Genomic DNA, 56,177 nt, shown 5'->3' on the forward strand with positions numbered 1-56,177 from the left:
CGCCCTTCATGGCGGCCTTCATGTCTTCTACGAGCTGCTGTTTCAGGGTCATCTGGATTCTCCTGGAGCTAAAACGGGGGGTGCCAAAAGCACAAAAAGCCGGCTACGCTCACGCGTGCCGGCTTCTGCAGAAACAACGCGGCTCAGTAGAGGCGCTGCTTCTTGGTGACGTCGCGCGAGCTGCGACGCAGCTGACGCTTCACCGCGGCGGCGGCCTTGCGCTTGCGTTCCTGGGTCGGCTTCTCGTAGAACTCGCGCTTGCGGGTTTCGGCCAGAACACCGGCTTTTTCGCAGGTACGCTTGAAGCGACGCAGAGCAAACTCAAAAGGCTCGTTTTCGCGGACTTTGACGCTGGGCATGGAATCTCCGGGACACAAACAACCGGGTCAGTCCCGGCGAGCCGCGTATGATAACGGCACCCCGGGGCTGGCTGCAAGCCGCCCGGGGCTTGTTTGTCCATGCCAACACCCCCAATCAGGCCCCATGCGCGTCCTTGGTATCGAAACTTCCTGCGATGAAACCGGCGTGGCCGTCTACGACACGGCGCTGCCGGGCAGCGCCGGACTGCGTGCCCACGCGGTCTACAGCCAGATCGCCCTGCATGCCGAATACGGCGGCGTGGTACCCGAACTGGCCAGCCGCGACCACGTGCGCAAGCTGTTGCCGCTTATCCGACAGACCCTGGCCGAGGCCGATCTGAAGCTCGAAGACCTCGACGGGGTGGCCTATACCGCCGGTCCCGGCCTGGTCGGGGCCCTGCTGGTGGGTGCGGGCGTGGCCCGTTCGCTGGCCTGGGCGCTGGAAGTCCCCGCGGTGGGCGTGCACCACATGGAAGGCCATCTGCTGGCCCCGCTGATGGAAGACGACCCGCCTGCCGCCCCGTTCGTGGCCTTGCTGGTGTCCGGGGGCCATACCCAGCTGGTGGCCGTGGATGAGATCGGCAGCTATCGGTTGCTGGGCGAGACCCTGGACGATGCCGCCGGCGAGGCCTTCGACAAGACCGCCAAGGTCATGGGCCTGCCGTATCCGGGCGGCCCGCAGCTGGCGGCGCTGGCAGAAACCGGCCGCCCTGGCGTCTACAAGTTCTCCCGGCCCATGACCGACCGCCCCGGCCTGGATTTCAGCTTCAGCGGCCTGAAGACCCAGGTGATGCTGGCCTGGCGCAACAGCGACCAGAGCGATGCGACCCGGGCCGACATCGCGCGCGGCTTCGAGGATGCGGTGGTCGATACGCTGGCCATCAAGTGCCATCGCGCCCTGGATGCGGCTGGCAGCAACACGCTGGTGGTGGCCGGCGGCGTGGGTGCGAACAAGCGCCTGCGCGCGAAACTGCACGATATTGCCGGCAAGCGTGGCGGCCGCGCCAGTTTCCCGCGACCGGCGCTGTGCACCGACAACGGCGCGATGATTGCGTTCGCAGGCGCCCTGCGACTGCAGGCCGGGCAGTCGGAAACAGCTGCCGTGAAAGTCACGCCGCGTTGGGACATGGCGACGCTGCCGGTGGTGGGCGGTCATCAGGATCAACCGCTGCCCTGAAGTATTGTTTTGTCATGACCAGCCATTCGGCTTTTGAAAACCCCGCCAAGGCGGCAATCCCAGTGCCTTGTTTTCCGCAGCTTCTGTGAATAGAGCAAAGTCGCTGGGTTCCCGCCTTCGCGGGAATGACGATAAAAGAAGTTAGGCTCTTACTCACTACTCACTCCTAACTCCTAACTCCTAACTCCTAACTCCTAACTCCTAGCCCATGGACAAAGTCTTCATAGAAGGTCTCGAGATCGATGCCCTGATCGGCATCTACGACTGGGAGCGGCGCATCCGCCAGACGCTGCGCTTCGATCTGGAGATGGGTTTCGACAACCGCAAGCCGGCGGCCAGCGACAGCATCGAAGACACGCTGAATTACAAGGCGGTGAGCCGGCGGCTGGTGGAGTTCGTCTCGCAGTCCGATTACGGGCTGGTGGAAACCCTGGCCGAGCGCTGCGCGGACATCGTGCTGGCCGAGTTCGGCGTGCAATGGCTGCGCCTGAAACTGAGCAAGCCCGGCGCGGTGCGCGGCGCGGTGGCGGTGGGCGTGATCATCGAGCGTGCGCGGCAGTGAGGCCGCGGCACTGATGGGCAAGGCCTACCTGAGCCTGGGCAGCAACGTACTGCCGGAACGGAACCTGGCTTCGGCCTTGCACGCACTCCGGCAGCGGTTCGGGACGGTCGCGGCCTCGCCGGTTTACCGCACCACCGCGATCGGTTTCGACGGTCCGGATTTCCTCAATGCCGCCGCGCTGATCGAGTCGGACCTGGACGTCCATGACCTCAACGACTGGCTGCATGCACTCGAAGACGCGCACGGCCGGGATCGCAGCGGGCCGCGTTTCGGCGACCGGCCGCTGGACATCGACATCGTGTTCTATGACGACCTGGTGATCGAAGGCCCGGGCAATCTGCGCTTGCCCCGGCCCGAACTCAGGCACGCCTTCGTGTTGAAGCCCTTGGTTGATATTGCGCCGGATTTCGTGGATCCGGGTTCGGGAAAGGCGCTGGGTGAGCTGTGGGCCCAATCGCCCGAACGCGACGTCCCCATGTCAGTGGTGGTGTTGACCTCACCGCCCTGAGGTCGCGTCCACTGACAACAGCACGCCCCGAATTCCCTTGCGGAGTTACTTCCGGCAGATTGCAGGCAGGCACCGGCATGCCGCACGCTATCGGCATCAACCATTGGGGAATGGCCATGTTCGAAAGATTTTCGCGTAGCTGGGAACTGGTCAAGGCCAGCGCCAATGTATTGCGCTCGGACCGCGAGCTGCTGCTGTTCCCGCTGATCTCCGGCCTGTGCACGCTGGTGGTGATGGCGACCTTCCTGGTCCCGGTGTTCGCGCTGCGCATCTTCGAGAACGGGATCGGCATTGGCGGCGCGGTGGTGGGGTTCCTGTTCTATTTCTGCCAGTACAGCGTGATCATCTTCTTCAATTGCGCGCTGGTGGCCGCGGCGATGATCCGCCTGGACGGCGGCGACCCGACGTTGCGCGACGGCTTCGACGCGGCGAAATCGAAACTTCCCGCCATCCTCGGTTACGCCGCCATCGCGGCCACCGTCGGCGTGGCCTTGCAGGCGCTGAAGAGCCGCGACAACAATTTCATCGTGCGCCTGGTCGGCAGCGGCCTCGGCGTGGCGTGGACACTGGCGACCTTCATGGTCGTGCCGGTGCTGGTCAGCCGCAACATCGGCCCGGTCGATGCGCTGAAGCAGAGCGTGGCGCTGCTGAAGCGGACCTGGGGCGAGAACGCCATCGGCAACGTCGGCATTGGCGCGGCCTTCGGCCTGATCACCTTCGCCGTCATGCTGGTCGGCGCAGGCCTGGCATTCCTGGCTTGGCAGGCGTCGCCGATGCTGGCGATCGCGGTGGCAGTGGTATTCGTGATCGGGGTATTGCTGCTGGGCATCTACCAGGCAGCCCTGAGCGGCATCTATTCGGCGGCGCTGTACCGCTATGCGGTCTCGCATGAAACCCCGGCCGCGTTCCAGGGCATGCAGCTGGAAAGCGCCTTCCAGCCCAAACGCTGAGACGTTGCAGGGGCTTTGAAAGGCGGTGTAGGAGCGACGCGAGTCGCGAAGCTCGCAATTACTCAAATGCTATCTGCTTCGCGACTTGCGTCGCTCCTACAACCTCCTCAAACAACGTTCGTCGCTCAGCCGCTCAGCAGGCGGCCGCCATCGACGCGGATGACCTGGCCGGTGGTGTAGGTGGCCTCGCGCAGCAGCCAGTACACGGCTGCGGCGATTTCCCCGGGCGTACCGGTACGGGCCAGCGGCGTGCGGCCGAGCAGGGCGGCCTTGGCATCGTCGCCGTGGTCCTGTTGCGGCCACAGGATTGCGCCGGGCGCCACCGCGTTCACGCGGACCTCCGGTGCCAGTTCCAGCGCGAGTGATCGGGTGGCCATCAACAGGGCGGCCTTGGCCATGCAATAGACCGTGTGACCGGCGAGCGGTTGTTCGGCGTAGACATCGACGAGGTTGACGATGGCCCCGCGCGCGGCTTTCAGGTGCGGCGCGGCCGCCTGGGCAAGGAAGAAGGGAGCATGTGCATTGGAAGCAAACAGCTCATTCCATTGCTGTGGCGTGGCGCTGCCGATGGCGGTCGGCTGGAAGGATGAGGCGTTGTTGACCAGGGCATCCAGGCGCCCGAAGCGACCGACGGCATTGGCCACCAGTTCGGGCAGGCGGTCGAATTCGGCGAGATCCGCCTGCAGGGTCAGCACGCTGCCGGGCCGCGCCGATTCCAGTTCCGCAGCCAACGCCTGCATCTCCGCCGCCGAGTCCCGGTAATGCAGGGCCAGGTCGTAGCCTTCGCCATGCAGCCGTCGCGCGATGGCCGCGCCGATGCGGCGGGCGCTGCCGGTGACCAGGGCGACGGGAGAAGGTGCGGGCATGCAATCCACGGTTTCGGGGTTCGCAGCCATTGTGTCCCGATCACGCCGCAAAGGGCCAATGCTTGACGCGTTTCGCAGTTCCGGGCATGTTGCGACGCATCACCTGCAAGGACGCGCGTTCCGCCGCAGGACAACGGAATCGGGCGAATGGACTGGGCGAAATACCGAACCACCACATTCGACGAGCTGATCCAGGCCGACGGACAACCACGCCCCGCCGCGCGCCGGCTGGTGGAATACCTGGGTGGCCTGTCCGGCCGCGAAATCGCCGAGCGCCAGCTGGCCGCCGATGTCATCGCCCGGGTCATGGGCATCACCTTCACCGTGTATTCCGATGGTCGCAACGTCGACCGCACGCTGCCGTTCGACCTGATCCCGCGGGTGATCCCGCTGACCGAGTGGACGCGCACCGAGGCCGGCCTGAAGCAGCGGATGCGCGCGCTGAACCTGTTCATCGGCGACATCTACGGCAAACAGCAGATCGTCAAGGACAAGGTGTTCCCGGCGATGTTGTTGAAGGACTCGGTCAATTTCCGTGAGCAGTGCGTGGGCATGCAGCCGCCGCTGGGGGTCTGGGCGCATATCTGCGGCTCGGACCTGGTGCGCGACGGCGATGGCACCCTGTACGCACTGGAGGACAACCTGCGCATTCCCAGCGGGGTGTCCTACATGCTGGAAAACCGCATGGTGGCCAAGCGCGTGTTCCCGGAGCTGTTCGAGACCAGTTCGATCCTGCCGGTCGACGACTATCCGGCCCAGCTCTACGACACCCTGGCTGCACTGTCGCCGCGCCCGGGCGATACGCCGGCCATCGCCCTGCTGACCCCCGGCGTGTTCAACAGCGCGTATTTCGAACACGCCTACCTGGCCCAGGCGATGGGCATCGAACTGGTGGAAGGCAACGACCTTTTCGTGGCCGACGACGACTGCACCTACATGCGTACCGTGTACGGCGCCCAGCGCGTGGATGTGATCTACCGCCGCGTCGACGATCTTTTCATCGACCCGGAAGTCTTCCATGCCGATTCGGTGCTGGGCGCGCCGGGCTTGATGCGCAGCTGGCGCGCCGGCAAGGTGGCGCTGGCCAATGCGCCCGGCGCCGGCGTGGCCGACGACAAGGTGGTGTTCGCCTACGTGCCGAAGATGATCAAGTACTACCTGGATGAGGAGCCGATCCTGCCCAACGTGCCGAGTTTCCTCTGCCATGACGCAAAGGAGCGCAAGTACGTGCTGGAGAACCTCGACAAGCTGGTGGTCAAGCCGGCCAATGAATCGGGCGGCTACGGCATGCTGATCGGCCCGCGTTCCACCAAGCGCGAGCGCGACAAATTCAGGAAACTGATCGAGGCCGACCCGCGCAATTACATGGCCCAGCCAACCCTGGCGCTTTCCACCGCGCCCATCGTCACCGACGACGGCCCTTCGCCGCGGCACCTGGACCTGCGCCCGTTCGTGCTGTCGCGCGAGGACATCTACGTGACCACCGGCGGACTTACCCGCGTGGCAATGGAAGCCGGGTCGCTGGTGGTCAATTCGTCGCAGGGTGGCGGGGCCAAGGATACGTGGGTGGTCGACATGTCCGACGAGGGCATGGATGGGGAGAGCGATTGATGGGCACAAGCCATCATTCTCTCGACGAAATCATTTTTTCCCGTGGGTACGACTGATGCTTTCGCGCGTCGCCGACAATCTCTACTGGTTCAGCCGTTACGTGCGCCGCGCCGAGAACACCGCACGCCTGGTCGGCGTGGGCAGCCTGCTGCAACTGGACCTGCCGCGCTCGGTGCGTTTTGCCTGGCGGCCGATGGTCGATACGGTGGGAGCCGGCGATGCCTTCGCCGAACTGTTCCCCAGCACCGGCGACGATGCCAGCGATGCGGACGTGGTTCGCTTCCTGTTGCTGGACGAGCGCAATCCGTCGTCGCTGCGCAGCTCGGTCGATGGCGCCCGCGAGATCCTGCGCGGCATCCGCGACACGTTGCCGGGTGAAGTGTGGGAAGCCATCAACGACCTGTATCTGTACATCGAGGCCAATGGCGAACGCGGTGTCAGCCGGCGTTATCGCATCGAGTTCATCACCCGCATTGCCGATGGTTGCCTGAAGGTCTCCGGGCTGCTGACCGCCAATGTCAGCCGCGACATCGGCTTCCAGTTCCTGCGCCTGGGCACGGCCATCGAACAGGCCGACATGACCACCCGCATCATCGATGCGGGTGCCTCGGGCCTGGTCACCCCGCGCAACGAGGACGACCGCGAGGCGTTCCAGAACATGCAGTGGATGGCGGTGCTGCGTTCGCTGGCCGCCTACCAGATGTACCGCCGGCACGTGCGCCAGCGGGTCACCGCCGAACACGCGCTGCGCTTCCTGCTGCAGAACAGCGAATTCCCGCGCAGCGTGCAGTTCTGCCTGACCCGGGCGTTGAGCGTGCTGCCGACCATGCCGCCGCGTCCAGGCGTCGATCGCAGCCTCAACCGCGTGGTCGGGCTGATCCGCAATGCCGATCCGGCCATCCTGGCGGCCCGCAATCCGGCCGTCTTCATGGACGAGATCCAGGTGCACCTGGGCACTTTCCATGCGGCGCTGGCCGACGGTTATTTCCGCGGTTAGCCGCCGCAACCCTTCCTGATCGCCAAGGCCTCGCGGGTGATCGCGCCGCCATCGGGACGCTCGCGCCGCAGTTCGCCGACCAGCGCGTCCAGCTCGCGCCGCCCCTGGTCGTGCTGCCCGTTGCCACAGCGGACCTGGGCCGCGTAGGCGCGCGCGCTCCAGCGCAGCTTCGCCATCTCGGCGTACCTGCCGCGCTGGGCGGCCAGCGCGTCCATGGTCTTCAGGGCGTCCTCTTCGTGGCCGGTACGCGCAAGCTGGCGTGCCAGCGACAGCTGCGCGAACAGCGTGGCGGGATGCTCGGCACCCAGGCCGACCCGGGTCAGTTTCACTGCGCGATCGAGATAGGGCAGCGCCAGGTCAGGCTTGCCCTGGCTGGCCAGCACCTCACCGATCAGGCGGTCGACCGCACCGACCGAATGATCACTGGCGCCGCTTTGGGCGACGCGCAGCGCGCGCGCCTCCAGCAATGCCGCCAGCGCCTCGTCCTGGCTGCCGGCGGCATGCAGGACCATGCCGTAGTTGAACAGCCCGCCCTGCAGGTTCTGCGAATCGGCGGTGCCGCGCCAGATGCCCACGGCCCCGGCCAGATCGGTGAGGGCCGCCTGCAGGTGCCCGCGCTGGAAGGCAATCACCCCGCGCGTGTTGCTGGCCATGGCGGTGTCGCGGTGGCGGGCGCCCAGGGCTGCCAGGGTCATCCCATACAGGGAATCGATCTGCTTTTCGGCTTCCCGGTACTGTTCCTGGTCCACCAGGATGCCGATCAGCAGGCGACGGATGCCCAGCGTCACCGGGTGCTGTTCGCCATGGACTTCCTCGGCGATCACCAGCGCGTCGCGGAAGGTCGCGCGGGCCGCGTCGGTATCCCCACGCGCGCGCAACAGGTGCCCGCGGTTGACCTGTATCTCGGCCGCCAGCGCGTTGGTGTCGCCCACATGCTTGTGCAGGTGGGCCAGCGCCTTGTCGTAGCCGGCCAGGGCCTTGTCGGTGCGGCCCTGGTCGTTTTCGATCAGGGCGCGATCGAGCAGGTTCTCGGCCACGCCGCCCTGGTCCTTGATGGCGCGGCGCAAGGCCAGCGAGCGCTCGTAGAGCTGGTCGGCGGCCTGGCGTTCGCCCAGCAGCCGCCGGCAGCGTCCCAGTTGCGACAGGAAGTCGGCCTCCTGCGCCGCCTGCTGCGGCTGCAGGCGCGAGATCAGGATCTCGGCCGGTGCCATCACCTGCAGGCATTCCTGCGGACGATCCAGCAGCCGCAGCGTGCGCCCATGCTGGGTCACCGCCTCCAGCTGCAGGCCGGCAGGCACGCGGCCCAGCTGCGCCAGCAGCGCCTGCTGGCGCTCGAGCAGTCCCAGCGCTTCCTGGTAGTCGCCCAGGCCGACGCGCAGGCGCGCGATCACGCCCAGCAGCTCGGCATGCGCCAATGGCTGTCCGGCCAGCTCGCGCTCGCCGCGACGCTCGCCGGCCAGCAGCAGCTTGCGCGCATCGAAGATGTTGCCCTGCTGGGCGACGCCGGCGTTGTCGAACAGGCCGATGACGAAATCCTGCATGGCCTGTGCGCGCGCGGTCTCGCGCACGGCCTGGCGTCCCTGCCAGACGCTGGCCGCCAGCGCGCCCAGCAGCAGCGAGGTCACCAGCACTCCCGAGGCGATCGCCCAGCGGTGGCGGCCGACGTATTTGTTGAGCTGGTAGCCCCAGCTCTGCGCACGCGCCTGTACCGGCCGCCCGTGCAGGTGGCGCTGCAGGTCCAGTGACAGCGCCTCGGCCGAGGCGTAGCGCTGCTCGGGCTGCTTGGCCAGCGCCTTGAGCACGATGTTGTCGATGTCACCGCTGAGGCGCCGGGCCTGGCGCCGCGCCTCGGGGCTGTGGTCGCGGCCGCCGTCGGTGGTGCGCTGCGAGGCCACCGAGGGTTTCAGCGGTTCCACCGCCAGGATCGCCTGTTCCCATTCGGCGTCGGTCTGCCGGCGCAAGCGGTAGGGCTTGGTCCCGGCCAGCAACTCGTACAGCACCACGCCCAGGGAATAGACGTCGGTCATGGTGGTGACCAGCTCGCCACGCACCTGTTCCGGCGCCGCGTAGTGCAGGGTGAAGGCGCGCACTTCGGTGCGTGGATGCAACGGCGCCGGTTCGGAATCATCGAGCAGCTTGGCGATGCCGAAGTCGAGCAGGCGGACCTCGCCGGTGGGCGTGACCAGGATGTTGGAAGGCTTCAGGTCGCGATGCACGATCAGGTTGGCGTGCGCGTGGCTGACCGCTTCGCAGACCTGCAGGAACAGCTTGACCCGCGTGTCCACCGCCAGCCCGTGCGACTGGCAATACTCGGTGATGGGAATGCCGTCCACGTATTCCAGCGCCAGGTAGGGCTGGCCTTCGCTGCCGATACCGGCATCGAGCAGGCGCGCGATGTTGGGATGCGCCAGCCGCGCCAGGATCTCGCGTTCACGACTGAAGCGCAGGCGCAGGTTGGGATCGGCCAGGCCCGGCCGCAGCAGTTTCAGCGCGACCTTGCGCTGGTACAGGCCGTCGGCGCGCGAGGCCAGCCAGACCATGCCCATGCCGCCTTCGCCCAGCACCACTTCCAGCCGGTAAGGGCCGACCAGGGTGCCTACCTGCGGCTGCCCCGGCTTGTCCAGCAGGGGCTGGGCCATGAACCCGCCGCTGTCGTCCTCCAGCGCCAGCAGGCGCTCCAGCTCATCGGCCAGGTCGGGTTCCTGCACCCGCACTGTCTTCAACTGTGCGTTGCGTGCATCCGGGTTGAGCTCGAGCAATACATCGAGCAGCGGCGACAGGCGTTTCCAGCGATCGACATCCATGGCGTCGTTCGCCCGGGCCGGAGGTCAGTCTTCCTGCATCGCCGACAGCAAGAACAGGCGCGCCTTCTGCCAGTCGCGGCGGATGCTGCGTTCGGAACGCTGCAGCAATTCGGCGATCTCCAGTTCCGACAGGCCGGCGAAGTAACGCATTTCCACTACCTGGGCCAGGCGCTCGTCGGCGGCGGCCAGCTTGTCCAGCGCATCGTTAAGGGCCAGCGTGTCCTCGTCCAGGCGCAACGGACCTTCCACGTCTTCGGGAATTTCGGCCACCCGCTTGAGGTCGCCGCCGCGCTTGCGGGCGAGGCGGTTGCGCGCGTAGTCGACGACGACGCTGCGCATCGAGGAAGCGGCATAGGCGAAGAAGTGCGCGCGGTCGTCGAACCTGGCGTTGCCGTTGCTGCCGATCAGCTTGAGGTAGGACTCATGCACCAGTGCGGTGGCATCCAGCGTGTAGCCATGCTGTCCGGACAGTTGCCGCCGGGCCATGGTGTGCAGTTCCTGGTACAGCGTGGACAGCACATGGTCGAGCGCGGCGCGGTCGCCATTGCGCGCCGATTCCAGGAATACCGTGATATCCGCCGTATCCGCCATCGTCCTTCCCCACCCGGGCAGGGACGGAATATAGCCCTAAACCGCGGCGCCGGCATGGCCGCGGCGGCGGCTCAGCGCTGGCAGTGGGCGCACCAGACGCTGGCGCGCTGGCCGATGCTGGCGAATTTGAGCGGCCGGCCACAGTTGGGGCAGGGTTGCCCGCCGCGGCCGTAGGCGGACAGCTCCTGCTCGAAATAGCCCGGCGCCCCGTCGGGGCTGATGAAATCGCGCAGGGTGGTGCCGCCGCGGGTGATAGCGTAAGCCAGAATATCTTTCACGGCCGTGGCCAGGGCGCCGTAGCGCTCGCGCGAGACCTTGCCGGCGGCGCGCAGCGGCGAGATGCCGGCCCGGAACAGGCTCTCGGCGGCATAGATGTTGCCCACGCCGACCACGGTCGACTGATCCATCAGAAAGCTCTTCACCGGCGCCTTGCGGCCACGGCTGCGCTCGAACAGGGTGTCGCCATCGAAATCCTCCGACAGCGGCTCCGGCCCCAGCGCGCGCAGCAGTGCATGGGTTTGTCCCGCCGGCTGCCACAGCACGCTGCCGAACCGGCGCGGATCGTTGAAGCGCATCACCCGCCCGGAACTGAGCTGGAAGTCGACATGGTCGTGGGTAGTGACCGCCGTGCTGGCGGGCAGCACGCGCAGGCTGCCGGTCATGCCCAGGTGCAGCAACGCGCTGCCCGCATCGGTATCCAGCAGCAGGTACTTGGCGCGACGCCGCACCGCCAGGATGCGCTGGCCGGGCAGCACGTTTTCGATTTCCACCGGAATAGGCCAGCGCAGGTCCGGCCGCCGCAATACCACGCCGCGAACCTGCTTGCCCTCCAGGTGCGGGGCCAGGCCGCGGCGGGTGGTTTCTACTTCGGGAAGTTCGGGCATGGGCGCGGGAGGAGCGAGGAGTGAGGAGTGAGGAGTGAGGAGTGAGGAGTGAGGAGTGAGGAGTGAGGAGTGAGGAGAAGCGGAATACTTTTTTGCTCGTCATTCCCGCGCAGGCGGGAATCGCTCTTGCTTCACTGCCTCTGCCTTGTTGAACCGAGCGTGCTCATTCCTGCAAAGCGGGAGCGATTCCCGCCTGCGCGGGTTTTCAACAGGCGAATAGTTGGGCATGACGCGCACAAGCCAATCATCCAGCACTGGCGAAGTAAGTGGCACCTTCCCGGCGAACATTCAACGGGCCGCCGTAGGCCTGCGACAGCAATTCCGCGGTCAGCACGTCCGCGCGCGCGCCGTCGGCCAGCACGCGGCCTTCGCGCAGCAGGATCACCCGGTCGACCTGCTCGATGATTTCCTCGATGTGATGGGTCACCAGCACCAGGGTGATGCCTTGTTTTCCCAGCTCGCCCATCAGCGCCAGGAAATCGCGCTGCGCCACCAGGTCCAGGCCGGCGGTGGGTTCATCCAGCAGCAACGCCTGCGGCTGATGCGCCAGCGCGCGCGCAATCAGCACCCGTCGCATCTCGCCGGTGGAAAGCTCCGCCACCGCGCGCCCGGCCAACGCAGCCGCGCCCACCCGCTCCAGTGCCTCGCGCGCACCCTGGCGCATCGAAGCGCTGACTTCCGCATCGGGCGGCAGCATCAGGCTGGAAAAGAGACCGGTGAGCACCGCCGACTCCACGTCCAGGCCCGGCATCTCCTGCAGGTCGCGGCTCAGATCGCCAGTGACCACCCCCAACCGGGAGCGCAGCTCGCCCACCTTCCAGCGCGCCCGGCCCATCACCTTGACCGGCGTCTCGCCCTCTCGCGCCAGCGGATAGAGCTCGCGATTGACCAGCTTGATGAAGCTCGATTTGCCGCAGCCGTTAGGGCCCAGCAGCGCGGTGTGCTGGCCGGCCACCAGGCGTAGCGACAGGTTGTCCAGCACCACGCGCCCGCCGCGCACCACGGTGGCGCGGTCGAGTTCGATCAGCGGCTCGGCGCTGGATTGCGGGTGCGGGGCCGCATCGGGCAGGAACATGGGGAGTGACCAACTGGGGAGGAAGGCAGGACCGCACCATACGCGGGCGACGGGTGAAAACCGCGCGCACTGGGGCCATCATTGTCGCATCGGCATCGGCACCCGATGCGATGCAGCCGAAGGAACCCGCAATGCCTGAGTCCGTGTCCACTTTCCTGTCCGCCGGCCTGCTCGGTCTGGGCTGGTGGGGCATGCTGGCGGTGCTGCTGGTCCTTACCCAGCTCACCATCTTCTCGGTGACCCTGTACCTGCATCGCAGCCAGGCCCATCGCGGCGTGGATTTCCATCCGGCCATCAGCCACTTCTTCCGCTTCTGGACCTGGCTGACCACGTCCATGATCACCCGCGAATGGGTCGCCATCCACCGCAAGCACCACGCCAAGGTCGAGACCGAAGACGACCCCCACAGCCCGCGGTTCAAGGGTATCGGCAACGTGTTCTGGCGCGGCGTGGAGCTGTACCGCGAGGCGCGCTGGCAGCGGGCCGACATCGAGCAGTACGGCAAGGGCGCGCCCGACGACTGGCTGGAACGCAAGGTCTACACGCCGCACCCGCTGGCCGGGCCGACGCTGCTGCTGGTCGTGCATTTCGCGCTGTTCGGCTGCATGGGCATCGCCCTGTGGGCCGTGCAGATGGCGTGGATCCCGTTCTGGGCCGCCGGCGTGGTCAACGGCCTGGGCCACTGGTGGGGCTACCGCAATTTCGAATCGGCCGATACTTCCACCAACCTGACCCCGTGGGGGGTATGGATCGGTGGCGAGGAACTGCACAACAACCACCATGCGTTTCCCAGCTCGGCGCGATTCTCGATGCGACGCTGGGAAGTGGATATCGGCTGGGTGCTGATCAGGGCGCTGGAGAACGTGGGCCTGGCCAGGGTGCTGCGGGTGGCGCCCACGGTGGACATACGGCCCAACATCGCGGTGCCCGATGGCGATACCTTGAAGGCACTGGTCGCCCATCGCTTCCTGGCCATGACCGATTACCAGCGCAACGTGCTGACGCCAGCGATGAAGGAAGAGGCGCGCCTGGCCGGTGAAAAACTGCGCAAGCTGTTGCCGCGGGGCCTGCGCAAGGGACTGGCCGATGACGGCCGCTGGCTGCAGCCGGAGTCACGCGAACAGTTGCGGCAATGGATCTCGCAACGTCCGCGCATCCTGGCCCTGATCGAGCACCGAGCGCGCCTCAGCACCCTGCTGGAAGCGCGCACCCAGGATGCCTCAGAGCGCCTGCAGCAGCTGCAGGCCTGGTGCCAGTCGGCCGAGTCCAGCGGCATCCGCGCGCTGCAGGATTACGCCGCGCGCCTGAAAGGCTATGCCCTGGCCGCGCATTGAGGCCGCGACCGCAAGGGTTTGGAAGGTGAAGAACCGCGCGCAGGCCCGGCTCTACAATGCGCCCATGCATCGCACGCTGACATTGTTGCTCATGGCCCTGGCTCCGCTGGCAACGCAGGCCCAGGTCAGCGCGACCAGTGAATACCTGGCGCGCATGGACGGCGACGGCGACGGCCGGGTCAGCCAGCCCGAATACCTGCACTGGATGAGCTACGCCTTCGATGCCCGCGACGCCAACCGTGACGCGGTGCTGAGTGCCGGCGAATTGCCCGGCGGCAAGGGCCAGCCCCTGACCCGGGTCGAGCACCAGCAACGCCTGGCCGCCACGTTCCGCAAGCAGGACGTCAATCACGACGGTTTCCTCAGTGCCAGGGAACTGGCTGCCCCGCCGCAATAATCCTGCCTCCGCCGTCAGGGCAATCTCTGTCGCGCGTCCCGCATGGCCGTGGCCAGGGCGCTGGCCCAGGACAGCTGCCTGGCCGCGCGACTGGATACTTCGCCTCACCCACAAAAAAGCGCCGACCCTTGCAGGCCGGCGCCAGGTATTACCGGACCTTGCGGCCCGGCGACGCGGGGTAATGCTTACTTGGTGATGTCGACGTCCTTGGTTTCAGGCAGGAACAGCGTGCCGATCACCAGGGTCATCGCAGCGATCACGATCGGGTACCACAGGCCCTGGTAGATATTGCCGCTGGCCACGACCATGGCGAAGGCGATGGTCGGCAGGAACCCGCCGAACCAGCCATTGCCGATGTGGTACGGAAGCGACATCGAGGTGTAGCGGATCTTGGTCGGGAACAGTTCGACCAGCCACGCCGCGATGGGCCCGTAGACCATGGTCACGTAGACCACCAGCAGTGACAGCAGCACCAGCAGCATTGGCTTGTTGATGCGCGCCGGGTCGGCCTTCTCCGGGTAACCGGCCGAGGTCAGGCTTGTCTTCAGCGACTTGCCGAAGTCCTCCGAACCCGCCTTGAATGCCGCCGGGTCCAGGCCCGCGCCTTCGAACGCTTCCACCCGTGCCTGGCCAACACTGATGTGCGCGACCGTGCCGGCCGGCGCATCCTGGTTGCTGTAGGTCACGCCCGCCTTGGCCAGTGCCGCCTTGGCAATGTCGCAGCTGCTGGTGAACACCTTCTTGCCAACCGGGTCGAACTGGAAGCTGCAGGTCGCCGGATCGGCCACCACCACCACCGGGCTGGTGGCCACGGCTTCTTCCATGGCCGGGTTGCCGTAGTGGGTCAGGCCCTTGAAGATCGGGAAGAAGGTCAGGGCGGCAATCAGGCAGCCGCCCATGATGATGGGCTTGCGCCCGATCTTGTCCGACAGCCAGCCGAAGAAGACGAAGAACGGCGTGCCGATGATCAACCCGCCGGCGATCAGCAGATTGGCGGTGGTGCCGTCGATCTTCAGCGTCTGGGTCAGGAAGAACAGCGAATAGAACTGCCCGGCATACCAGACCACGGCCTGGCCTGCAGTGGCACCCAGCAGCGCCAGCAACACGATCTTGCCGTTCTTGGAGAAGAAGCTTTCAGTCAGCGGCGCCTTCGACAGCTTGCCGTTGTCCTTCATTTCCTGGAACAGCGGCGACTCGCTCAGCTGCATGCGGATCCACACCGACACGCCCAGCAGCACCACCGACACCAGGAACGGAATGCGCCAGCCCCAGTCTTCGAAGGCCTCGTTACCCAGCGCGAAGCGGCAACCCAGGATCACCAGCAGCGACAGGAACAGGCCCAGCGTTGCCGTGGTCTGGATGAAGCTGGTGTACAGGCCGCGCTTGCCATGCGGCGCATGCTCGGCCACGTAGGTCGCGGCCCCGCCGTATTCACCGCCCAGGGCCAGGCCCTGCAGCATGCGCAAGCCGATCAGGATCACCGGCGCGGCCACGCCGATGGTGGCGTAGCTGGGCAGGATGCCGACCAGGAACGTGGACAGGCCCATGATCACGATGGTGACCAGGAACGTGTACTTGCGCCCGATCATGTCGCCCAGGCGGCCGAACACCAGCGCGCCGAACGGACGCACGGCGAAACCGGCGGCGAAGGCGAGCAGGGCGAAGATGAAGGCACTGGCCGGGTTCAACGCCGAGAAGAACTGCTTGGCGATGATCGCGGCAAGCGATCCGTACAGGTAGAAGTCGTACCACTCGAACACCGTGCCCAGGCTCGAGGCGAAGATGACCTTCTTGTGGCCCGCGGTAAGCGGCTTGCCCGAGGGCAATGCACCATTTGCAGTCGTTGACATGTCGTTTCCCCTTAGAAGCTGTACTTGACGCTGGTGTGGATACGCCGCAGGTCGCCCTCGCGGTCATCTTCAAGTGCGCGCTGTCCGAAGATCAGTTCGGCGCCCAGGTCCAGCTTGGGGAACGGCGAATAGATCAGGTTGGCGTGCAGGGATTGCGCGCGCTCGGTCACGCCGAAGCCGGTGATGGCCTTGTCGTTGTCGAACATCGCCGCCGAATACATCAGGTTGGTGCGGACCTTGGGCGAGAACACGTGGCGCCAGGCCACGAAACCGCCGTAGCCATCCAGCGCATTGACCTCGCCGCTGGCATCAAGCACCACGTCGCTGCCCAGGCCGAAAGCCAGGTAACGGCCGATGCCGCTGCCGGCGTTGACCGCATAGCGGATGTCGTCGCTCTTGCCCAGGTTGAACTTGCCCGAGACGCTGACCGCCGCGCCGGTGTCGGTTTCATCCAGGTATTTGAACTGGCGGACCATGCCGGCGACGCTGAAATGACCCCAGTCACCCTTGGTGACGTAGCGGCCGGTCAGGTCGGGCATGACGTTGTCCCCGCTGTTGAAGCGCGCGCCCACGTTGAGGTACGGGGTGACGGTGGTCTGCGGGTTCTCGGCCGAGAACGACCAGGGCCCCTTGGTGTAGCGCAACTGCGCCTGGCGCACGAACACGGTGCCGTCGGTGACGCCGACGAAATCGACCGCGTCGGGCAGGGCTGCGGTATCCATGAAATTGGACCAGGTCTGGCCGGCCAGCCAGTTGTTCCAGCTTACGTAGGCCTGGCGCAGCGACACTGCATAGGTGTTGGTCGCGGTCTCGTTGCCGGCCAGCGCATTGCTGCCGCCGCCGAACATGTCGGCCTCGATGTAGGCCTTGACCTTGTTGCCGCCGTCGGTGACGGTGTCGGCGCTGAAGTAGAAGCGCGAGAACTGCGCGTGGTAGTCGGTGTACGGGTCGCCGCCATCGGCCGTCGGTCCGCCCACCGGGATCGAACTGGGCAGGTAGAACAACCGGCCCGACGAGCCATCGGCGATGCGCCCGTCGCTGGTGTCGGTGTACATGCCGTCCATCTTGATGAAGCCGCCGTAGGTAAACGACGTGCCCGGATTCGCGCCCGGCATGATCGGCCCGGTCTGGATGCGTGGCTTGCCGTCGGCCGGCGCGGCCTGGGCGGTCTTCACTTCGGTGATCTGCGCCTGGGTGTCGGCAAGCACCGTCTGTTGCTGTTGCTGCGATGACAGCAGCGCCTGGATCTGCTGCTCCAGCGCGGCGACGCGCGCCTCCAGTTCCTTTTCCTTGGCCGTTTCGGCAAAGGCCATGCCAGGCGCGACCAACGCGACGAACAATGCCGCGGCCAATGGCCGGCGCGACATGGATACGATGGTTTTTCTCATTATCCCTCTCCCGATAATGCTGATAGGCCGCGCAAAGTGCACGGTTGCGCCGCAGACTGCGCGCCGCCGCGGGCCGCGCCTATTCGCCATTAGTCGATAGCCACCACGCGAATACGGGGCCAGGGGCGAGGCTTCGACGATGGTCTAAGCGACTTGCTGCGTCGCGGCAGCAATGAATGCGTCAAACTCCAGCCCAGTCGCCGTTCCACCCGCGCGCGATGCGCAAGGCGGCAAACGCTCTCCCAGGAGGCAACCATGTCCGACCTATACCCCGTCAATCCGCAGTTCGCCGCGCATGCGCGCATCAACCGCGACCAGTACCTGCATGACTATCGCCGCTCGGTCGAGGACCCAGACGGGTTCTGGGGTGAAGCCTCCAGGCGCCTGGACTGGTTCAAGGCGCCGACCCAGATCAGGGATGTCAGCTACGACCTCAAGGATTTCCATATCCGCTGGTTCGCCGACGGCGAGCTCAATGCCAGCGTCAACTGCCTGGACCGGCAGCTGGAAAAACGCGGCGACAAGGTCGCCCTGCTGTTCGAACCCGACAGCCCCGACAGCCCGTCCTATGGCATCACCTACCGCGAACTGCACGAGCGCGTGTGCAAGCTCGGCAATGCGCTGCGCAACCTGGGCGTGAAGAAGGGCGACCGCGTCACCATCTACCTGCCGATGATTCCCGAAGCGGCCGTGGCGATGCTGGCCTGCGCGCGCATTGGCGCGATCCACTCGGTGGTGTTCGGTGGCTTCGCCGCCCATTCCATCGCCGACCGCGTCGGCGACTGCGAGAGCAAGCTGATCATCACCGCCGACGAAGGCCTGCGCGGCGGCAAGAGGGTGCCATTGAAGGCCAACGTGGATGCGGCGCTGAAACTTCCCGGCACCAATACCGTGGAAACGGTCCTGGTCGTGCGCCACACCGGCGGCGCGGTCGACATGCAGATGCCGCGCGACCGCTGGTTCGATGCGGTGGTCGATGCGCAACCGGCCGAATGCGAACCCGAACGCATGAACGCCGAGGATCCCTTGTTCCTGCTCTATACCTCCGGCTCCACCGGCAAGCCCAAGGGCGTGCTGCACACCACCGGCGGCTACCTGCTGTTCGCCAGTTATACGCACGAAGCCGTCTTCGACCTGCGCGAGGACGATATCTACTGGTGCACCGCCGACGTCGGCTGGGTCACCGGCCACAGCTACATCGTCTACGGGCCGCTGGCCAACGGCGCCACCGCGGTGATGTTCGAGGGCGTGCCCAACTATCCCAATGTGTCGCGGTTCTGGGAGGTCATCGACAAGCACCAGGTGACCATCTTCTACACCGCGCCCACCGCGATCCGCGCGTTGATGCGCGAGGGCGAGGAGCCGGTGAAGCGCACTTCGCGCAAGTCGCTGCGCCTGCTGGGCAGCGTCGGCGAGCCGATCAATCCCGAAGCCTGGCGCTGGTACTACGAAGTGGTCGGCGATTCGCGCTGCCCCATCGTCGACACCTGGTGGCAGACCGAGACCGGCGGCATCCTGATCACGCCGCTGGCCGGCGCCACCGACCTCAAGCCCGGTTCGGCGACGCTGCCGTTCTTCGGTGTGCAGCCGGCCCTGGTCGATGCCAACGGCGAGTTCCTGGAGGGCGCCGCCGAGGGCAACCTGGTGCTGCTTGATTCATGGCCCGGGCAGATGCGCAGCGTGTACGGCGACCACCCGCGTTTCATCGACACCTATTTCCGCACCTATCCGGGCACCTACTTCACCGGTGATGGCTGCCGGCGCGACGAGGACGGCTATTACTGGATCACCGGGCGCGTCGATGACGTGATCAACGTCAGCGGCCACCGCATCGGCACCGCCGAAGTGGAGAGCGCGCTGGTCTCCCATCCCAAGGTCGCCGAAGCGGCCGTGGTCGGCTTCCCGCACGACCTCAAGGGCCAGGGCATCTACGCCTACGTGACCCTGATCGCCGGCGAAGCCCAGACCGAGGAACTGCAGAAGGAACTGGTGGCGTGGGTGCGCAGGGAAATCGGCCCCATCGCCTCGCCCGACCACCTGCAATGGGCACCGGGCCTGCCCAAGACCCGTTCGGGCAAGATCATGCGCCGCATCCTGCGCAAGATCGCCGAGAACGCGCCGGAGCAACTTGGCGATACCTCGACCCTGGCCGATCCCTCGGTGGTCGAGGCGCTGGTGGCGGAGCGCAAGGTGCGTTGAAGGGGCGAAGAGCGAAGGGTGAATGGTGAAGGGTGAAAGCACCCGATTTCCCATTGCTCCTCTGCCGGATTACGCATCTGCTTTTTTCGAACAACACTGCCATGAACCTCACTTTGCCCTTCACACTTTTCCATTGACCATTTACCCATGACCACCCTGCTCATCGCCGACGACCACCCCTTGTTCCGCGAAGCCCTGCGCGGGGCGGTGCAGCGGGTGATGCCGGGGGTTCACCTGCACGAGGCCGACAGCGTCGACGCGCTGTACGCGCTGGTCGACGCGCATCCCGATGCCGACCTGTTGCTGATGGATCTCAACATGCCCGGCGCGCACGGCTTCAATGCGCTGGTGCACCTGCGCGTGCTGCACCCGCAACTGCCGGTGGTGGTGGTGTCCGCGCGCGAGGAACCCAGCGTCATGCGCCGCGCGCTGGACCATGGCGCGCTGGGCTTCATTCCCAAGTCGGCCGCCTCGGACACCATCGGCGCGGCCATCGGCCGGGTGCTGGACGGCGAACGCTGGGCGCCACCGGAAGCACTGGCGGCGCCGGGCATCGGTCGTGACGAATACGAAGTGGCCCAGCGCCTGCGTGAGCTCACCCCGCAGCAGTTCCGCGTCCTGCAGATGCTTGGCGCCGGTCGCCTCAACAAGCAGATCGCTTACGACCTGGGCGTGTCCGAAGCCACCATCAAGGCGCATGTCACCGCGATCCTGCGCAAGCTGGGCGTGACCAACCGCACCCAGGCCGTGCTGATGGCCGGACGCCTGTCGGTCGATCCGGAAACCATGGTGGCGCCACCCGAAGAGCAGGACTGATCCCGGCTCGCTGCCCGCAGCTGGACCCAGGCACGCTCCGCGTCCACCGGCTCAGCCATAATCAGGCGATGCACAGCGATCAAGGCAAGGCCCGCCGCCTGAACTTCACCAAGCGCATGCATCCCTTGCGGGCCGCCGGCCTGGCCCTGGGTGCGCTGTGCGTGGCCGTGTCCCTGTACGAGGACGGCGTGGTGACGCCCTGGCTGTGGATGGCCCTGGCCTTCAGCGGCCTGCTCTGGCCCCACGTGGCTTACCTGCTGGCGCGCAACAGCGCCGCGTCGGTCAAGGCCGAATACCGGAACCTGCTCATCGATGCCGCGCAGGGCGGGTTCTGGATTGCCGCAATGGCCTTCGACACGTTGCCCAGCGTGCTGCTGGCCATCATCCTGATGATGAACCAGATCATCGTCGGTGGCCGCCGCTTCGCCGCCAGGTCGCTGGCCCTGCTGGGCGCCGTCTGCCTGCTGGCCAGCGCGGCGCTCGGATTCCGTTTCGATCCGGTCACCACCTACCCCACCCTGCTGGCCTGCCTGCCGATGCTGGTGGTGCTGCCATTGGTGATCGGCGGCAGCAGCCGCAGTCTTGGGCAGAAGACCCTGCAACAGAAGAAGCTGCTGGAAAAGACCTCGCGCTTCGACGCGGCCACGGGCCTGCTCAACCGGCAGCAGTGGCTGTTCGCGGCGCGCAGCGAGTTCGACCGCTTCCTGCGCGCCGGGCGCCCGGCGGTGCTGATGATGATCGACATCGATTCGTTCAAGCAGATCAACGACGGCTACGGCCACACGGTGGGCGACCTGGTGATCGAGGAATTCGCCCGTTTGATGAAGGCCTGCCTGCGCGATATCGACAGCGGCGGGCGCTACGGCGGCGACGAGTTCTGCGTGATCATGCCGGAGACCCGCTGGGAGGAGGCCATCGTGGCCGCCGAACGATTGCGGCGCCAGGTGGCTTCCTACGAGTTCCCCCAGCCCGGGCTGCGTTGCACCATCAGCGTCGGCCTGGCTGAAATCAATCCCACCATCGCCAGCGTGAACGACTGGGTGGTGGTTGCCGACGCGGCACTGTATGCGGCCAAGGCACGGGGTCGTGACTGCATCGAAGTGGCGCGCCTGCCGGCCGCGCTGCAGGTGGGCTAGCAGGCATGGACGGAACGCAGGCGGTCACGGCAGCGCAGGTCGTCGCTTTCTGGCGCGACGCCGGGCCGGCCAAATGGTTCGAACGCGACGATGCCTTTGACGACGACTTCCGCTGCCGCTTCGAGGCCGCCCATTTCGCGGCCGCGCGCGGCGAGCTTGCGGCCTGGGGCGGCACGTCCGAGGGCGCCCTGGCCCTGCTGTTGCTGCTGGACCAGTACCCACGCAACTGCTTCCGTGGCAATGCGCATTCGTACGCCACCGATGGGCTGGCCCGGCGGCAGGCGCGCGAGGCCATCGCCGCGGGCCTGGACCTGCAGGTGGAAACCGCGTTACGGCTGTTCTTCTACCTGCCCTTCGAGCATTCCGAAGCGTTGCCCGACCAGGATTACGCGATGCAGTTGATCGCCGGCATTGGCCAGGACGAGTTGATGGAATACGCGCAGCTGCACCGCGACCTGATCGCGCGCTTCGGCCGCTTCCCGCATCGCAATGCGGCGCTGGGGCGGGAGCCGACCCAGGCCGAAGTCGCCTACCTGGCGGCCGGCGGCTTCAGCGGCTAGGCGCTGGTCCCTTGGCCAGCCGGGAGCAGGAAGCCTGCGTCAATATTTCGCCAGCTCCGAACCCGCTTCATCGGCCCAGGCATTGGTGCCGCCGACAACGTTGAAGACGTTGCTGAAACCAAGCGCGCGGAATTCCTCGGCGGCCTGCTGGCTGCGCCCGCCGCTGCGGCACAGGAAGGCCAGCGCGGTGTCCTTGGGCAAGGCTTCCAGTTCGGCACGGCCATTGCCGTCGAAGGTCTTGAACGGCAACGGCACCGCGGCGACCGCGCGTTCCTCTGGCGGTCGCACGTCGACCAGCAGTACTTCGCCGGCCACCACGCGCGCACTGGCTTCAGCCGGCGACAAGCCAGCCACGGGCTTGGGCGCATTGGGATTGTCGATGGCCAGGCCCTTGCCGCGGATGTCGTCGACCCAGTCGATGGTGATGCCCTCGGCGCGGCGCGCGCTGGCCAGGTCGAACTGGATGCGCACGCCGTTGGATTCGGCGGCGATGGCGTTGGCATCGAACTGGGCAAGCTGGAAGTTGGGCTGGAACTGGGCGTTGATCGACAGCGACAAGGCGCTGCCGGGGCCGGCGTCGGCCGCGGCGTTGGCCAGCATTTCGGCGGCCGCAGGCGTGACGGTGATCGTGGGCGGGCTGCGATCCGGTGCGGCGACGCCGAGCACCGAGGCCAGCTCGCCGGAGTTGCTCATCTGCTCGATGATGTCGCTGCCGCCGACCAGTTCACCGTCGATGTACAGCTGCGGGATGGTCGGCCAGTCGCCATAGGCCTTGATGCCTTCGCGGATGTCCTGGTCGGCCAGCACGTTGACGTGGGTGTAGTCGACGCCGAGCGCCGACAGCGCGCCCACCGCCTTGGCCGAGAATCCGCATTGCGGCATCGTGGGCTGGCCTTTCATGAACAGCACGACGCGGTTGGACTGCAGCAGGGTTTCGATGCGTGAACGCAGCGCGGGATCGAGGGACATCAGGCAACTACCGGGTTTTTCGGGAATGGCGATTTTACGCTGCATGGCATGATTGCGGCATGACCACGACGGCAACACTCAGTCACGCCCCGCACCGCGTTCCCCGCCATCCGCACGCCTGGTGGGCGCTGGCGCTGGTCCTGCATGCGCTGGTGGCGGTGGCGTGGTGGCAATGGGGCTGGCCGCTGGGCCTGGCCTGCCTGTTCGCCACCCACATGCTGTTCCTGTGGGGCACGATGCGGCCGCAATCGGGGCTGTTCAGCCCGGTGCTGAGCCGCCTGCCGACCCGGGAGAACGCGGTCTGGCTGACCATCGACGACGGCCCCTCGCACGAGACGGCGGCCATGCTGGACCTGCTGGACCGCCACCAGGCCAGGGCCACGTTTTTCCTGGTGGCCGACCGCGCCGCCGCACAACCGGAACTGGCGCGCGAGATCCTGCGTCGCGGCCATGGCATCGGCAACCACAGCCGCTCCCATCCGCAGGCCTGGTTCTGGGCGCTGGGGCCACGGCGCATGGCCGCCGAAATCGGGCAGGCGCAGGCGACCCTGGGCGACATCACCGGGCAGGCGCCGCGCTGGTTCCGGGCGGTGGTCGGCATGGCCAATCCGTTCGTGTCGGCGGCGTTGAAGGAAAACCGGCTGGCGCGCGTGGCCTGGAGCGCGCGCGGGTTCGATGGCGTGCGCGGCGAACCTGGGCAGGTGGTGCCACGCATCGTCGGCCAGCTGCGGCCCGGCGCCATCGTGCTGCTCCACGAAGGCGCGCCACATGGCAACAACCTGGCCATCGTCGAGGGCGTGCTGCAGGCCATGCGCGAACGCGGTTACACCAGCGTGCTGCCCGAAGCCGCTCCCGACCCGGCCTGTTAGCTACCCGCTTACGCGGATGCCTCTGGTTTGTTTGCCGGGGGGCCAGCAGCTGCGGCCAGCACGCGGGGCCGCGCCATTGCATGCCGAAGGTTTAGGGTCGCAGCCTGTGCAGCTGCTGCCTGCCTCTTACCCGGGCCTGTGCGCGACTATCAGCCAGTTATTGAATGGCGTGTTCCCGTACAGCGGGGAGAACGTGGTTTGCAATCCGGCCGCATCCAGCTGCGCGCGCAGCGCGGGGGCGTCGGGGTAGGAACGGGGACGGAACTGCATCCAGCCGATCAGGTTGGCCAGGCGGTCGGTGATGCGGGTGGTCCTGCCGCGGCGGCTGCCGTCACTGAGGGCGGTGCGGATCACCAGGCGCCCGCCGGGCACCAGCATCGCCACCACGTTCCTGATCAGGCGCTGCTGATCGTCGATGCCCAGGTATTGCAGGACGTCCAGGATCGCGACACTCCCCTGGTGTTGCGGGGTGACGTTGGCCAGGTCGACCACTTCGAACCGGGTATCGGCCAGTCCATTCTTGTCGGCCACTTTCTGCGCGCGCCTGATCTTGTCCGCGTCGTTGTCCACGCCGCGATAGGCCAGCGCCTGCCCGTCCAGGCGCAGCGCATGGGCCAGCAGGCCCAGCCCGCAGCCCAGGTCCAGCAGCGGTGCGTCGCTGCCGCGCAGCGCCTGCAGCACGCCCGGGTACAAGGGGTCGCTGCCCAGCTTGGCGCGGCTGTAGTAATAGTCCCAGCGATTGCCCAGCGGATGCCGCGGCAGGTAGGCGCGGGCGATGCGCGTGGCAGTGGCGGAGTCGAACGGTCGGGTGGGGGAATGGTTCAAACAGCAGCCTCCATGGCGCGCACGACCGGAAGCGCCAGTCGCATCCATTCGTTATACAGGCTGGCCGAAGGGTGCAGCCCATCGTCGGCCAGCATCGCCGGTTCGGCCCCGCGCGCGCGGCTGACCGGAGTGATGTCGACGAAGGCGACCCCGCGCGCCTCGCAAAGCTGGCGCGCCGCTGCATTGAAGTCGTCGATCTGCACGGCAATGGCGGCGGCATCGTGGCTGCCCTGGCGCGCGAACGGGGTGACGCCCCAATCGGGGATCGACAGCACCAGCACGCGTTCGCGACGCCCCTGCGCGAAGCCGACCGCACGTTCCAGCAGCGCGGCGAACTGCAGCCGGTACTCTTCCACGCTGCGTCCGCGGTACTGGTTGTTGACTCCGATCAGCAGGCTGACCAGGTCATAGCCCGGCAGCGGCGCCGCCGCGTCGATGGCCGCCTGCAGCTCGTCGGTGGTCCAGCCGGTCCGCGCGATGATCTGCGGATCCGAAACCGGAATGCCGTCGGCGCGCAATGCACGCGCCAGTTGCACCGGCCAGCGCCCGGATTCGGCAACGCCTTCGCCGATGGTGTAGGAATCGCCGAGGGCCAGAAATCGCAATTCGACGGGGCTGTGGTGTGTGCGATGAAGTGAAAGCTCAACCATATCGGTCCCGCCATGACCCGCCATGCGGCGGTTGAAAGCCCCGCGAAGGCCGGAACCCGGCGACTGCAAGGTTTTTACCCTTGCTGGGTCTGCAAGCACCTTCCGCGACGAGCAAGGTCACTGGTTCCCCGCCTTGGCAGGGATGACAGCGGAAGAGATCAAGCCGCCGCAGGCCGGGATTTCGACTTGATCGGAACGACCTTCGTCACCGCTTCGGCGCGCCGCGCCAGCACCCGATCGATGCGCGCGAACACTTCCCGCATCGTTTCGGCTTCCGGCAACAGGGTCACCCGGAAATGGTTGCGGTAGGGCACGTTGAAACTGGAGCCGGGCACCACCAGCACGCCTTCGGTTTCCATCAGCTCCAGCGCGAAGTCGTGGTCGTCGAAGCCCTTTGCCGCATCGCCCACCACCGCCGGGAAGGCGTACAGCGCGCCCGCCGGGGCGACCAGCGAAAGATGGTCGCTGGCCTCGCAGGCTTCGATCACCGCGCGCCGTGTTTCGTACAGTCGACCACCCGGCGCGCACAGCGCCGAGATGGTATCGGGCCCGTTGACCGCCGCTTCCACCGCGTACTGGCCCGGCACGTTGGCGCACAGGCGCAGCGCGCCCAGCAGGTCCATGGCGTGGTGCAGGTTGCCGACGGCTTCGCCGTCGCCCGACAACAGGGCCCAGCCCACCCGCCAGCCACAGGCCCGGTGCACCTTGCTCAGGCCGCTGAAGGTCAGGCAGGGCACGTCGCCGGCCAGCGGCGCGACCGGCTGGAACCTGGCGTCGTCGTAGAGGACCTGGTCGTAGATCTCGTCGACCATCAGCAGCAGCTTGTGGCGCGCGGCGATGGCGACGATGCGCTCCAGCAGCTCGCGCGGATAGGTCGCGCCGGTCGGGTTGTTGGGATTGATCAGCACGATGGCGCGGGTGCGCGAGGACACCAGGTTCTCGATCTCGGCCGGGTCGGGCAGGAAGTCGTTGGCCGGGTCGCAGCGGTAATAGACCGGGCGGCCGTCATTGAGGATGGTCGCCGCCGACCACAGCGGGTAGTCGGGCGAGGGCACCAGCACTTCGTCGCCCGGGTTGAGCAGGGCGCGCAGCGACAGGTCGATCAGCTCGCTGACGCCGTTGCCGACGAAGACGCGGTCCGGGTGCGCATTCGGCGTGCCGCGGCGTGCGTAGGCGGCGGCGATGGCTTCGCGGGCGGCCGGCAGGCCCTGCTGGTGGGTGTAGGGATCGGTGTGGTCGATGTCGCTGGTGATGGCCAGCTGCAGGTGTGCCGGGGCGCGGAATCCGAATGCGCCCGGATTGCCGATGTTCAACTTGATCAGCTTGCGCCCCTGGGCCTCCAGGTCGCGGGCGCGCCGGGCCAGCTCGCCGCGGATCTCGTAACGGACCTCGGACAGGCGTTCGCGGGTGGCGAGGGGTTTGATCGGGTTCGACATCGGGGCGGTCTGGCGGCAGGGAGAAGGAAATCGTAACGGAATTCGCGCGGGATTCCGGGACCCGGCGCCTAGAATGGCCGCATGCCCGCACCTTCCCCTGATTTCACCGCCCTGCGCCTGATCGGCTGGCCGTATGCCGGCCTGCCTGAAGACGCCGCCTGGTCCGCCCTGTTTTCCCTGCATCCGCAGGCCCTGCCGGCCCGGGTCAGCGAGCAGCACCGCTCCGGCTACGTGGTCGCCGACGGCCCGGAAGCCGCGCTGAAGGCCGAGTCGCTGCCGGAATGGCAGAAGCCGCGCTTTCCCTCGCACCAGCGCGCCGCGGTCGGCGACTGGGTGCTGATGGACGGCAAGAAGATCGTCGCCCTGCTGCCGCGGCACACCGCGATCAAGCGCGGCGCCGCCGGCGAGCACTACCACCAGCAGGTGATCGCGGCCAACGTGGACACCGTATTCATCGTCTGCGGGCTGGACGACGACTTCAATCCGCGCCGCATCGAACGCTACCTGATGCTGGTCGGTGGCGGTGGCGCCGAACCGGTGGTGGTGCTGACCAAGGCCGACCAGACCGACTACTCCGAAGATGCGGTCGAGACCCTGGCCGAGCTGGCCGCGCAGGACATCACCGTGTGCGCGGTCAACGCCAAGGACCCGGCCAGCGTGGAATCACTGCATGGCTGGCTGGGCGCGGGCCGCACCGCGGTGCTGGTCGGCTCGTCGGGCGCCGGCAAGTCCACCCTGACCAACACCCTGCTCGGCATCGACCGCATGAAGACCGCGGCGGTGCGCGAGAACGATTCGCGCGGCCGCCACACCACCACCCACCGCGCGCTGATCCCGCTGCCATCCGGTGCCTGCCTGATCGATACGCCGGGCATGCGCGAGCTCAAGCCCACCGGCGAGGAAGAACTGAAGGAAAGCGGTTTCGCCGACATCGAGGCGCTGGCCGCCCAATGCAAGTTCCGCGATTGCTCGCACCAGAAAGAGCCGGGCTGCGCGGTGCGCGCGGCGATCGAGGCCGGCGACATCGACGAGGAACGCTTCATCAATTACCTGAAGCTGCGCGACGAGGTCGCCGCCGCCGCCGACAAGCTGGCGGTGCGGGTCGCACAGGCCAATACCAAGGTGGGCGGCAGGCCGGCGCCGAAGCGGTCGGATGATCGGTATGGGCGCGAATAGCCATAAATCGAGGATCCAAACCTCAAGACTTGTTCGCGCATTATGAGAAGTAGCCCTTCCCTCGCTTGCGGGGGAAGGTGCCGAAGGCGGAAGGGGGCGCTCTTCGCGCCGTCTGTCAGAGCCAAAGCCAAAGCGTTTCGTGCTTTGCGCGAGTCACTTTTCTTTGAACGGCAAAGAAAAGTAACCAAAAGAAAGCCGCCCTGACGACGTGCCCAACGGTGAAGCCGTTGGGTCCGCAAGCGCAGCGGGAATTTCCGGAAGGCACATCCATGTGCCGTCCGGAAACGTCGCACATCCTGTGCGCCGCCCTTCGGGTTTTACCCACTGCGCTTGCCACGTCTCACGGGGTTTGGGGGCACAATCAAAAGCAAGCCCGAATCTACGCAAGGCGACGCATGACCCCTTACCCCGACATCACCCACCACGCCGCCCTCGACGCGCGCATGGTCCAGGCTGCGCGCGGGATCAAGCTGCTGGGGCTGGCGAGCTGGCCGGCGGCGGTGCAGGCGCCGTTCCTGGCATCCTTTGCCGCCGGAAACCCAAGCCTGCCGCTGATCGAATATCCCAAGTTCGACTTCAGCGCAGAACGCCGCGAACTGGAAGCCATCGGCGCCGAAGCCGATCCGGCCCATCCGCTCGGCCGTTACCTGCTCGAATCCACCCGCAGCTGGGCGCTGGCCGCGCAATTGCTGGAAACTCTGGGCACGCCCGCGGCCGGCGCGCATTCACTGGCTCTGTTCGGCTCGCCGGAGGCCACCTTGCCCGGCAACGGCCCGACCACCCGCGACGCGGCGCGCCATTTCATCTCCATCGCCAACGAACTGGACCGCGAGCTGCTCGCGCCCGAGGAACAGGTCCCGATCTCGGCCACCGCCCTGCGCCTGCAGCTGCAGAACGACCTCGACGATTTCTTCGACAGCCGCGTGATCACCGTGGAGCTCGACCCGGACCTGATCGCCAAGGCCGCCGCCGGCGCCACCCGCATCCGCCTGCGCCAGGGGGCCGACTTCAGCGACTACGATCGCCGCCAGCTGTTCCACCACGAGGCGCTGGTGCATTCACTGACCGCGCTCAACGGCCGCCAGCAGCCGCTGATGCCCAGCCTGGCGCTGTCCTCGCCGCGCGCCACCGAAACCCAGGAAGGCCTGGCCACGTTTGCCGAGCAGATCACCGGCAGCATCGACATCGCCCGCATGAAGCGCATCAGCCTGCGCATCGAGGCCATTGCCATGGCGCTGTCGGGCGCCGACTTCGTCGAGGTGTTCCGCTACTTCATCGACGCCGGCCAGAACGTGGAGGAAAGCTTCTCCTCGGCCCAGCGCGTGTTCCGCGGCGTGCCGGCCGGCGGTGGCACCGCCTTCACCAAGGACACGGTGTACCTGCGCGGGCTGATCGACGTACATACCTTCTTCCGCCGCGCGCTGCAGGATGACCAGCTGCGGCTGGGACGCTGGCTGTTTGCCGGCAAGATGACCCTGGGCGACGTGCGCGCGTTCGCGCCGCTGTTTGAAAGCGGGGTGCTGGCGCCGCCGCGCTGGCTGCCGCCGTGGGTCAGCCGCGCCAGCGGCCTGGCGGGAATGCTGGCGTTCTCGCTGTTCGCCAACCGCATCCGCCTGGACCAGTTGACCGATCCGGTGGCCGCCACTGTTCCCGCGCGGGACATGCTTCCCGGTGTGGGAGGGGCTTCAGCCCCGACCGCTTCACAGTGAACGCCTGTCGGGGCTGAAGCCCCTCCCACAACAAGCCCTCCCATCACCCGCTCTGCCAGAATTTCTTGCGCAGCCGCGCCGAACGGGCGCTTCCAGGCACTGGGTTAGAATCGCTTCCTGCCTACGGAAGCCGCGCCGCATGTCCAACGAAGACCAGAAAATCGCCGACCTCAAGCAGGCCGCGCTCGAATACCACCGCCTGTCGCCGCCGGGCAAGATCAAGGTGGCGCCGACCAAGCCGATGGTGACCCAGCGCGACCTGGCGCTGGCGTATTCGCCTGGCGTGGCCTTCGCCTGCGAGGCGATCGTCGAAGACCCGAACATGGCCAGCGAGATGACCGCGCGCGGCAACCTGGTGGCCGTGGTCACCAACGGCACCGCGGTGCTGGGCCTGGGCAACATCGGCCCGCTGGCCGGCAAGCCGGTCATGGAAGGCAAGGGCGTGCTGTTCCAGAAGTTCGCCGGCATCGACGTGTTCGACCTGGAGATCGACGAGACCGACCCGGACAAGCTGGTCGACATCATCGCCTCGCTGGAACCGACCTTCGGCGGCATCAACCTGGAAGACATCAAGGCCCCGGAGTGCTTCATCGTCGAGCGCAAGCTGCGCGAGCGCATGAGCATCCCGGTGTTCCACGACGACCAGCACGGCACCGCCATCATCGTCGGCGCGGCGATCTACAACGCCCTGGAAGTGGTCGGCAAGAAGATCGAGGACGTCAAACTGGCCACAAGCGGCGCCGGCGCGGCCGGCATCGCCTGCCTGGACATGCTGGTGGCCCTGGGCCTGAAGCCGGAGAACATCCTGGCCGTCGACCGCGACGGCGTGCTCTATACCGGTCGTGCCCACCTGGACCCGGACAAGGCGCGTTACGCACGCGATACCGACAAGCGCACCCTGGCCGACATCGTGACCGGCGCCGACATCTTCCTGGGCCTGTCGGCCGCCGGCGTGCTCAAGCCGGAAATGGTCGCCACCATGGCCGACAAGCCGATCATCCTGGCCCTGGCCAATCCCAATCCGGAGATCTCGCCGGAAGACGCCAAGGCCGTGCGCCCCGATTGCATCATCGCCACGGGACGTTCGGACTATCCGAACCAGGTCAACAACGCCCTGTGCTTCCCCTACATCTTCCGCGGCGCCCTGGATGTCGGCGCCACGGTCATCAACGAGGCCATGAAGACCGCCTGCGTCAAGGCCATCGCCGCCCTCGCACGCCGTGAAGCATCCGACCTGGGCAGCGCCTACGGCGACGAGATTCCCTGCTTCGGGCCCGAATACCTGATCCCGCGCCCGTTCGACCCGCGCCTGCTGGTGGAGCTGGCCGGCGCCGTGGCCCAGGCGGCGATGGACTCGGGCGTGGCCCTGCGCCCGATCGCCGACATGGACGCCTATCGCGAGAAGCTGGGCCAGTTCGTCTACCGCACCAGCCTGATGATGAAGCCGGTCTACGACCGCGCGCGCGCCGACAAGCAGCGCGTGGTCTATGCCGAAGGCGAAGAGGAAGTGGTGCTGCGCGCGGTGCAGACGGTTATCGACGACGGCCTGGCCTTCCCGATCCTGATCGGCCGCCCCGACGTGATCCAGACCCGCATCGAGCGCCTGGGCCTGCGCATGCGCGAAGGCGTGGACTTCGAACTGACCAACCAGGACGACGACCCGCGCTTCAACGAGTACTGGCAGTACTACCACGCCCTCACCGAGCGTCGCGGCGTCACCCCGGCGGCGGCCAAGAACCTGATGCGTTCGCGGCCCACCCTGATCGCCGCGGTGATGGTGGCGCGCGGCGAAGCCGATGCCATGGTCAGCGGCATCGTGGGGCGCTTCCACAAGAAGCTGGGCTACGTGCGCAGCGTGATCCCGCTGGACCCGGGCGTGCAGTCGACCTCGGCCATGACCGGGGTGATCAACAACCAGGGCGCCTACTTCTTCCTCGACACCCACGTGCAGGACGACCCGACCGCCGAGCAGATCGCCGAGGCCACGCTGCAGGCGACCTATCGCCTGCGCCTGTTCGGCATCGAGCCGAAGGTGGCGCTGCTGTCGCATTCCAACTTCGGCAGCCACGAGACTCCCGGCGCGCAGAAGATGCGCAAGGTGCGCGCGCTGTTGCGCGAGCGCATGCCCAAGCTGGAGATGGACGGCGAGATGCAGGGCGACACCGCCTGGGACGAGGCGCTGCGCCGCAAGATGATGCCCAACTCCACCCTGAGCGGCCGCGCCAACCTGTTCGTGCTGCCGAACATCGACGCGGCCAACATCACCTACAACATGGTGCGGGTGATGACCGACGGGGTGGCCATCGGTCCGATCCTGATGGGCATCTCCAAGCCGGTGCACATCCTCACCAGCAGCGCCACGCCGCGGCGGGTGGTCAACATGACCGCCATTGCCGCCGTCGACGCGCAGATCCGCGCCCAGCAGAAATAGGCCCCTGCCTTGTAGAGCCGAGCTTGCTCGGCTCTACCTATCAAAAGCATCCGGGGCAGCTCGGACCTGCCAGAGCCCGAAGCAACCGCTGTTGTAGGAGCGACGCAAGTCGCGAAGCATGCAGTGCCTGATTGCCAACAAGGTGGGGAGTCATGACTTCCTGGCTTCGCGACTCGCGTCGCTCCTACAACGTCCGGCCCGCGCATTCCCGTGGAGCCGAACGTGCATGTGTCCCTACCCGCCGCTGCGCACCGACCACAGCCCGAAGCAACCGCTGTTGTAGGAGCGACGCGAGTCGCGAAGCACGCAATGCCTGATTGCGAGCAGGGTGGGAGCCAAGATTTCCTCGCTTCGCGACTCGCGTCGCTCCTACAACGTCCGGCCCGCGCATTCCCGTGGAGCCGAACGTGCACGTGTCCCTACTCGCCGCTGCGCACCGACCACAGCCCGAAGCAACCGCTGCTGTAGGAGCGACGCCAGTCGCGAAGCACGCAATGCCTGATTGCGAGCAGGGTGGGAGCCATGATTTCCTGGCTTCGCGACTCGCGTCGCTCCTGCAACGCCCAGCCGGTGAGCCTGGCGCTGCAAGCAAGAGCGCCGGGCGAGCGCGGCTCTACAAGGAAGATGCGTCGCTCAAGCCGACGCATTTTCATCTGCGGTTGTGGAAATCTTCATTTCCCGTTCGGGTTTGCCCACGTTTCCGGCGTCTGGCTTAACACGCCACTGCAAAACTCGTCGCGTCGCGAACGACCATCGTTCGCCCGCAGCGGGAGTGCGCATGACCAACAAGGAATCGATCCTCCAGCCAGGCGTGCAGGTGCAGGATGCCCTGGGCCTGGTGGCCGCCGCCTATGACGGCACCCCGTCCACGCGTACCGCCATCGACGGCGATGCGCCGTCCGATCTTTCCGGCGCCCGCCACGACATCTTCTTCGCCGCGGTGGAAACCACGCGCATGCCGATGACGGTGACCGATCCGCGCCAGCCCGACTGCCCGATCATCTTCGCCAACCGCGCCTTCCTGGAAATGACCGGCTACAGCCGCGAGGAAATCATCGGCCGCAACTGCCGCTTCCTGCAGGGGCCCGACACCGATCCGGCCACCGTGGACAGCGTGCGCGAGGCGATCGCGCAGCGCGCCGAGCTGGCGACCGAGATCCTCAACTACCGCAAGGACGGCTCCAGCTTCTGGAACGCGCTGTTCGTCTCGCCGATCTACGGGCAATCGGGCGAGCTGGTGTATTTCTTCGGCTCGCAGCTGGACGTCAGCCGCCGCCGCGATGCCGAGGACGCGCTGCGCCAGTCGCAGAAGATGGAAGCCCTGGGCCAGCTCACCGGCGGCATCGCCCATGACTTCAACAACCTGCTGCAGGTCATGTCCGGTTACCTGGAGCTGATCGAGCTGCAGGCCGAAGCCGGCGCGGCCCACGTCGACCACGAGCGCCTGCGCCGCAACGTCGGCCGCGCGCGCGATGCCGCCGGCCAGGCCGGCACGCTGACCCAGCAATTGCTGGCGTTTTCGCGCAAGCAGAAGCTCGAAGGTCGCGTGCTCAACCTCAATGGCCTGGTCAACGGCATGAGCGACATCGCCGAGCGCACCCTGGGCAGCGACATCAGTTTCAGGCGCGAACTGGCCAGCGAGCTGTGGAACTGCCGCATCGACCCGACCCAGGCCGAGATGGCCCTGCTCAACGTGCTGATCAACGCGCGCGATGCGGTGGCCGGCAGCGAGGTGCGCGAGGTCACCGTGCGCACGCTCAACGTGACCGTGGGCGATGACGATTCCTATGCCTACGACAACCTGGCGCCGGGCCGCTACGCCAGCGTGGCCATCACCGACAGCGGCCACGGCATGTCGCCGGCGGTGCTGGCACGGGTCATGGACCCGTTCTTCACCACCAAGGAAGAGGGCAAGGGCACCGGCCTGGGCCTGTCCATGGTCTACGGATTCGCCAAGCAGTCCGGCGGGGCGGTGCGCCTGTATTCCGAACCCGGCCACGGCACCACCGTGCGCCTGTATTTCCCGGCCGATGCCGAGGCCGAATACACCGCCCCGCGCGAACTGGGCCGGGCCAGCAACCGTCGCGGCAGCGAAACCATCCTCATCGTCGAGGACCGCCAGGACGTGGCCGACCTGGCGCGGATGATCCTCGACGACCACGGCTACCGCACCCACCTGGCCCGCGATGCGAAGTCGGCGCTGGAGCTGCTCGACCGCGGCACGCCGGTGGATCTGCTGTTCTCGGACATGATCATGCCCGGGCGCATGAACGGGGTGGTGCTGGCGCGCGAGGCGCGCCGACGCCGTCCGAAGATGAAGGTGATGCTGACCACCGGTTATTCGGATGCCTCGATCGAGCGCACCGACGCCGGCGGTTCCGAGTTCGACGTGCTGACCAAGCCCTACAGCCGCAAGGAACTGCTGCGGCGCACGCGCATGGCTTTGGATGGGCCTACCGGCGTGGCCTGATCGGCGTGGTCTTCCCTCAACGCTGAAGCAACCGCCGTTGTAGGAGCGACGCCAGTCGCGAAGCACGCAGCGTCGGATTGCCAACAGGGCGGGGCGCCATGATTTCCTGGCTTCGCGACTCGCGTCGCTCCTACAAAGTCCGGCCCGCGCATTCCCGTGGAGGCAAACGTGCAGGTGTCCCCACCGGGCTCTCCGCACCGACCACAGCCTGATGCAATCGCTGTTGTAGGAGCGACGCAAGTCGCGAAGCACGCAGCGCTTGATTGCCAACAGAGTGGGGGGGCCATGATTTCCTGGCTTCGCGACTCGCGTCGCTCCTGCAAGAGCCGGCCCGCGCATTGCCGTGGGGGCAAACGTGCAGGTGTCCCCACCGGGTTCTGCGCACCGACCACAGCCTGAAGCAACCGCTGTTGTAGGAGCGACGCGAGTCGCGAAGCACGCAGCGTCGGATTGCCAACAGAATGCGGAGCCATGATTTCCTGGCTTCGCGACTCGCGTCGCTCCTACAAAGTCCGGCCCGCGCATTTCCTTGGAGCTAAACGTGCAGGTGTCCCCACCCGGCTCTGCGCACCGACCACAGCCTGATGCAACCGCTGTTGTAGGAGCGACGCAAGTCGCGAAGCACGCAGCGCTTGATTGCCAACAGAATGCGGAGCCATGATTTCCCGGCTTCGCGACTCGCGTCGCTCCTACAGCGTCCGGCCCGCGCATTGGAGCGGAGCCGAACATGCCCGTGCCGGCAATCAGCCCTCGTCGCTGCCGTGCAGCATGTCGCGCTGCAGCTGGTCGATATAGGCGTCGGCTTCGGCGCTGCTGGTGAAGATGGCTTCCATCGGCAGGGCCTGGACCATGTCCAGGACCTTGCGGATCTGGGCCTGCGGATGCACGGCCAGCACCTTGCCGTGCAGCGGCGCCAGGGCCTTGCGCGCCTTGAGGATGGAACGGATGCCGGCGCTGCTGATGTACTCCAGCCGGCCCAGCTCCATCACCAGCACCATGCCGGGCGCGGCCGCCGACAGCAGCGGATCCAGCGCCTCGTCCAGCTGCTCGTAGGTGGCACTGTCCAGGCGACCCGTCAGCACCACGTACTGGTTGCCGTTGACCGGCGGGTAGAGGTCGATCTCCAGGCTCATGCCGTGCGGCCCGGCCTGCGTTGCACGGGTGACCGCATCATTCTTCCTCGCCGGCCTGCAGCACCTTGCGCTGCATGGCGTCCAGGTAGGCATCGGCTTCGGCGGTGGAAGCGAAGATCTCGTGCATCGGCACCGCCTTGACCACGTCGAACACCTTCTGGATCTGCGCCTGCGGGTTCACCACCAGCACCTTGCCGCCATGCGCGCCCAGCGCCTTGCGCGCCTTGAAGATGGAACGGATGCCGGCGCTGCTGATGTACTCCAGCGCGGCCAGGTCCAGCACCAGCGACTGCAGGTTGCGGTCGAGCAACGGTTCCAGGTGTTCGTCCAGGTCCTCGAAGGTGTGGGTGTCCAGGCGCCCGGCCAGCACCACGCGCTGGCTGCCATTGGCGGGGGGCAGGATCTTGATGTCCAGGCTCATGGCAGGGTCTCCGGTGCAGGCATGCGCAGGCTCACGCGCAGCAGGTTGGCGTCGTCGACGCGACGGTAATGGGTTTCCTCGGCGATCTGCCGGATCAGGTACAGGCCCAGGCCGCCGATCGGCCGGTCCATGATATCCACGTCCAGGTCCGGCGCCTCGACCGACATCGGGTCGAACGGCGCGCCCTCGTCGCGGAACTCCAGGGTCAGCAGGTCGCCGTCGATGCCGATGTTGACCGACAGTTCGTGCTGGCCGACCGGCTGGCCGTCGACCTTGCCGTGGGCGATGGCGTTGCTGGCCAGCTCCTCCACGATCAGGCGCACGTCGCCGCGCACGCCCGCATCGATGCCATGGCGCTTGAGCACCGCCTCCAGCGAGGTGTTGAGGTCTTCCACCCGCGCGGTTTCACCCGGGACGATCAGACGTATCAGCATGCGTGCTCTCCTCGGAGGCGATGGGGATGATCGTAACCGCTGCACGCTCGCCCGGCGTGGCAGGCGCCAGTGGTTCGTGCTCCAGCGCGCGCCGGATCGCCAGCACGGTGATGTCGTCGGACTGCGGCGCGGTGCCGGCGAACGCATGCACCGCGGCCAGCACCTGCGTGCACTGCGCCTGTGCGCTGCGGCCGGCGTGCAGAACCGCCAGCAGGCGTTCGGGGCCATAGGCCTCGTTGCCGGGATTGAAGGCTTCGGTCACTCCGTCGGTGTAGGCCAGCAGGCTGGCGCCCGCTTCCAGCTGCCCATGCCACAGGGTGAAGTCGCTGCTGACCTCGAAACCCAGCGGCGGGCCGGCCGCCACCGCCAGGGTTTCCACGCGGCCGTCGGCATGCAGCAGCAACGGTGCGTCGTGGCCGGCATTGGCCAGCGTGCAGTGCCCGCTGCGCACGTCCAGGTGCCCGCACAGCACGGTGGCGAACATGCAGGTGTCGTTGCCTTCGACCAGCCGCCGCGACGCCTCGGCCAGCACCTCGGCCGGGGAAGCCAGCGTGTGCGCGGCCACTTCCAGCACGGTGACCGTGCGGGCCATGAACAGCGCCGCCGGCACGCCCTTGTCCGAGACATCGCCAATGGCGAACCACAGTTCGCCATCGCCGCGTTCGATGAAGCTGTAGAAGTCGCCGCCCACCGCCTTGGCCGCTTCCAGCACCGCGTGCGCTTCCACGCTGGCGCCGCCGCGTGCGATCCGCCGCGGTGGCGACAGCATCGCGTGCTGGATGTCGCGCGCGATCGACAGCTCGCTCTCCAGCTTCTGCCGGGCCGCGCCCATCTCGCCGATCTCCAGCAGCTGCTGCTGGATCGAGGTGCGCGCGTGCTCCAGGGTGCGCGCCATCATGCCCACCTCGTCGCGCTGGCCGGTGTGGGCCACGCGGGTGCCGTAGTCGCCTTCGCCCAGGCGCGCGGCCGCCTTGGCCAGCGCTTCCATCGGGCGGCTGATCTGCTTGGCCAGCTTGCGCACCACCCACATGCACAGTAGCGCCAGGGCCGTGCCCGCCGCCGCCAGCAGCCACAGCGCCCGGTTCAGGCGCTTGACGATCAGGCTGTAGGACTGGGCCACCAGCAGGCTCCAGCCGCTGTCGCCGACCGGGGCCACCACGGTGAAGCGCTGCTCGTGGCTGCGCGTATCGCGGTGGGTGAACTGCCCGGGCTGGTGCAGGCGTACCGCGCGCGCGGCCGGCAGCAGGTCGCTGCGGCCGCTGCGGGCGATGTACTGGTCCAGGGTCTGGGTCAGGGCCACGCCGGGCTCGGGATTGGCGGCCAGGGTGCCGCCGGGCGCCACCAGCGACACCCGCCAGCCCGGCAGGTGGGCCAGGCTCTCGAAGCTGTCGGTCAGCGCCGCCAGTGGCAGGGTCAGGCTGACCATGCCGCGGGTGGGCGCGCCGCGGCCCGAGGGCCGCAGCGGCATGTTGTAGGTGATGGTCCAGGTGCCGCCGGCGGTTTCGTTGCGATAGGGCTCCGACCACCAGCCGCCGGGCGAACTCAGGGTGCGCTGGAACCAGGGCTGGCGCCGGTAGTTGTAGCCGAAGGCCAGCAGGTCGCGGTCGCGCAGGCCGTCGGCGGAGATGTAACGCGCAAAGCCCGGCCGGCCCTCGCGCGGTTCCAGCACCAGCAGCCCGCCGCTGGCCCCCGGGGTGGCCTTGACCAGCGCGCGCAGGGTGGTGATCAGCTCTTCGGGATCCAACGTCGCGTCGGCCACCAGTTCGGCCAGTCCGGTGGTGGTGATGTGCACCGAACGCAGCGTCGTCTCCAGGCGCCGGGCCGCTTCCTCGGTGCTGGCCAGGGTGTCGCGGCGGGCATTGTCCAGGATCAGGTCGCGCACGAACCAGGCCGTCGCCGCGGTCACCAGCAGCAGCACCAGCAGGTTCAGGGCGCCCGACCACAGGGCGATGCGCGTGCGCAGGCTGCGTCGCCAATTCACCCCATCGGCGGGCGCGGCGCTGCGGCCTGGCGTTGCTGGTGTTCCGGACATGCCGGTGTTCCGTGGGATCCCCACCCGATCATAGGCCTGTCGGTGGCCGCGATGTGCGCGCCCGGGACTTTTTCCCATCCGCGCGCGGTCGGGCGCAAGGACAGGCTGTTGCGCCTCCATACGCAGGCGTAGCGAGGCCTTGCCGCAGGGGCTGCGTTACACTCCAAAGCTCATAAAAAAACGATTACGGCCTTGCCACGCGGGGCCCAAGGGAGTTGGCGATGAACTGGTTGAATGAGATGCTGCAGGGCGATCCGGACCCGCAGGAAACCCGCGAGTGGGTGGACTCCATCAAGGCCGTGATCGAGGCCGAAGGCCCGCTCCGTGCGCATCAGCTGCTGGAAGGCATGGTCGAACTGACCCGCCGCTCCGGCGCCTTCCTGCCGTTCTCGCCAACCACCGAATACGTCAACACCATTGCCCCGGGCCTGGAAGCCAAGTCGCCGGGCGACGCGGCCATCGAATGGCGGCTGCGCTCGATCATCCGCTGGAACGCCATGGCCACGGTGGTCCGCGCCAACCGCAAGCCCGGCGACCTGGGCGGCCACATCGCCAGCTTCGCCTCCAGCGCCACCCTGTATGACGTGGGCTTCAACCACTTCTGGCGCGCGCCCAGCGAAAACCACCCCGGCGACCTGCTGTTCGTGCAGGGGCATTCCTCGCCCGGCATCTACGCGCGCTCGTTCCTGGAAGGCCGCATCAGTGAGGCCCAGCTCGACAACTTCCGCATGGAAGTCGACGGCCACGGCATTTCCTCCTATCCGCATCCCTGGCTGATGCCCGATTACTGGCAGACCCCCACCGTGTCGATGGGCCTGGGCCCGCTGGCGGCGATCTACCAGGCGCAGTTCATGAAATACCTGGAGCACCGCGGCCTGATCGAGAAGTCCGACCGCAAGGTCTGGTGCTTCATGGGCGACGGCGAATCCGACGAACCCGAAAGCCTGGGCGCCATCGCCCTGGCCGGCCGCGAAGGCCTGGACAACCTGGTGTTCGTGGTCAACTGCAACCTGCAGCGCCTGGACGGGCCGGTGCGCGGCAACGGCAAGATCATCCAGGAGCTGGAAGGCGTGTTCCGTGGCGGCGGCTGGAACGTGATCAAGCTGCTGTGGGGCAGCTACTGGGATCCGTTGCTGGCGCGCGACACCGACGGCGTGCTGAAGAAGCTGATGATGGAAACCGTCGACGGCGAGTACCAGAACTGCAAGGCCTTCGGCGGCAAGTACACGCGCGAGAACTTCTTCAACAAGTACCCGGAAACGGCGGCCATGGTCGCCAACCTGTCCGACGACGACATCTGGCGCCTCAACCGCGGCGGCCACGATCCGCACAAGGTCTATGCGGCCTACCACCAGGCGGTGAATACCCAGGGCATGCCCACGGTGATCCTGGCCAAAACGGTGAAGGGCTACGGCATGGGCGCGGCGGGCGAGTCGCTCAACCCCACCCACCAGACCAAGAAGCTGGACGACGAAACGGTCAAGTTGTTCCGCGACCGCTTCAACATCCCGGTCACCGACGCGCAGCTGGCCGACGGGCAGATTCCGTTCTACCACCCGGGCGAGGACTCGGTGGAAGTGCAGTACCTGAAGGAGCGTCGGGCCGCCCTGGGTGGCTACCTGCCGCAGCGCCGGCGCAAGTCCACCGAGTCGTTCGAGGTGCCGAAGCTGGAAGTGTTCGACCGTTTGCTGAAATCCAGCGGCGAGCGCGAGATCTCCACCACCATGGCCTTCGTGCAGACGCTCAACATCGCCCTGCGCGACAAGCAACTGGGGCCGCGCATCGTGCCGATCGTGGCCGACGAGGCGCGCACCTTCGGCATGGAAGGCATGTTCCGCCAGATCGGCATCTACGCGCCGTTCGGGCAGAAGTACAAGCCGGTCGATGCCGACCAGCTGATGTACTACCGCGAGGACCAGTCCGGCCAGGTGCTGCAGCAGGGCATCAGCGAGCCCGGCGCGGTGTCGTCGTGGATGGCCGCGGGCACCAGTTATTCGGTCAGCAACGTGCCCATGCTGCCGTTCTACATCTACTACTCCATGTTCGGCTTCCAGCGCATCGGCGACATCGCCTGGCAGGCGGCGGACATGCGTACGCGCGGCTTCCTGCTGGGCGGCACCGCCGGGCGCACCACGCTCAATGGCGAGGGCCTGCAGCACGAGGACGGCTTCAGCCACCTGATCGCCGGTTCCATTCCCAACTGCCGCAGCTACGACCCGACCTTCGGTTTCGAGGTCACGGTGGTCCTGCAGCACGGCATGCAGAAGATGATGGCCGAGCAGGTGGACGAGTACTACTACGTCACCCTGATGAACGAGAACTACACCCATCCGGAAATGCCGGAAGGCGCGGCCGAGGGCATCATCAAGGGCATGTACCTGCTGAAGGATGCGGGCAAGCCGAAGAAGGGCGAGCTGCGCGTGCAGCTGCTGGGCAGCGGCACCATCCTGCGCGAGGCGATCGCGGCGGCCGAACTGCTGGACAAGGATTTCGGCGTCAGCGCGGACATCTGGTCCTGCCCCAGCTTCAACGAGCTGCGTCGCGATGGTTTCGACGTGGAGCGCTGGAACCGCCTGAACCCGGAAGCCAAGTCACCGCGCAAGCCCTACGTGACCACGCTGCTGGAAGGCCGCCAGGGCCCGGCCATCGCCGCCACCGATTACGTGCGCGCCTATGCCGACCAGATCCGCGCCTTCATGCCGGGGCACTACACGGTGCTGGGCACCGATGGCTTCGGGCGTTCGGACACGCGCGCCAACCTGCGCCGGTTCTTCGAGGTCGATCGTTATTACATCGCGCATGCGGCGATTGCTGCTTTGGCCGCCGATGGGAAGATGACTGGCAAGGATGTGGCCAGGGCGATCAAGCAGTACAGGATTGATGTGGAGAAGGTTAATCCGGTTGGGGTGTGACCCTCGGTGGCTGATTGTCTGAGTTGTGAAGGGCGGCCCAGTGCCGCCCTTTCTTTTGGAGCGGACCGGTAGGAAACTCCAGCTCACAAGGCTGCGGTTGTTCAAGCATCGGTAGGAAGCCAAGCAAGAAAGGAAGGTATCTGTATGGGTTATGGATCACGCACCGCATTTTTCATGCTTGTTGCAGGAGTGCTGTCGATTGGCTGCCTGCCCGCCCACAGCAAGCAGCCAGGAGTGAGTTATCCAAGACAGCTCCTTGGAATCTGGCAAGGCGGGGGCAGCACGTGCCGCTTGCCTGGCAATCTGGATAGCGATAGCAGGATGGAAATCACGCCAACCAAGCTTGTCGATTACGAGCAGTGGAACGAACCTTTGGTTGTTCTGCAAATTTCAAAGAAGCCGCAAGCATGGAAAGTTAAGTCCCGCCTGCATATCGACGAACAAGCTTATGACCAGTACGAGATCTACGTGCTCAGTGGAACCGACAAGGCAACACTGACGGTCATAGATCAAAGTCGCTCCGCGACTTATGCTCGATGCAGGTAATTCACACGGAATGGAATCGTGTGTTTTCAACGAATGGAGATCGTAGAAATGACGAACGAAAGAACAGGCGAAGGTGACCTTCCCCGGCTTCCCCCTTACCGTCTTACCCAGGCGGGCGCAAACATAAATATCCCGGTTCCTGATTTTGAAGGGTTGGTTACTCACCATCCCGGCGACAATCGCGGAGCGCACCTAGCAAACGGGGTGGTTGTTGGCGGGCAGGTAGACAGGTCTCAGGCGCTTGTCGGTGGGGAAGTGCAGGAAATTGAGGCCAGGACGCCAGGCAACTCGTTCGGCCTGGCGCCAGATCAAGTGCTGCTGAAGAAGGATTTCATCCTGGAAGATTCGCGCATTTCGCAGGGCCGGCCCGGAGCGCGCCACGTGGATGTGCCTTCCCCTTTGACTGGATACATCGGCTTCCGGGACGATGCGAGAGGTCGGATCGACATACTTGATAGGGAAGGTGGCGAGGTAATTGCCAGGGTTCGCCACATGCGTCCAATCGGTGTCAGTGTCGGTGACACGGTTCAGTATGGACAGTCCCTTGGTACGCAAAGCGATCAGGCCACTGAGCGGATCCACGTTCACATGGAGGTCGACACCCGCTACTACCAGCATTACGAAAATTACGTGGCTGACCTGGTCAGTGGTCGGCTCTCCATCGATCCGGATCGGCGCACAGCTGGCATCGAAGCCCGGCCGGTGGTGGACGACGGCGTGATCCGCATCGGCGAATCGGCAGGTATCGTGCGGACTGTGCAGCAGCGACTCAACGAAGAGGGCTTTCGTGGCGCCGACAATCGTCCGCTGCAAGTGGACGGGGTCTATCGCCTTTCCATGCAGGCGGCGGTGATCAACTACCAGCAGGCGCGGGGTCTGCCGCAGACCGGGGATATCGATCCGGTCACGCTGCAGGAGATCGCGCCGCGCATCTATCCTCCCGCCGTGAACGACGCGCATCGCCCCAACGGCAACGACCCGCCGCTACCGCCCTACATGGACCGCTACGGATCGGTGCCATCCGCCGATCCTGGGTCGCGCACGGTTGATGATCCCCTGGTGCCACAGGCCGAGCGCGCGGTCCGCCAGTTGGAGCAAAGCCTGGGCCGCCCCTACACCGACCAGAGCGCCTGCATGGCGGCCAGTGTGGCCTGCGTCGCCAGGGCCAACGGCCTGTCGCGGATCGACCACGTGCTGCTCAGCGAGGCACGCGGTGGGATGGGTCAGGGCGAAAGCCTGTTTGTATTGCAAGGCAATCCGGGTGATCCGGCGCATCACCGGGTGATGACCAGGACGCAGGAAGCGATCAGCACGCCGGTCGAACAGTCGATGGTGCAGCTGCAGGTGTTGAACGAGGCCCAGCGGCGGGAACCCTTGCCGCAGACGATGGATGGGCCAGTGAGAGAGCCTGGTCCACAGATGCGGATGATGTGACGACTTCGCTGCCGTAACGGAATACGCCGGCCGGCCGGTGGCTGCGGGCGGCGAACCCATCGCAAGGAATGCGATCCCATGCCACCGTAGGCCCTGTAGGTTGGGTCGAGCATAGCGACACCCATCGCTCTTCCTGTCCGAAGCGACAGAGCCTCAAGCCGATACATCTGTTTCCCAAAGCCCGTGGACGTCATGGCGTCACGCGTGATGGGTGTCGCTATGCTCGACCCATCCTACGGGCCCTGAAGAGGTGACCGTCATGCGCTACGCCATCGTCATCGAGCAAGCAGGCAACGGCTACTCCGCCTATGTGCCGGACCTGCCGGGCTGCATCGCCACGGCGGCAACCAAGGCCGAGGTGGAACACCTGATCCATGACGCCATCAAGCTGCACCTGGCGGGCTTGCGCGAAGATGGCGCCGCGGTGCCGCCGCCGTCCAGCCAGGTGCAATACATCGAGGTCGCCGCGTGAAGGGCCCGGCCATCGCCGCCACCGATGACGTGCGTGCCTATGCCGACCAGATCCGCGCCTTCATGCCGGGCCATTACACGGTGTGACCAAGACCCTGGTGCAGAAATACAGAAAGGCGACGAAATCCGTCGCCTTTTATTGATCGGATGTGGGCGATGATTTGCGACCGAAGGCCGGGTCAGCTTTACCAACCCAGCCTGCCAACCGCATGGTGGGCGTCGAGCCACCTGGGCTAAGCTTCGCGCTCGCGCCGCATCGCCGCGCCCGTCACCCACAGGACTGTCCATGCCCCGTTCGCACCTGCTTTGCGCCGCCTTGCTGCTGGCGCTGCTGCCAGCCGTCGCCACTGCCCGCAGCGTGGCCGCGCCGAAGACGGTCGCGCCCGGGTGCGCTTCGCCGACGCAGAAGGTGGACGAAAAAGGCTTCGTGCAGATCGGCGGCATCGAGCAGTGGGTCACCGTCAAAGGCGACCGCTGCGGCAGCCCCGTCATCCTGTTTCTCAGCGGTGGCCCGGGCAATCCGCTCAGCCCGCTGTCCGACAGCATGTACGGCGCCTGGGCGCGCGACTTCGTGCTGGTGCAATGGGACCAGCGCGGCGCCGGCATGACCTACGGCCGCAGCCCGCCGGCCGAGGATTCCATGCTGTCCCTCCAGCAGATGAGCGATGACGGCGCCGAGCTGGCCGCCTACCTGGCGCAGCGCTTCGGCCAGCGCAAGGTGATCCTGTGGGGCAGTTCCTGGGGCTCGATCCTGGGCGTGCACCTGGCCAAGGCGCATCCGGAACTGTTCCATGCCTACCTGGGCACTTCGCAGCTGGTCGATTTCCGCGAGAACCAGGCGGTCAGCTACCGCAAGCTGCTGGGCCTGGCGCGCGCGGCCGGCGACACGGCGGCCCTTGAGGTGCTGGACGGGGTGGGCGCGCCGCCGTGGACCGATCCGCGCAGCTTCGGCAAGGTGCGCCGGGTGATCCGCCGCTACGAAGCCAAGGTCAGCACGCCGCCGCCGGCCTCCTGGCAGCCGGCCGCCGAATACACCACGGCCAAGGCGTTGGCCGACTACGAGGCGGGCGAGGAATATTCCTTCCTCAGTTTCGTCGGCCTGCACGGCGACGGCATGGCCTCGCAGGTCGATCTGCCCAAGCTGGGCACGGAGTTCGAAATCCCCATGTTCTTCGTCGAAGGCGCGCAGGACCTGCTGGCCACGCCCGACGTGGCGCAGCGCTATTACGAAAGCCTGAAGGCGCCGCAGAAAGGCCTGGTCCTGCTTGAGCACGCCGGCCATGATCCGAACCAGGACGTCATCGATGCCGAATACAAGCTGCTGAAGGAGCGCATCCTGCCGCTGGTGCGGTGAGGGAACCGGCCGCGGGATGTCGGTCCATACGGGTCGGGTGGCAGTGGCCGGCAAACCGGGCGATGATGTGGCGCGCGCCAACCGGCGCCGGCTCTTCGAGGTTGACCGCTACTACATCGCGCATGCGGCCGTTGCGGCGCTGGCGGCGGATGGCAAGATGACCGGGAAGGATGTGGCCAGGGCGATCAAGCAGTACAAGATCGATGTGGAGAAGGTTAATCCGGTTGGGGTTTGAGGACGTGCGTGTGAGATCGAGTTGCCAAACAATGATCTATCCCAAGCAACATCTCGCCCAAAGAAATTCGCGGAGCGACACAGAATGCAAGTAACTGGCGCAGGCCCAGAAATCGAGAATGACGACGCTCAAGACGAAGCGAATGCTTTGGCAGACGAAGAAGGACTCGAGGTAGAAGTCGATCGGAATGAAGAGATTGAGGTTCCGTTCGACCCCACTAAGATCGATATCATCGTTAAGCCTATGAGTCTGAGCGCTCTTCAAGATCGACTGGAAAACCGCGAGCTAGATCTGACGCCAGACTTTCAGCGCCAAGCAAATCTGTGGAACGCAAAGAGAAAAGCGCGGTTGATTGAGTCGGTGCTGTTGCGTATTCCTTTGCCATCTTTCTACTTCAGCGAAGATGCTGAAGGGGTTTACTCCGTCGTTGATGGCCTGCAACGGCTTTGCGCAATCTTTCACTTCCAGAATGTGGAGCTGCTTAAGAGCGCAACAGGTGCATGGCTGACTCCACTTAAGCTCGAAGGTCTTCAATATCTGAAAGAGATGGAGGGGCAGTCCTTTGCCGATATCGACAGAAAGTTTCAGCGTCGGATATCAGAGCTGGAGATCACGGCAAACATCATCCGGGCGAACACGCCACCGGCAGTGAAATTCAATGTATTTGCGCGCTTGAATCAGGGTGGAATGCCTTTAAACGCCCAAGAGATCAGGAATGCAATTTTCCCCGGCGAGTGGAGGAATCAGCTGCGTGCACTAGCTGAAAGCAGGGATTTCTTAAAGGTCACCGAAAACAAGATAAGGACGGAGAGGCAACAGGACACTGAGCTCGTTTTACGTTTCATCGCGCTTTGGCAGCTGCGCCCTCCATTTGCTAGGCCATCCAATCAAACGCTTGATGAGTTTCTCAACCACGTAGTCCAAGAAAGCTTGTTGCGATGGACTGAGAAACAATGGTCAGAGGCTGCTTATACCTTCAAAAGATCTCTCCATGCAGCCGCAGCAGTTTTTGGAAGGCACGCATTCCGCAAGAGTTACGGGCACTACTACCGAAAGCCGATAAATCGCGGACTCTTTGAGGCACAGCTACTTGTGCTTTCTGAAATGAAGGACGCGACAGTCACCGTTCTCCAAGACCGAAAGGACCTCGTGTCCTCTGCCTTTGAGGCTGCAATGACGGAAGATTCAGATTTTACGAGAGCTCTTTCATACGCGACGGGATCCGCTGAGGCTTCAGCCGTTCGGATATCAACTTTGCGTTCGCTCCTGTTAGGTATCCTCGATGATTGAGAAAATAGAGTTAAGCAACTTCAAGTCAGCTAGATGCGTATCAATAAGGATCGCAGCTTTAACTGTCCTTGCAGGGCTGAATGGATCGGGAAAGAGCACGACTCTGCAGGCGCTTGCTTTGCTAAAGCAGAGTCTTGATTTATCTAAAGAAGGCGATGTGCTCGCACTCAGAGGGCCGCTTGTAAACATGGGCCGGGTTGAAGATGTCCTTTTCGAGGGCGCGCAAGACGACACCCTTAAGATCGGTGTCGTCACATCGGAGGGAGCTTTCTCTCTCGCGGGGGCGGCAACCGCACGATCGGACACTCTCACCACAGTCAAGACTGGTGATATTGCCGCAACTTCTGGGATGTTTTCTGGCTTTCAGTTTATCCAAGCGGATCGATTGACCCCAGCTACTCAGTACGCGCAGGCGAGCACTCCCGAGCGTGCAGCGGGATGGCTTGGAGTAAGAGGAGAGTATACGGTCGACTTTCTTGAGCAGAACGCAGATACAAAAGTATCGCCAAGACGTTTTTGCCCAAAAAATCGGGGAGATCTTCCCGAGGCGTTGTATGAGCAGGTAGCCCCCACAGACTCTCTACTTGATCAAACTGCCGGTTGGATGCAGCAGCTCAGTCCAGGTGTTCGATTGAGGCCTGCAGTTGTGGAGCTAGCTGATGCCACATCGCTTCGTTTTGAATATACAGGAACCGGCGTTGACTCCGGAAGTCGTCAACATCGGCCTGGTAACGTGGGCTTTGGGTTGACCTACTGCCTTCCAATCGTCGTTGCGTGCTTGGCAGCACCTCCGGGGAGCCTGTTGCTACTTGAGAACCCGGAGGCGCACTTACATCCCAGAGGGCAGTTTGCGCTAGGCCTGTTGCTTGCTTCTTGTGCTTCTGACGAAGTCCAAATACTTGTTGAGACGCACAGCGACCATGTTCTTAATGGGATTCGAGTTGCGGCGAAGAGCAGTGTGATCGACCCTGAGAACGTGGTGGTGCACTTCTTTCGGCGGGATATCGAGTCCGGCGAGTCGACGGTGTTCTCTCCTGAGTTGCTGGACAATGGCCGTTTTAGCGAATGGCCGGAAGGATTCTTCGATGAGTGGAGCAAGGCGCTCGAAGAGCTACTGGAAGATTGAATGATGCCAGCGCCGGTATTATTCCTAGAGCAACACTCAGGGTACGAGGATGAGGTTGAGCATGCAGAAGCCCTCTTGGCGGCTAGACAGCTCATTAAGACCGTCCGTTTAGCGAGAAAGGCTAACCGACAGCTCGCCTTGAATGTGGCCGTACCGCTTCGAGATTGCCAAGTTTCCGTCAATTGGACTATCTCCCGTGTCTTGCACGGCCAGAGATACAGTGAAGAGTGGGACTACCTGCGACTGATAGCAGATAGGTCTCCCTTGTCGGCAGGTTTCGAGGCAGCACTGCGTGAGTCGGTTGATCGAGATGCTCGCACCCGCAGTGGAGCTTCTTCGTTAGCCCTAACTTATGCATGGGTGCTTCAAACCGGGACGGCGAGTTTCAATGGCCATCCAGACTGGCGCGACTCGTGGGTATCTGCAAGTTGTGAAGTCATGAGCGAGGATGGGGAGATAAACAGTAGCCGACAGGCTTTGAGGAACTTCAGCGCCGCTGATCATGTTGGCGAGCACGGGGAATGGCTTACTAATCTGGGGGTGGATGGAACCCCAAGCGGTCAAGTGCTCTGGCAGGAACGAGCGGATCGATTTCCGGGAATTAGATTCTTGCCACGTGTTCGAAAAGATATTCTGGATCTGTCTACTAGCGGAGCGCCATACAAAATGCTGGTAGACAGACTAAAAGAGCTCAGCGCCGACGTTATAAGGTGGAGAGAACTCGGCATCCTAGAGATGTCTGGCAAAACCGCGCGGGGAGAGCATGAGCAACGCAAGAAGTTCTGCTATGTGGAGGATGTCGAAGTCGGAGAGACACGGTGCTTTGATGCGCACGCATACTTTACAGGTGGGATACCTGGGCGCATCCACTTCTTCGTCGATACGGATCGGTACGAGCTCGTTGTAGCTTACGCAGGCTTCAAAATCGATCGCCATATAGGCGGCTAAGGCAGCTGTGTCGCCTACTGAGGCCCCGTAGGATGGGTTGAGCGCAGTGCCGTAGGCTGGGTTAGCTCCACGAGCCCAGCGCCTTTGACTTGATCCGATGCCGGGTTAATGACGCCAACCCAGCCTACGGTCCTAAGCTTGCTTGGAGCCTAGGTAAGAGAATATAGGTTCAAAAGGATGCACGTTTCGCCGAATAAGAACCGAACGTGGGGAACGACGTTCATAGCCAATCCGACTTCCTTAGTCTCTCAGCGCCGGCGCACTACTTGGATCAACGTCTATACAGTGGCTGTGGTCTTCTATGACGAGAAAGCTGTCAAAACCGTCACGGATGCCCTCAAACTCCGCAACGAAGTCCTGAATGTGAGCAGGCCACCTATCTTCAGCCCGGCTATGAGGGCCGGAGCGGACACGATAAAGATGTCCTGTGATGAAAGGGCCTTTGGACTCAAATAGTCTGCGTGGCACCCAAGGGCCAAAATCTGTAGGTAATCCAGGGATGTTTCCGCTCCTTGCTTCAACAAGGTGACCGGCGGGAAAAATGGCCGGATTCTTGATGTAAGGATCCAGACAGTAAACAGGTACTCCCCATTGGTTTTTCTTTATTTGAATGAGCACTTTGGCACGCCAGCTTTCACCATCAACGATTACATCCGGAAATGTATCCAAGATTTCTTGGCGTGCTTTCCAGCCATCAGTGTCCGTGTACTTGCTCATGAGGCATAACTACCAGCTTGCTTTTGAGATATCACAAGCATCAACGATGCGGCTTTTCTCATAAAGCGTAGGTAAATCCACGCTTGCAACTCGGAATTGGCTTCGCTTCTTCCATTTTGGCTTAGGCGTCGATTCCCCTTCAAGCTTGATACCGGGGTCATAGTAGACGCGCCCCTCATAAAACGCCTTCAGGAGAAGCCCGAACTCGGCGCCTTCGCCCAAAAGTATTTTGCGCCCGTAGCGATACTGGCGCGCCGGGATAAGAAGTTGTTGACAAGGTACATAGGCGGCTTGGGCATGCTTCTCTTTCCAGTGACTCATGAGCTTTGCAAATGACCATCCAGCCGCAACCGTATCAGTTGCGTCCATGAGCAGTATTGCGCCTGTTGAGAGATATTCTTTGGGCGCTGAAGGGTCGTAGCCATCCAAGATAAGTCGTAGGCCTGTCAAGTGATGGGCTGGCTGGCCACCTTTATGGATGCCGCCGAAGTTCAACCTGTCATCGCGGCCTCTTCGGTCAGGATAGCCAAAGCGACGGATGAAGGCTTCAATGCCATCTTCTGCGTATATCCCCGTCGTCGGTTCGGGAGTGAACAAGGTCACGACTGTTGAGGATGGATTGTCGACACTCTTTAACTGACGAGCTTTGATTTCCCAGCCCATGAAGTCGGGAAGTGAGTAACCATTTGAGCGAATACCAAGCAAAGCTTCCAGCGTGTTTCCATTGCAATTCGACGAGGTGCAAGGCACCAACGCGCCGCTGGGATCGAGCCTTCGTGAGGAGACGAAGCCCATGTCGTGAATTCGGCACAAGTGGCGCATCAGTTCAACGAAGCCATCTTCCACCTCCTCCTCTCCAGCCATAGGCAATATGCCGAATACTTCATAGCGTGCGTGGGGACCTGTCGCCAGGATTTCTTTGGTGGCGGGCGCTTCTGGCGGTAGTGTCAAGCCTATGACCTTCTTCTCATTGCCCAAGCCAAGCAAGAGAATGCGTCCAGGTTCAGTTCCTCGCTTCTCTTTTGCCCAGAAGGTTGAGGGGGCGTGCTTGCATCCTTTCAGGAAGCCAGAAAAGCGAACTTCGGGGTACTGCGGATAAAAAATCATCTTGGCGTGAGGGGCGGGCGCCAACTGGCCTTCATCAGTCAGCCAGTAAAAATCAAGCGCGGCCTGGAAGACGGCCTCGTGGCTGCCGCTCTTTTCAGACACCGAAAGATGCGCCGTCATTTCGCCGGTGGGAAGCTTGGAAAACTGGGAAGGGTCTTGGCCGCCGAGATAAACCTGATTTTTGCTATTGGCATTCTTGGGCAAGACTTTGTACAGAACTTCGGACACACCGTTGTTCTGCATCATTGCAAGCGCGCTTGCCAAGGTAATTTCCGACAACCACTGGTCGTCGTTCTCGCGTCCCGTCATCTTATTCCCCTCACTGTCTCCCGATTGTAGCTGCAAGGGCGACCGGGGTCAGGCGGATAGATAGAAGCTTGGGATCATCTCTCCACTGCGTAATCTTTCATGTCTCGCGACCGGATCCGATCTGCGAGTGCAATGATGACCTCGGCTCGTTGTTTCGTCGGGCGGGAACGAAGCTCACACTCCCAAACGGTTTCAACATTCCAGCCAGCTTCCTGCAACAGAGCTGTCTGTCGGCGATCCCGTTCGTAATTGGCGTCGATCTTTGCCTTCCAGAAGTCTGCCCGCGTCTTGGGCAGCCGGAACAGAGGGCACGAATGGCGGTGCCAGAAGCAGCCATGCACAAACACTGCTGTGCGGTACTTGGGCAGGACGATGTCAGGACGCCCGGGCAGTCCGGCCCCTCCCAGTCGATAGCGGAATCCCAGCGCATGCAAACCGTGCCGGACCTCCAGTTCGATCTTTGTATCTTTGCCCCGGATGCGGGACATCAGCGCGGAACGCCGTTCCGGGCTGATGATGTCGGCCATCAGGCCGCTTTGCGGGGTCGACGGGCAGGTGCAGTCTGATTCGCTTCCAAGTGCGGCGCCATCAGTTCTGCAACTGCTGCGATCACCGGGACTACAACCGAGTTACCGAACTGCTTGTAAGCACGGGTATCCGACACGGGGATGCGGAACGTATCTGAAAAGCCCATCAGGCGTGCGCACTCGCGCGGGGTCAGCCGACGCGGATTTTTGCTGGAACCCTGCGACACAAGGATTTCGGATCCGTCCTTGTAATAGCGCGCCGAAAGTGTGCGTGCCGTGTCCTTGCCGGTCACAAGGCCGAACCCGAACCCGTTGCCTTTCTCCCGGTGCTTGGCAGCGTAGTTCTGCAGGTATGCCCAGAGCTTGTCGGAGAGCGTGTATGCAGCGGAGACCTTGCGCTTCTTGCCTTCAAGGAAACTCCAGGTCTCCGGTTCGGATCCGTCCTGTGGGTGGAGGATGCTCGCCAGCTTTGGGCCGTCTGCGATATCGGGAAGTGCAAGCTTGTCCCAGCTGAATCCGACATCTTCCCTGAACCCGACAATGATGATCCGTTCGCGGTGTTGCGGAACGAAGTGCTTTCCGTTGATCACTTTCGTCGTAACGGTATAGCCGAGCTCATTGCGGAGCACATCGAGAATCGTGGACAGGGTGCGTCCCTTGTCGTGGCTCATCAGGTTTTTGACGTTCTCCAGAAGAAACGCCTTGGGCCGCTTCTCCGCGATGATCCGCGCGACGTCGAAAAACAGCGTGCCCTGTGTCTTGTCCGCGAATCCGTGCGGCCGACCTAACGCGTTCTTCTTTGAAACGCCGGCAATTGAGAACGGCTGACACGGGAACCCGGCCAGGAGGACATCGTGATCAGGTACATCCTTCTCATGCACCTGTGTGATATCGCCAGCGAAAACATGCTCCGGTCCGTCGTGGAAGTTCGCCGCGTAGGTCTTGCGGGCATACGAATCCCATTCGCTGGTAAACACACAGCGGCCACCTTGGCCTTCGAAGGCAAGCCGCATTCCGCCAATTCCGGCAAACAGATCGATGAAGCTAAAAGCGGCAGAGGGGGCATCCGTGTCGCTTCTCAAAGGCAGGAGACGCTGACGGATCGCATCATCGACATAGGGCGGCGGTTCACATTCCCGGGCATGCCAGCGGCGGATGGTCCTGGCATCCACCCCAAGGGCCATAGCGACCTCCCTGGTGGTGTAACGCTCCAAGGTGTAGTCGATAAGCGAATAGATATCCATATGGTCTCCGGGAAGCGTAGGGACATGATGTCCGTTTTTGTCCCGTGGGGGAAGGGGCGGAGTCAATGAAAGCGCACTCACGGCGCACCACGTGAGACGACTGCTGTGATCTGAGCCTTCGAAATGATTGGTCGGACTGCTTGTCTGCGCTCTCTGAAGCCATTTGCGCAGACTGGATCCAAGGCCCCGTAGGATGGGTCGAGCGTAGCGACACCCATCACTCTTTCTGTCAGAAGTCACAAAAACCTAAAGCGAATAACTCACCTTCGTTCCACTGATGACTATCTTCTTGCTGTCGGCAAGGCCTTGAATCACCGAAGCAAGCTGCTTGTCGTTCAACGCAGGCTTGAAGAAAGATTTGATCGTGGACTGCAAGGTTGCCGTGCGCGTCGGCTTGCTTGAGTTCATTCCCTTGAGGCGTTTCAATGCTTCTGTGACTCGCGATTCCGTGTTGGCTTCTGCAGCGGTCACCGCTGGCTTCGTATGGCTTGCAGGCATGATCGTGACAACGACGTTCTTGCTGGCAGCTTTCTTCGCCGGCACCGCCTTTTTTGCCGCAGCCGCAGGCGGCGTGGTGGCTACCGCTGTGCTTGGACTGGCCGCCACCGCAAGCTTATGCACGCGCTTGCAGACTATGTTGTGGGTTGCCAGGTGCCGGATCAGCGGGTCGAATCCGGTGTCCTTGGAAATGATGGTGAAGCTCGATCCTGGAAATTCCATCGCCCATCGCCCGATGTAATACGCGATATGGAAATCCAGAGCGTTCGGTCCGGTGCCGGAGATCCGCAGTAGGTCCGCGTCCGGACCGAACGGCAGCAAGGCCTTGACCAGCTCCACCGGCACGTTCGCCTGGTTCTGCCCAATGAAGACCCTGATGCGACAATCGCCCGGCTTGAATCCACCGGCATCGGTGAACTGCACGTTCTCGTAATCGCTGAGTACGAAGTGATGGCTCAAGCTGCTTCCCCAAGTGCTTGTGCGTCGAGTGTATCGACTGCATGCCGCCCCAAACCCCGCGTGCATGCGAGAAAAATTTTTACTCGTTACGCAATGCTTCGATGCGCCCGCCCTTTGGAAGCGCGTTCAACGCCGCCTGTTTGGCCCGCACCAACCCTAACGCCATCCCGAGCCAGATGCGCCATGCCGAGTATCGCGACGGCTAACCGGCACCGCGCCAACTCGTCTCAATACTGCCAGCGCCGTTCTACAGCTGCCCTTCATTCTTAGGCGCAACACCAGGCTGCAGGAAAATGGGAACCAGCTTGTTCAGATCGATGTAGTTGATCAGGTGCTTCAGCTCTTGATCGACCGCAGGGTCGGCGAACATTTCGGTCATCGCCAGCTCGCCAAGGCCGCGGAAGCCCTCGCCCACCGCGCTTTGGCCTTCCAGCTTGAATGCGGCCTTTGATTCTTCCAGGCAGACTTCGGCCAAGGCTTTCTGGAAGACAGCGCCACCGGCCTTGTTGATGGCGAGACGCGTCTCGTCCGAAATGGTGCTCAATGTAGCCAGACTGCCATTCTTGGTAAGCGCGGCAAACATCCAGGTAACGATGGCAGCCCGATCCTCCTTGCTGGTCTTTTCAACTATGCACTTGGACAGGACATCCCCATGCGGGCCTGCCAGGCATTGGCCCGATACCGCTCCCAGGGCGAGAACTAGAATGCTGCTGATAGCTCGGTTCATGCATTTCCTCGTGCGCAGTCGGTTGATCTGAAAAATAGAAAGGTCTTATCGCTGCCTGCAGGGCCGCATGTCGACTTCACTTCAGCTGCAAGCGCGCATTGCGTGCCGTCCTGTTTGCCGAGTACGAAGGTGGATCAAGCGGCTTCCCCAAGTGCTTGTGCAGGAAGTGTATCGACCGCACGCCGCCGCAGGCCCCGCGTGCATGCGAGAAAAATTCTTACTCGTCACGCAATGCGTGCAAGCGTCTGCATTCTGCAAACGCGTTCAACGCCCCCTGTATGGCTCACACCCAACCCCATCGCCATCCCGGTCCAGATGCGTCCCATACCCCGCATCGCCACGCCGCACCGGTGCGGCACCTGCCGCCCTGGCCTCGGCGCAGTTGGCAAATACGCGGCCGCCCTGTTGGCGGGCAGACGAGGGCTGATAGGGGGGAGCCGGTTGGTCTGAAGGCTGATAGCGCTGTTGCACAGGCGCCGGGGCGCTGCCGCGGTGGCAGTGGTAGCCGCCGTGCTTGCGGTCGTTGTGGCAGCCGTCCTTGTTAAGCCCGCCGCCATGCGCCCAGGCGTTGCCGGCCAGGGCGGGCAATACAAGCAGCAGCAAGATGGTCGGTTTCATCGCGTTACTCCCGGTGGCGACGATGCAACGCAGTTGACATGCCAAGGCCCATGGCGCCGGCACGCGTGGCGTGCGCCGGCCTGCGCCGCATGTCCGGGTGCCACTGCGGGTCACATCGCGCACGCCAGGGTCGGCCGGGTTACACACTGCGCGCCACATACAACAGTCGTATGTGCGTACTTTTCCTACCCATCAACGCGCAAAACTCCTACCAAAAAACGCGGCGTTCGCCGACTTACAGGCGCCGGGCATTCCCGGACACTTCTCCTCGCCCCGCATCCCGCGGCGGCTTACATCACATGGAATGCAAAGGAGATTGTCGTGTCCCAGAACCTCATCAGCCTCACCCTGTCCGACGCCCAGCTGGCCGCTGCCGACCAGGCCCTGACCACCCTGGAAGAAGCCTTCGCCGGCTTCATCGCCCTGGAAGTCAGCGAACGCCGCAGCCTCAGCCGCATGGGCGGCAAGTCCGAACAGTTCTGCCGGCAGACCCTGACCCTGCTGGGCGACAACCCGCAGATCGTCCCGGCCAGCATCGGCGTCGGCGATGCCCAGGCCGACCTGCTGGCCCTGGACCGCCTGCGCCCGCGCCTGGTGCGCCTGCAGAAACTGGCCGAACGCGCCGAGGACTCCGAGACCGCCCTGGGCAGCGACATCATGTCCCTGGCCCTGGAGGGCTACGCCCTGCTCAAGGTCGCCGGGCGCAGCCAGGGCCTGGAAGGCGCCCGCAAGGACCTGGCCAACCGCTTCTACAAAGGCCCGCGCAAGCCCGAGCCGCCCGCCACCCCGTGATCCGCGCCACAAGTGGCATGCAATACCGGGAAAGCCGCCTTCGGGCGGCTTTCCTTTTGTCCGTTGCCGGAAAACGCCCCGCCGCCAGCGTCAAAAGCGTCATGCATGGCGTTGAAAGCGTCATCGCTGCCACTCAAAGCGTCATCGTTGACGGTCAAAGCGCCTCCGTTGCCGCTCAAAGCGCCATCGTTGCCGTTCAAAGCGCCGTCACTGAGGGAAAAAGCGCCAGCGATGACGCTTTTTT

52 protein-coding genes and 1 pseudogene (2 of these 53 only partly in view) are annotated in these 56,177 nt (G+C 64.7%); 27 read left to right on the plus strand and 26 right to left on the minus strand.

From position 1 onward, the window contains the following. Window positions 1-52: the start of a GatB/YqeY domain-containing protein gene (locus tag DT603_RS09090; protein WP_162349562.1), read on the minus strand. 395 nt of this gene lie to the left of the window's left edge; only the first 52 of its 447 coding nucleotides appear in the window; it begins with the start codon at window positions 50-52; the stop codon falls past the left edge of the window. Window positions 53-143: 91 nt separating this feature from the next. Continuing rightward, the gene (gene rpsU / locus DT603_RS09095) at window positions 144-359 is read right to left on the minus strand and encodes a 30S ribosomal protein S21 (protein ID WP_162313883.1); all 216 of its coding nucleotides are present in this window, start codon (window positions 357-359) and stop codon (window positions 144-146) included. 124 nt (window positions 360-483) lie between these two features. Here rpsU and tsaD point away from each other — a divergent pair, with 124 nt between their 5' ends. From tsaD to DT603_RS09115, 4 genes are all read left to right on the plus strand, one after another. Then, window positions 484-1,536 (plus strand): tRNA (adenosine(37)-N6)-threonylcarbamoyltransferase complex transferase subunit TsaD, encoded by a 1,053-nt coding sequence (gene tsaD, locus DT603_RS09100; RefSeq protein WP_162349563.1) that lies wholly within the window; start codon window positions 484-486, stop codon window positions 1,534-1,536. A gap of 208 nt (window positions 1,537-1,744) precedes the next feature. After that, window positions 1,745-2,098 (plus strand): dihydroneopterin aldolase, encoded by a 354-nt coding sequence (gene folB, locus DT603_RS09105; protein WP_162349564.1) that lies wholly within the window; start codon window positions 1,745-1,747, stop codon window positions 2,096-2,098. Between the two features lie 13 nt (window positions 2,099-2,111). Next, the gene (gene folK, locus DT603_RS09110; protein ID WP_162349684.1) at window positions 2,112-2,606 is read left to right on the plus strand and encodes a 2-amino-4-hydroxy-6-hydroxymethyldihydropteridine diphosphokinase; all 495 of its coding nucleotides are present in this window, start codon (window positions 2,112-2,114) and stop codon (window positions 2,604-2,606) included. A 77-nt stretch (window positions 2,607-2,683) separates the two neighbouring features. Further along, window positions 2,684-3,556, plus strand: coding sequence for a DUF6159 family protein (locus DT603_RS09115; RefSeq protein WP_246191720.1), 873 nt, complete (start codon window positions 2,684-2,686; stop codon window positions 3,554-3,556). A gap of 125 nt (window positions 3,557-3,681) precedes the next feature. Here DT603_RS09115 and DT603_RS09120 read toward each other — a convergent pair whose 3' ends face one another. Then, a complete protein-coding gene (locus DT603_RS09120) occupies window positions 3,682-4,452 on the minus strand; it encodes a pteridine reductase (RefSeq protein WP_246191721.1) in 771 nt (256 codons plus the stop codon). A 117-nt stretch (window positions 4,453-4,569) separates the two neighbouring features. On the opposite strand from DT603_RS09120, the gene DT603_RS09125 reads away from it, so the two are divergent. Further along, entirely contained in the window at window positions 4,570-6,033 is a 1,464-nt protein-coding gene (locus DT603_RS09125) for a circularly permuted type 2 ATP-grasp protein (protein WP_162349565.1), read from the plus strand. A 55-nt stretch (window positions 6,034-6,088) separates the two neighbouring features. Then, window positions 6,089-7,030, plus strand: a complete 942-nt coding sequence (locus tag DT603_RS09130) for an alpha-E domain-containing protein (RefSeq protein WP_162349566.1) — start codon at window positions 6,089-6,091, stop codon at window positions 7,028-7,030. Here DT603_RS09130 and DT603_RS09135 read toward each other — a convergent pair. The 4 genes from DT603_RS09135 to DT603_RS09150 all read right to left on the minus strand — a co-directional run bounded on the left by DT603_RS09135 (window position 7,027) and on the right by DT603_RS09150 (window position 12,384). After that, entirely contained in the window at window positions 7,027-9,834 is a 2,808-nt protein-coding gene (locus tag DT603_RS09135; protein ID WP_162349567.1) for a serine/threonine-protein kinase, read from the minus strand. The two genes, DT603_RS09130 and DT603_RS09135, sit on opposite strands and share 4 nt — an antisense overlap. Before the next feature lie 24 nt (window positions 9,835-9,858). Further along, window positions 9,859-10,425: an ECF-type sigma factor gene (locus tag DT603_RS09140; protein ID WP_162349568.1), complete on the minus strand. Its 567-nt coding sequence runs from the start codon at window positions 10,423-10,425 to the stop codon at window positions 9,859-9,861. Between the two features lie 71 nt (window positions 10,426-10,496). Further along, window positions 10,497-11,309 carry a bifunctional DNA-formamidopyrimidine glycosylase/DNA-(apurinic or apyrimidinic site) lyase gene (gene mutM, locus DT603_RS09145; protein ID WP_162349569.1) on the minus strand — a complete coding sequence of 271 codons (813 nt, stop codon included), beginning with the start codon at window positions 11,307-11,309 and terminating at the stop codon, window positions 10,497-10,499. A gap of 244 nt (window positions 11,310-11,553) precedes the next feature. Beyond that, entirely contained in the window at window positions 11,554-12,384 is an 831-nt protein-coding gene (locus DT603_RS09150) for an ABC transporter ATP-binding protein (RefSeq protein WP_162349570.1), read from the minus strand. A 131-nt stretch (window positions 12,385-12,515) separates the two neighbouring features. Between DT603_RS09150 and DT603_RS09155 the strand changes: the two genes are divergently transcribed. Together DT603_RS09155 and DT603_RS09160 are read left to right on the plus strand one after the other, a co-directional pair. Continuing rightward, complete coding sequence (locus tag DT603_RS09155; protein WP_162349571.1) at window positions 12,516-13,718, plus strand: DesA family fatty acid desaturase; 1,203 nt, start codon at window positions 12,516-12,518, stop codon at window positions 13,716-13,718. Window positions 13,719-13,782: 64 nt separating this feature from the next. Then, complete coding sequence (locus DT603_RS09160) at window positions 13,783-14,115, plus strand: EF-hand domain-containing protein (protein ID WP_162349572.1); 333 nt, start codon at window positions 13,783-13,785, stop codon at window positions 14,113-14,115. 185 nt (window positions 14,116-14,300) lie between these two features. Here the strand turns inward: DT603_RS09160 and DT603_RS09165 are convergent, their stop codons facing one another. Continuing rightward, window positions 14,301-15,965, minus strand: coding sequence for an MFS transporter (locus DT603_RS09165; protein WP_162349573.1), 1,665 nt, complete (start codon window positions 15,963-15,965; stop codon window positions 14,301-14,303). 11 nt (window positions 15,966-15,976) lie between these two features. Then, entirely contained in the window at window positions 15,977-17,353 is a 1,377-nt protein-coding gene (locus tag DT603_RS09170; RefSeq protein WP_162349574.1) for a DcaP family trimeric outer membrane transporter, read from the minus strand. A 255-nt stretch (window positions 17,354-17,608) separates the two neighbouring features. On the opposite strand from DT603_RS09170, the gene acs reads away from it, so the two are divergent. From acs to DT603_RS09190, 4 genes are all read left to right on the plus strand, one after another. After that, a complete protein-coding gene (gene acs / locus DT603_RS09175) occupies window positions 17,609-19,552 on the plus strand; it encodes an acetate--CoA ligase (protein ID WP_162349575.1) in 1,944 nt (647 codons plus the stop codon). A gap of 147 nt (window positions 19,553-19,699) precedes the next feature. Beyond that, entirely contained in the window at window positions 19,700-20,368 is a 669-nt protein-coding gene (locus DT603_RS09180; RefSeq protein WP_162349576.1) for a response regulator transcription factor, read from the plus strand. A 68-nt stretch (window positions 20,369-20,436) separates the two neighbouring features. Continuing rightward, window positions 20,437-21,504 carry a diguanylate cyclase gene (locus tag DT603_RS09185; RefSeq protein WP_162349577.1) on the plus strand — a complete coding sequence of 356 codons (1,068 nt, stop codon included), beginning with the start codon at window positions 20,437-20,439 and terminating at the stop codon, window positions 21,502-21,504. A gap of 5 nt (window positions 21,505-21,509) precedes the next feature. Continuing rightward, complete coding sequence (locus tag DT603_RS09190; protein ID WP_162349578.1) at window positions 21,510-22,064, plus strand: DUF924 family protein; 555 nt, start codon at window positions 21,510-21,512, stop codon at window positions 22,062-22,064. A gap of 39 nt (window positions 22,065-22,103) precedes the next feature. Here the strand turns inward: DT603_RS09190 and grxD are convergent, their stop codons facing one another. Continuing rightward, on the minus strand, window positions 22,104-23,033 hold the full coding sequence (grxD, locus tag DT603_RS09195; RefSeq protein WP_162349687.1) for a Grx4 family monothiol glutaredoxin: 930 nt from the start codon (window positions 23,031-23,033) through the stop codon (window positions 22,104-22,106). A gap of 59 nt (window positions 23,034-23,092) precedes the next feature. Between grxD and DT603_RS09200 the strand changes: the two genes are divergently transcribed. Beyond that, complete coding sequence (locus tag DT603_RS09200; RefSeq protein ID WP_162349579.1) at window positions 23,093-23,902, plus strand: polysaccharide deacetylase family protein; 810 nt, start codon at window positions 23,093-23,095, stop codon at window positions 23,900-23,902. A 126-nt stretch (window positions 23,903-24,028) separates the two neighbouring features. Here DT603_RS09200 and DT603_RS09205 read toward each other — a convergent pair whose 3' ends face one another. The 3 genes from DT603_RS09205 to DT603_RS09215 form a co-directional block, all read right to left on the minus strand. Continuing rightward, on the minus strand, window positions 24,029-24,727 hold the full coding sequence (locus DT603_RS09205) for a class I SAM-dependent methyltransferase (RefSeq protein WP_246191722.1): 699 nt from the start codon (window positions 24,725-24,727) through the stop codon (window positions 24,029-24,031). After that, window positions 24,724-25,377 carry an SGNH/GDSL hydrolase family protein gene (locus DT603_RS09210; RefSeq protein WP_162349581.1) on the minus strand — a complete coding sequence of 218 codons (654 nt, stop codon included), beginning with the start codon at window positions 25,375-25,377 and terminating at the stop codon, window positions 24,724-24,726. Before DT603_RS09210 ends, DT603_RS09205 begins: the two co-directional genes overlap by 4 nt. Before the next feature lie 158 nt (window positions 25,378-25,535). Continuing rightward, window positions 25,536-26,813, minus strand: a complete 1,278-nt coding sequence (locus DT603_RS09215; RefSeq protein WP_162349582.1) for an aminotransferase class I/II-fold pyridoxal phosphate-dependent enzyme — start codon at window positions 26,811-26,813, stop codon at window positions 25,536-25,538. Window positions 26,814-26,894: 81 nt separating this feature from the next. Between DT603_RS09215 and rsgA the strand changes: the two genes are divergently transcribed. The 3 genes and pseudogenes from rsgA (at window position 26,895) to DT603_RS09230 (ending at window position 32,129) form a co-directional block, all read left to right on the plus strand. Next, window positions 26,895-27,989: a ribosome small subunit-dependent GTPase A gene (rsgA, locus tag DT603_RS09220; RefSeq protein WP_162349583.1), complete on the plus strand. Its 1,095-nt coding sequence runs from the start codon at window positions 26,895-26,897 to the stop codon at window positions 27,987-27,989. 395 nt (window positions 27,990-28,384) lie between these two features. Next, window positions 28,385-29,623, plus strand: a pseudogene (locus tag DT603_RS09225) (flavohemoglobin expression-modulating QEGLA motif protein); the annotation flags it as partial. Between the two features lie 214 nt (window positions 29,624-29,837). After that, window positions 29,838-32,129 carry an NADP-dependent malic enzyme gene (locus tag DT603_RS09230; RefSeq protein ID WP_162349585.1) on the plus strand — a complete coding sequence of 764 codons (2,292 nt, stop codon included), beginning with the start codon at window positions 29,838-29,840 and terminating at the stop codon, window positions 32,127-32,129. A 419-nt stretch (window positions 32,130-32,548) separates the two neighbouring features. Here DT603_RS09230 and DT603_RS09235 read toward each other — a convergent pair whose 3' ends face one another. After that, window positions 32,549-32,782 (minus strand): hypothetical protein, encoded by a 234-nt coding sequence (locus tag DT603_RS09235; RefSeq protein ID WP_162349586.1) that lies wholly within the window; start codon window positions 32,780-32,782, stop codon window positions 32,549-32,551. 125 nt (window positions 32,783-32,907) lie between these two features. On the opposite strand from DT603_RS09235, the gene DT603_RS09240 reads away from it, so the two are divergent. After that, window positions 32,908-34,599: a histidine kinase famiy protein gene (locus DT603_RS09240; RefSeq protein ID WP_162349587.1), complete on the plus strand. Its 1,692-nt coding sequence runs from the start codon at window positions 32,908-32,910 to the stop codon at window positions 34,597-34,599. A 743-nt stretch (window positions 34,600-35,342) separates the two neighbouring features. Here DT603_RS09240 and DT603_RS09245 read toward each other — a convergent pair. Genes DT603_RS09245 through DT603_RS09260 form a run of 4 tightly spaced genes read right to left on the minus strand, consistent with a single transcriptional unit; the run spans window position 35,343 to window position 38,619 of the window. Further along, on the minus strand, window positions 35,343-35,732 hold the full coding sequence (locus DT603_RS09245; protein ID WP_162349588.1) for an STAS domain-containing protein: 390 nt from the start codon (window positions 35,730-35,732) through the stop codon (window positions 35,343-35,345). Between the two features lie 37 nt (window positions 35,733-35,769). Continuing rightward, window positions 35,770-36,153, minus strand: a complete 384-nt coding sequence (locus DT603_RS09250) for an STAS domain-containing protein (RefSeq protein ID WP_162349589.1) — start codon at window positions 36,151-36,153, stop codon at window positions 35,770-35,772. After that, window positions 36,150-36,587: an ATP-binding protein gene (locus DT603_RS09255; RefSeq protein ID WP_162349590.1), complete on the minus strand. Its 438-nt coding sequence runs from the start codon at window positions 36,585-36,587 to the stop codon at window positions 36,150-36,152. Before DT603_RS09255 ends, DT603_RS09250 begins: the two co-directional genes overlap by 4 nt. Then, window positions 36,559-38,619, minus strand: a complete 2,061-nt coding sequence (locus DT603_RS09260) for a SpoIIE family protein phosphatase (protein WP_162349591.1) — start codon at window positions 38,617-38,619, stop codon at window positions 36,559-36,561. Before DT603_RS09260 ends, DT603_RS09255 begins: the two co-directional genes overlap by 29 nt. 221 nt (window positions 38,620-38,840) lie before the next feature. On the opposite strand from DT603_RS09260, the gene aceE reads away from it, so the two are divergent. The 9 genes from aceE to DT603_RS09305 all read left to right on the plus strand — a co-directional run bounded on the left by aceE (window position 38,841) and on the right by DT603_RS09305 (window position 48,935). Next, the gene (aceE, locus tag DT603_RS09265; RefSeq protein ID WP_162349592.1) at window positions 38,841-41,531 is read left to right on the plus strand and encodes a pyruvate dehydrogenase (acetyl-transferring), homodimeric type; all 2,691 of its coding nucleotides are present in this window, start codon (window positions 38,841-38,843) and stop codon (window positions 41,529-41,531) included. 144 nt (window positions 41,532-41,675) lie between these two features. After that, on the plus strand, window positions 41,676-42,077 hold the full coding sequence (locus tag DT603_RS09270) for a hypothetical protein (protein WP_162349593.1): 402 nt from the start codon (window positions 41,676-41,678) through the stop codon (window positions 42,075-42,077). A 48-nt stretch (window positions 42,078-42,125) separates the two neighbouring features. Further along, a complete protein-coding gene (locus tag DT603_RS09275; RefSeq protein WP_162349594.1) occupies window positions 42,126-43,511 on the plus strand; it encodes a peptidoglycan-binding protein in 1,386 nt (461 codons plus the stop codon). A gap of 259 nt (window positions 43,512-43,770) precedes the next feature. After that, window positions 43,771-43,983, plus strand: a complete 213-nt coding sequence (locus DT603_RS09280; protein WP_162349595.1) for a type II toxin-antitoxin system HicB family antitoxin — start codon at window positions 43,771-43,773, stop codon at window positions 43,981-43,983. A gap of 285 nt (window positions 43,984-44,268) precedes the next feature. After that, on the plus strand, window positions 44,269-45,336 hold the full coding sequence (locus tag DT603_RS09285; RefSeq protein ID WP_162349596.1) for an alpha/beta fold hydrolase: 1,068 nt from the start codon (window positions 44,269-44,271) through the stop codon (window positions 45,334-45,336). Between the two features lie 16 nt (window positions 45,337-45,352). Further along, window positions 45,353-45,571 (plus strand): hypothetical protein, encoded by a 219-nt coding sequence (locus tag DT603_RS09290; protein WP_162349597.1) that lies wholly within the window; start codon window positions 45,353-45,355, stop codon window positions 45,569-45,571. Between the two features lie 84 nt (window positions 45,572-45,655). Continuing rightward, entirely contained in the window at window positions 45,656-46,861 is a 1,206-nt protein-coding gene (locus DT603_RS09295) for a DUF262 domain-containing protein (RefSeq protein WP_162349598.1), read from the plus strand. Beyond that, window positions 46,854-47,987, plus strand: coding sequence for an AAA family ATPase (locus DT603_RS09300; RefSeq protein WP_162349599.1), 1,134 nt, complete (start codon window positions 46,854-46,856; stop codon window positions 47,985-47,987). The genes DT603_RS09295 and DT603_RS09300 overlap by 8 nt, the downstream gene beginning before the upstream one ends. Before the next feature lie 438 nt (window positions 47,988-48,425). After that, complete coding sequence (locus DT603_RS09305; protein ID WP_162349600.1) at window positions 48,426-48,935, plus strand: hypothetical protein; 510 nt, start codon at window positions 48,426-48,428, stop codon at window positions 48,933-48,935. A gap of 240 nt (window positions 48,936-49,175) precedes the next feature. Here DT603_RS09305 and DT603_RS09310 read toward each other — a convergent pair whose 3' ends face one another. The 7 genes from DT603_RS09310 to DT603_RS16305 form a co-directional block, all read right to left on the minus strand. Further along, window positions 49,176-49,652 (minus strand): hypothetical protein, encoded by a 477-nt coding sequence (locus DT603_RS09310; RefSeq protein WP_162349601.1) that lies wholly within the window; start codon window positions 49,650-49,652, stop codon window positions 49,176-49,178. 9 nt (window positions 49,653-49,661) lie between these two features. Next, complete coding sequence (locus DT603_RS09315; protein WP_162349602.1) at window positions 49,662-51,068, minus strand: MvaI/BcnI family restriction endonuclease; 1,407 nt, start codon at window positions 51,066-51,068, stop codon at window positions 49,662-49,664. 74 nt (window positions 51,069-51,142) lie between these two features. Next, on the minus strand, window positions 51,143-51,595 hold the full coding sequence (locus tag DT603_RS09320) for a very short patch repair endonuclease (RefSeq protein WP_162349603.1): 453 nt from the start codon (window positions 51,593-51,595) through the stop codon (window positions 51,143-51,145). Next, window positions 51,595-52,839, minus strand: a complete 1,245-nt coding sequence (gene dcm, locus DT603_RS09325; RefSeq protein ID WP_162349604.1) for a DNA (cytosine-5-)-methyltransferase — start codon at window positions 52,837-52,839, stop codon at window positions 51,595-51,597. Before dcm ends, DT603_RS09320 begins: the two co-directional genes overlap by 1 nt. Before the next feature lie 246 nt (window positions 52,840-53,085). After that, window positions 53,086-53,796, minus strand: coding sequence for a PIN domain-containing protein (locus DT603_RS09330; RefSeq protein ID WP_162349605.1), 711 nt, complete (start codon window positions 53,794-53,796; stop codon window positions 53,086-53,088). A 247-nt stretch (window positions 53,797-54,043) separates the two neighbouring features. Further along, entirely contained in the window at window positions 54,044-54,523 is a 480-nt protein-coding gene (locus tag DT603_RS09335) for a hypothetical protein (protein ID WP_162349606.1), read from the minus strand. 264 nt (window positions 54,524-54,787) lie between these two features. Beyond that, window positions 54,788-55,300, minus strand: coding sequence for an excalibur calcium-binding domain-containing protein (locus DT603_RS16305; protein WP_425500949.1), 513 nt, complete (start codon window positions 55,298-55,300; stop codon window positions 54,788-54,790). Window positions 55,301-55,462: 162 nt separating this feature from the next. Here DT603_RS16305 and DT603_RS09345 point away from each other — a divergent pair, with 162 nt between their 5' ends. Beyond that, window positions 55,463-55,933 carry a hypothetical protein gene (locus tag DT603_RS09345; RefSeq protein WP_162349608.1) on the plus strand — a complete coding sequence of 157 codons (471 nt, stop codon included), beginning with the start codon at window positions 55,463-55,465 and terminating at the stop codon, window positions 55,931-55,933. Here the strand turns inward: DT603_RS09345 and DT603_RS09350 are convergent. Beyond that, on the minus strand, window positions 55,891-56,177 hold the 3' portion of the coding sequence (locus DT603_RS09350) for a hypothetical protein (protein WP_162349609.1). Its footprint extends 28 nt past the window's final position; 287 of the gene's 315 nt are visible here — the last part of the coding sequence; its start codon lies beyond the right edge, outside the window; it ends in the stop codon at window positions 55,891-55,893. The two genes, DT603_RS09345 and DT603_RS09350, sit on opposite strands and share 43 nt — an antisense overlap.

Origin of the sequence: Pseudoxanthomonas gei (genome assembly GCF_010119615.1) — a bacterium.
Classification (GTDB): domain Bacteria; phylum Pseudomonadota; class Gammaproteobacteria; order Xanthomonadales; family Xanthomonadaceae; genus Pseudoxanthomonas_A; species Pseudoxanthomonas_A gei.

What these genes read in the sequence shown, in the direction of transcription:
- rpsU (WP_162313883.1), bottom strand. Translation starts at nt 359, where the DNA reads ATGCCCAGCGTCAAAGTCCGCGAAAACGAGCCTTTTGAGTTTGCTCTG.
- tsaD (WP_162349563.1), top strand. Translation starts at nt 484, where the DNA reads ATGCGCGTCCTTGGTATCGAAACTTCCTGCGATGAAACCGGCGTGGCC.
- folB (WP_162349564.1), top strand. Translation starts at nt 1,745, where the DNA reads ATGGACAAAGTCTTCATAGAAGGTCTCGAGATCGATGCCCTGATCGGC.
- folK (WP_162349684.1), top strand. Translation starts at nt 2,112, where the DNA reads ATGGGCAAGGCCTACCTGAGCCTGGGCAGCAACGTACTGCCGGAACGG.
- DT603_RS09115 (WP_246191720.1), top strand. Translation starts at nt 2,684, where the DNA reads ATGCCGCACGCTATCGGCATCAACCATTGGGGAATGGCCATGTTCGAA.
- DT603_RS09120 (WP_246191721.1), bottom strand. Translation starts at nt 4,452, where the DNA reads ATGGCTGCGAACCCCGAAACCGTGGATTGCATGCCCGCACCTTCTCCC.
- DT603_RS09125 (WP_162349565.1), top strand. Translation starts at nt 4,570, where the DNA reads ATGGACTGGGCGAAATACCGAACCACCACATTCGACGAGCTGATCCAG.
- DT603_RS09130 (WP_162349566.1), top strand. Translation starts at nt 6,089, where the DNA reads ATGCTTTCGCGCGTCGCCGACAATCTCTACTGGTTCAGCCGTTACGTG.
- DT603_RS09135 (WP_162349567.1), bottom strand. Translation starts at nt 9,834, where the DNA reads ATGGATGTCGATCGCTGGAAACGCCTGTCGCCGCTGCTCGATGTATTG.
- DT603_RS09140 (WP_162349568.1), bottom strand. Translation starts at nt 10,425, where the DNA reads ATGGCGGATACGGCGGATATCACGGTATTCCTGGAATCGGCGCGCAAT.
- mutM (WP_162349569.1), bottom strand. Translation starts at nt 11,309, where the DNA reads ATGCCCGAACTTCCCGAAGTAGAAACCACCCGCCGCGGCCTGGCCCCG.
- DT603_RS09150 (WP_162349570.1), bottom strand. Translation starts at nt 12,384, where the DNA reads ATGTTCCTGCCCGATGCGGCCCCGCACCCGCAATCCAGCGCCGAGCCG.
- DT603_RS09155 (WP_162349571.1), top strand. Translation starts at nt 12,516, where the DNA reads ATGCCTGAGTCCGTGTCCACTTTCCTGTCCGCCGGCCTGCTCGGTCTG.
- DT603_RS09160 (WP_162349572.1), top strand. Translation starts at nt 13,783, where the DNA reads ATGCATCGCACGCTGACATTGTTGCTCATGGCCCTGGCTCCGCTGGCA.
- DT603_RS09165 (WP_162349573.1), bottom strand. Translation starts at nt 15,965, where the DNA reads ATGTCAACGACTGCAAATGGTGCATTGCCCTCGGGCAAGCCGCTTACC.
- DT603_RS09170 (WP_162349574.1), bottom strand. Translation starts at nt 17,353, where the DNA reads ATGAGAAAAACCATCGTATCCATGTCGCGCCGGCCATTGGCCGCGGCA.
- acs (WP_162349575.1), top strand. Translation starts at nt 17,609, where the DNA reads ATGTCCGACCTATACCCCGTCAATCCGCAGTTCGCCGCGCATGCGCGC.
- DT603_RS09180 (WP_162349576.1), top strand. Translation starts at nt 19,700, where the DNA reads ATGACCACCCTGCTCATCGCCGACGACCACCCCTTGTTCCGCGAAGCC.
- DT603_RS09185 (WP_162349577.1), top strand. Translation starts at nt 20,437, where the DNA reads ATGCACAGCGATCAAGGCAAGGCCCGCCGCCTGAACTTCACCAAGCGC.
- DT603_RS09190 (WP_162349578.1), top strand. Translation starts at nt 21,510, where the DNA reads ATGGACGGAACGCAGGCGGTCACGGCAGCGCAGGTCGTCGCTTTCTGG.
- grxD (WP_162349687.1), bottom strand. Translation starts at nt 23,033, where the DNA reads ATGTCCCTCGATCCCGCGCTGCGTTCACGCATCGAAACCCTGCTGCAG.
- DT603_RS09200 (WP_162349579.1), top strand. Translation starts at nt 23,093, where the DNA reads ATGACCACGACGGCAACACTCAGTCACGCCCCGCACCGCGTTCCCCGC.
- DT603_RS09210 (WP_162349581.1), bottom strand. Translation starts at nt 25,377, where the DNA reads ATGGTTGAGCTTTCACTTCATCGCACACACCACAGCCCCGTCGAATTG.
- DT603_RS09215 (WP_162349582.1), bottom strand. Translation starts at nt 26,813, where the DNA reads ATGTCGAACCCGATCAAACCCCTCGCCACCCGCGAACGCCTGTCCGAG.
- rsgA (WP_162349583.1), top strand. Translation starts at nt 26,895, where the DNA reads ATGCCCGCACCTTCCCCTGATTTCACCGCCCTGCGCCTGATCGGCTGG.
- DT603_RS09230 (WP_162349585.1), top strand. Translation starts at nt 29,838, where the DNA reads ATGTCCAACGAAGACCAGAAAATCGCCGACCTCAAGCAGGCCGCGCTC.
- DT603_RS09235 (WP_162349586.1), bottom strand. Translation starts at nt 32,782, where the DNA reads ATGAAAATGCGTCGGCTTGAGCGACGCATCTTCCTTGTAGAGCCGCGC.
- DT603_RS09240 (WP_162349587.1), top strand. Translation starts at nt 32,908, where the DNA reads ATGACCAACAAGGAATCGATCCTCCAGCCAGGCGTGCAGGTGCAGGAT.
- DT603_RS09245 (WP_162349588.1), bottom strand. Translation starts at nt 35,732, where the DNA reads ATGAGCCTGGAGATCGACCTCTACCCGCCGGTCAACGGCAACCAGTAC.
- DT603_RS09250 (WP_162349589.1), bottom strand. Translation starts at nt 36,153, where the DNA reads ATGAGCCTGGACATCAAGATCCTGCCCCCCGCCAATGGCAGCCAGCGC.
- DT603_RS09255 (WP_162349590.1), bottom strand. Translation starts at nt 36,587, where the DNA reads ATGCTGATACGTCTGATCGTCCCGGGTGAAACCGCGCGGGTGGAAGAC.
- DT603_RS09260 (WP_162349591.1), bottom strand. Translation starts at nt 38,619, where the DNA reads ATGTCCGGAACACCAGCAACGCCAGGCCGCAGCGCCGCGCCCGCCGAT.
- aceE (WP_162349592.1), top strand. Translation starts at nt 38,841, where the DNA reads ATGAACTGGTTGAATGAGATGCTGCAGGGCGATCCGGACCCGCAGGAA.
- DT603_RS09270 (WP_162349593.1), top strand. Translation starts at nt 41,676, where the DNA reads ATGGGTTATGGATCACGCACCGCATTTTTCATGCTTGTTGCAGGAGTG.
- DT603_RS09275 (WP_162349594.1), top strand. Translation starts at nt 42,126, where the DNA reads ATGACGAACGAAAGAACAGGCGAAGGTGACCTTCCCCGGCTTCCCCCT.
- DT603_RS09280 (WP_162349595.1), top strand. Translation starts at nt 43,771, where the DNA reads ATGCGCTACGCCATCGTCATCGAGCAAGCAGGCAACGGCTACTCCGCC.
- DT603_RS09285 (WP_162349596.1), top strand. Translation starts at nt 44,269, where the DNA reads ATGCCCCGTTCGCACCTGCTTTGCGCCGCCTTGCTGCTGGCGCTGCTG.
- DT603_RS09290 (WP_162349597.1), top strand. Translation starts at nt 45,353, where the DNA reads ATGTCGGTCCATACGGGTCGGGTGGCAGTGGCCGGCAAACCGGGCGAT.
- DT603_RS09295 (WP_162349598.1), top strand. Translation starts at nt 45,656, where the DNA reads ATGCAAGTAACTGGCGCAGGCCCAGAAATCGAGAATGACGACGCTCAA.
- DT603_RS09300 (WP_162349599.1), top strand. Translation starts at nt 46,854, where the DNA reads ATGATTGAGAAAATAGAGTTAAGCAACTTCAAGTCAGCTAGATGCGTA.
- DT603_RS09305 (WP_162349600.1), top strand. Translation starts at nt 48,426, where the DNA reads ATGAGCGAGGATGGGGAGATAAACAGTAGCCGACAGGCTTTGAGGAAC.
- DT603_RS09310 (WP_162349601.1), bottom strand. Translation starts at nt 49,652, where the DNA reads ATGAGCAAGTACACGGACACTGATGGCTGGAAAGCACGCCAAGAAATC.
- DT603_RS09315 (WP_162349602.1), bottom strand. Translation starts at nt 51,068, where the DNA reads ATGACGGGACGCGAGAACGACGACCAGTGGTTGTCGGAAATTACCTTG.
- DT603_RS09320 (WP_162349603.1), bottom strand. Translation starts at nt 51,595, where the DNA reads ATGGCCGACATCATCAGCCCGGAACGGCGTTCCGCGCTGATGTCCCGC.
- dcm (WP_162349604.1), bottom strand. Translation starts at nt 52,839, where the DNA reads ATGGATATCTATTCGCTTATCGACTACACCTTGGAGCGTTACACCACC.
- DT603_RS09335 (WP_162349606.1), bottom strand. Translation starts at nt 54,523, where the DNA reads ATGAACCGAGCTATCAGCAGCATTCTAGTTCTCGCCCTGGGAGCGGTA.
- DT603_RS16305 (WP_425500949.1), bottom strand. Translation starts at nt 55,300, where the DNA reads ATGTGGCGCGCAGTGTGTAACCCGGCCGACCCTGGCGTGCGCGATGTG.